This window comes from Streptomyces sp. NPDC052687, from assembly GCF_040678395.1.
GTDB lineage: Bacteria > Actinomycetota > Actinomycetes > Streptomycetales > Streptomycetaceae > Streptomyces.
Genome location: NZ_JBFATR010000006.1, coordinates 115344 through 172162, shown reverse-complemented (window position 1 = coordinate 172162; position 56819 = coordinate 115344). Strand labels below are relative to the sequence as shown.

The following is a 56819-nucleotide window of genomic DNA, read 5'->3' as shown; positions in this document are numbered from 1 at the left end:
GGGCCGCGGTGGTCAACTCGCGCGCGCTGGCGGAGGTGGGGCGGACGCTGGACCTCGGCTCCTTCATCCGGCTCGGCCGGGGTGAAGAGGGCACGGGCGGCCGGGACAAGGCGTCCATCCTCGCCGACACCCTCGAAGCGGTGATCGGCGCGGTCTACCTCGACCAGGGCCTGGACTCGGCGGCGGAGCTGGTGCACCGTCTGTTCGACCCCCTGATCGAGAAATCTTCCAACCTGGGCGCCGGCCTGGACTGGAAGACATCCCTCCAGGAGCTGACCGCGACCGAAGGCCTCGGCGTCCCCGAGTACCTGGTCACGGAGACCGGCCCCGACCACGAGAAGACCTTCACTGCTGCCGCCCGCGTCGGAGGCGTCTCGTACGGCACCGGCACCGGCCGCAGCAAGAAGGAGGCCGAGCAGCAGGCCGCGGAATCCGCCTGGCGCGCCATCCGCGCCGCGGCGGACGAGCGCGCCAAGGCGGCGGCAGCCGCGGCGGCGACCGCCGTCGACGCCGCTCCGGCCGAGGAGGGCAGCGTCGACACCTCGTCGGCGACCGCCTGACCGCACGCGATCGAGCGCCTGCCCCGGTGGCCCCGGGGCGGGCGCTTCGCTCATCCACCGGCTTTTTCCACGGAGTCCCGATGCCCGAGTTGCCCGAGGTCGAGGTCGTCCGGCGTGGGCTGGAGCGGTGGGTCGCCCACCGGACCGTCGCCGACGCCGAGGTGCTGCACCCGCGTGCCGTACGCCGGCACGGGGCGGGCGGGGAGGACTTCGCGCAGCGGCTGAAGGGGCACAGGATCGGCACGCCCAGCCGCCGCGGGAAGTATCTGTGGCTGCCGCTGGAGGACACCGAGCAGGCGATCCTCGCCCACCTCGGGATGAGCGGCCAGCTGCTGGTCCAGCCGCACGAGGCGCCCGACGAGAAGCACCTGCGCATCCGGGTCCGCTTCGCCGACGACCTCGGCACCGAACTGCGCTTCGTCGACCAGCGCACCTTCGGCGGGCTCTCGCTGCACGACACCACCCCGGACGGCCTGCCCGACGTCATCGCGCACATCGCCCGCGACCCCCTGGACCCGCGCTTCGACGACGAGGCCTTCCACCGGGCGCTGCGCCGCAAGCGGACCACCATCAAGCGGGCCCTGCTCGACCAGTCGCTGATCAGCGGCGTCGGCAACATCTACGCGGACGAGGCGCTGTGGCGCTCCCGCCTGCACTACGACCGCCCGACCTCCACCTTCACCCGCCCGCGCACCGGCGAGCTGCTGGGACATGTGCGGGACGTGATGAACGCGGCCCTGGCGGTGGGCGGCACCAGCTTCGACAGCCTGTACGTCAACGTCAACGGCGAGTCCGGCTACTTCGACCGCTCGCTCGACGCGTACGGCCGTGAGGGGCTGCCCTGCAAGCGGTGCGGTACGCCGATGCGCCGCCGCCCGTGGATGAACCGCTCCAGCTACTACTGCCCGCGCTGCCAGCGCCCGCCGCGCATCTCGGCGTAGCGGCGGCGGGGGTCAGCCGGGGGCTCAGCGGGGGGCGCGGGCCGCGTCGTAGCGCTCCCGGGCGGCGAGGACGTCGTCCATGCGGCCCTCCACGAAGTGGATGAGGCCGATCAGGCGCTCGGCGACGCCGCGGCCGAGGGGCGTCAGTTCGTAGTCCACCCGCGGCGGGTTGGTCGGCTGGGCCTCGCGGTGCACCAGTCCGTCGCGCTCCAGCGCGTGCAGCGTCTGGGACAGCATCTTCTCGCTGACGCCGTCGACCCGGCGGCGCAGCTCGTTGAAGCGGAACGACCCCTCGTACAGGGCCCCGAGGGTGAGCGCGCCCCAGCGGCCGGTGACGTGCTCCAGCGTGCCGCGCGAGGGGCAGGCCCTGGAGAACACGTCGTACGGGAGGTCCTGCTCCGGCACGCGCTCCTGGGTGGTCGTCATACCTCAAGCTTAGGCGACCGCAGCGCCAACCGAGAGGTGGCGCTGTGGAGAAGTTAGTGCCGGAGTCGTGGAGCCACGGAGCCGAAGAGGGTGTCAGTAGCCGAAGTCCTGGGTCCACCACGGCCCGCCCGGGCCGAAGTGGACGCCGACGCCCAGGGTCGTGAACTCGCAGTTCAGTATGTTGGCGCGGTGGCCGGGGCTGTTCATCCAGGCCTCCATGACGGCGGCGGCGTCGGCCTGGCCGCGCGCGATGTTCTCGCCGCCCAGGTCGGTTATGCCGGCCTTCTCCGCCCGGTCCCAGGGGGTCGCCCCGCTGGGGTCGGTGTGGTCGAAGAAGTCCCGCGCGGCCATGTCCGCGCTGAAGTCCCGGGCGAGCTTCGCCAGCGCGCTGTTCGCGGCGACCGGACTGCACCCCGCCTTCGCCCGCTCGTCGTTGACCAGCTTCAGCACCTGCGCCTCGGCGGCGGCCTCCGCGGAGACCGTGACCGGGGCCGTCGTCTTCGGCGGGGTCCTGGTCGGCGTACGCGACGGCGTCGGGGTGGGCTTCGGCTTCTGCGAGGGCGTGGCCGAGGGCTTCTCGGAGGCCTTCTCGGACGGCTTCCCGGTGGTCGGTGACGCCGACGGGCGGGGGGAGGACGCCGAGGGGGAGGCGGAGCGCCCGGTGCCGGGGCTCGTCGCGGTGCCGTCGCCGGTGGGGCTCTCGGCCCTGCCGGAGGTGCCGCCCAGCGGGCCCTCGGTGTTCGCGGCGCCGCCGTCGGAGGCCTGCACCCGGTCGCCGCCGCTGTCGCCGCCGAGCCGGTAGGTGTCCGTGCCGGGCAGCACGCCGGTCGCGACCGCGACCGCGCCGAGGGCCACCGCGGCGGAGACGCCGAGCAGACCGGTGCGGACCGGGGTGGCGGCCTTCTTGCGGCGGCGGTGCGAGCGCCCGCGCCCGGTGCCGTCACCCGAGGCGGACGCCCCGGTTCCGGCGACCGTCCCCGCTTCGGCGGGGGTCTCGACCGTGGGGAGGACCGCGGTGCCGGCCGCGGCGTCCCGCTCCTCCTCCGTGCCGAAGAGGTACGCGTCGCTGCGGGCCTGCACATGGGCGTAGGCCTCGGGGTTCAGGTAGGGCGCGATGCCCGGCTCCGGCGGCCGCTCCGGCTGCGTGTGCCGCGGGTCCCGGCCCGCCGCGTCGGAGCCCCGTGCCGGCGTGCTCTGTGCCGGCGTGACCCCCGTGGCGCGGCCCGTGGCGGCGCGGCCGGCGTCGGAGCGTCGGTGGCGTCCCATGTCCTGGCCTTCCTCGTCCCTGGTGCTCGTCCTGGTGGTCGACTCGTCCCGGCGGTCAACCAAATGTCACCCGATCAGGTGACTTTCATATGAGATGTGTTTGGGGCTGGACGGTACCGCATGGCGCCAGGGGGAGAAGTGTCCCGAGTGACATTGCCCGGCTAGGTTGCACTCATGAGCGAGGATGTACGACTGGTCGCCTGGGTCCGGGGACATGTGCAGGGAGTGGGTTTCCGCTGGTTCACGCGGGCCAAGGCGCTGGAGATCGGCGGCCTGAGTGGTTTTGCTCTCAATTTGGCCGACGGCCGTGTCCAGGTGGTCGCGGAAGGGCCGCGCGAGGGCTGCGAGGGCCTCCTCGACTGGCTCCAGGGTGACGACACTCCCGGGCGCGTGGACGGCGTCACCGAGATCTGGGACACACCTCGCGGCGGCTACGACGGCTTCGCGATCCGCTGACCCCGCACGCTCCGGCGGCCCGCGCCGCGCGGCGGTATGTGCCGCCGGCAGCTGCCCGAGAGGAAAAGGTGCTGGTGATTGCGGAGAGGGGCTTGCGATGGCACGCTCCGCACGCAAGGATGATCGCCACGCCCTGAGCCCCGCTGGAATCGCGGCGCCGCCGTTTCACGGCCGCGCGCACCCGGGTAGCACGTCAATACGGGGCGTGATCGTGTTGACCGTCAAACTTTTTGGTGAGACGCTGAAAGCACCCCGCGCACCTAGCTGTTTGGCATGGATGAACGGCAGCAAGAACTCCACAGTGCCAAACACCGCGGGTGCGAATCCCTCACGACCCACACCGCATCGGTCGGTCACTCATTGTGGAGGACCATCCATCATGGCAAAGGCGCTTCTCGGTTACGTCGGTGGCTCCGACCCTCGACTCCTCGCCGAGATGCGACGGCTCCAGCAGCGCGTCCAGGACCTGGAATCGGAGCTTGTGCGGATCCAGGCGGAGAACGAGGCGCTGACGGCTGCCGCTTCTCACGACGACAGGATCATGGAGCGCGTCGACGCACACCAGGCGGAGCCTGCGCTCACCTGATCACTGCATCGCACAACGACACGCAGTGGTTGGGCTGCCCGTATCAACCGCACAGTGTCAGAAGTTGCAAGGGACGCTTCGGCGTCCCTTCTTTCTTGCCCCCGTACACCCTTTCAGTGTCTTTAACGTTTGGTCTGCCCTGCGCGTTCACGGGCGAAACCGCGCGTTCATGCAGTGAGACAAACGGCGCCCGGTAAAGTCCAGCGGCGTGCACCTCAAGGCCCTGACCCTCCGCGGCTTCAAGTCGTTCGCCTCGGCCACCACGCTCCGGTTCGAGCCGGGCATCACCTGCGTGGTCGGCCCGAACGGCTCGGGCAAGTCCAACGTCGTGGACGCGCTCAGCTGGGTCATGGGCGAGCAGGGCGCCAAGTCGCTGCGCGGCGGCAAGATGGAGGACGTCATCTTCGCCGGCACCACCGGCCGCCCGCCGCTGGGCCGCGCCGAGGTGTCCCTGACCATCGACAACTCCGACGGGGCCCTGCCCATCGAGTACGCCGAGGTCACCATCACGCGGATCATGTTCCGCAACGGCGGCAGCGAGTACCAGATCAACGGCGACACCTGCCGTCTCCTCGACATCCAGGAACTCCTCTCCGACTCCGGCATCGGCCGCGAGATGCACGTGATCGTCGGCCAGGGCCAGCTCGATTCCGTCCTGCACGCCGACCCGATGGGCCGCCGCGCCTTCATCGAGGAGGCGGCCGGCGTCCTCAAGCACCGCAAGCGCAAGGAGAAGGCGCTGCGCAAGCTGGACGCGATGCAGGCCAACCTCGCGCGCGTGCAGGACCTCACCGACGAGCTGCGCCGCCAGCTCAAGCCCCTCGGCCGCCAGGCCGCGGTGGCGCGCAGGGCCGCCGTCATCCAGGCCGATCTGCGCGACGCCCGCCTGCGTCTGCTCGCCGACGACCTCGTACGGCTCCGCGAAGCCCTCCAGGCCGAGATCGCCGACGAGGCCGCGCTGAAGGAGCGCAAGGAGGCCGCCGAGGAGGAGCTGCGCAAGGCCCTGCGGCAGGAGGCGCTGCTGGAGGACGAGGTCCGCCGGCTCACCCCGCGCCTCCAGCGCGCCCAGCAGACCTGGTACGAGCTGTCCCAGCTCGCCGAGCGGGTGCGCGGCACACTCTCGCTGGCCGAGGCGCGGGTCAAGAGCGCCACCTCCGCGCCGGTCGACGAGCGGCGCGGCCGCGACCCCGAGGACCTGGAGCGCGAGGCCGCCCGCGTCCGCGAGCAGGAGGCCGAGCTGGAGGCCGCCCTGGAAGCGGCCCGGCGGGCACTGGAGGACACCGTCGCGCACCGCGCCGAACTGGAGCGCGAGCTGGCGGCCGAGGAACGCCGCCTGAAGGACGCCGCCCGCGCCATCGCCGACCGCCGCGAAGGGCTGGCCCGCCTGAGCGGCCAGGTCGGCGCGGCCCGCTCGCGCGCGGCCGCCGCCCAGGCCGAGATCGACCGGCTGGCCGCCGCCCGCGACGAGGCCCAGGAGCGGGCCGTCGCCGCGCAGGAGGAGTACGAGGCGCTGAAGGCCGAGGTCGACGGCCTCGACGCGGGCGACGCCGAGCTGGCGGACCGGCACGAGGCGGCCAAGCGCGCGCTGGCCGAGGCGGAGGCGGCCCTCACCGCCGCCCGCGAGGCGGTCACCGCCGCGGAACGCGAACGCGCCGCCACCCGGGCCCGCCACGACGCCCTGGCCCTGGGCCTGCGGCGCAAGGACGGCACCGGAGCACTGCTGGCCGCCCGGGACAGGCTCACCGGAGTCCTCGGCCCGGCGGCGGAGCTGCTGACGGTGACGCCCGGCTACGAGGCCGCCCTCGCCGCGGCCTTCGGCACGGCAGCCGACGCGATCGCCGTCACCACCCCGTCCGCGGCCGCCGAAGCCCTCCGCCTCCTCCACAAACAGGACGCGGGCCGAGCCACCCTCCTCCTCACCGAAGCCCCGGAGGACGCCCCGCCAGGGGCCACGGGGAACCGCCCGAGCAACGACAACGATCCCGCACGGAACCACGGCGCCCAAGCCGCGACCAGGGGCGCGGGGAACTGCGCGACCAGCCACATCGAACCCGCACCGGCCCACGGCGGCCCGGCAGCCCCGGCCAGGGGCGCGGGGAACTGCGCGACCAGCCACGCCGAACCCGCACCGGCCCACGGCGGCCCGGCAGCCCCGGCCAGGGGCGCGGGGAACTGCGCGACCAGCCACACCCCACCCGCACCCGCCCGACAACCCACCACCCCCCACACCCCACCGCGCACCCCCCTCCCCGCGGAGCACTACGTCCGCGGCCCCGCCGACCTGATGCCCGCCGTCCGCCGCCTCCTGCGGGACATCGTCGTCGTCGGGACACTGGAGGAAGCCGAGGAACTCGTCTACGCCCACCCCCACCTGACCGCCGTCACCACCGACGGCGACCTGCTGGGCTCCCACTTCGCACACGGCGGCTCCGCGGCCGCACCCAGCCTGCTGGAGGTACAGGCCTCCGTGGACGAGGCAGCGACCGAGCTGAAGGAGCTGGAGACCCGCTGCGAGCAGCTGACGCACGCACAGCGAGAAGCAGCCCGGCACCGCGCCGACGCCGCCGCCCTCGTGGAGGAACTCGGGGAGCGCCGCCGCGCCGCCGACCGGGAGAAGTCGGCGGTGGCGCAGCAGCTGGGCCGGCTCGCCGGCCAGGCCAGGGGAGCCGCGGGCGAGGCGGAGCGCAGCGCGGCCGCCGCCGCGCGGGCGCAGGAAGCCCTGGACAAGGCGCTCCAGGAAGTCGAGGAGCTGGCCGAACGTCTCGCCGTGGCCGAGGAGATGCCGATCGAGGAGGAGCCGGACACCTCGGTCCGCGACCGCCTCGCCGCCGACGGCGCCAACGCGCGCCAGACCGAGATGGAGGCCCGCCTCCAGGTCCGTACGCACGAGGAGCGGGTGAAGGGCCTGGCCGGCCGGGCCGACGCGCTGGACCGGGCGGCCCGCACCGAGCGCGAGGCCCGCGCGCGGGCCGAGCAGCGCCGCGCCCGGCTGCGCCACGAGGCGGCCGTCGCCGAGGCCGTCGCCTCGGGCGCCCGGCAGCTCCTGGCGCACATCGAGGTATCCCTGGCCCGCGCGGAGCGGGAACGTTCCGCCGCGGAGGCGGTGAAGGCCCGCCGCGAGCAGGAGCTGGCCGCCGCCCGCACCCGGGGCCGTGACCTCAAGGCGGAGCTGGACAAGCTCACCGACTCGGTGCACCGAGGCGAGGTGCTGGGCGCCGAGAAGCGGCTGCGCATCGAGCAGCTGGAGACGAGGGCGCTGGAGGAGCTGGGCGTGGAGCCGGCCGTACTCGTCGACGAGTACGGCCCTCATCAGCCCGTACCGCCGTCGCCGCCCGCGGAGGGCGAGGAGCTGCCGGAGGACCCGGAGCATCCGCGCAACCAGCCGCAGCCGTTCGTCCGCGCGGAGCAGGAGAAGCGGCTGAAGGCGGCCGAGCGGGCGTACCAGCAGCTCGGGAAGGTGAATCCGCTCGCGCTGGAGGAGTTCGCCGCGCTGGAGGAACGCCACCAGTTCCTCAGCGAGCAGCTGGAGGACCTGAAGAAGACCCGCGCGGACCTGCTTCAGGTCGTGAAGGAGGTCGACGAGCGGGTCGAGCAGGTGTTCACGGAGGCGTTCCGGGACACCGCGCGCGAGTTCGAGGGCGTCTTCGGCCGGCTCTTCCCCGGCGGCGAGGGCCGGCTCGTGCTGACCGATCCCGGCAACATGCTCACCACGGGTGTGGACGTCGAGGCCCGGCCGCCGGGCAAGAAGGTCAAGCGGCTGTCGCTGCTGTCCGGGGGCGAGCGGTCGCTGACGGCCGTCGCCCTGCTGGTGTCGATCTTCAAGGCCCGGCCCAGCCCGTTCTACGTCATGGATGAGGTCGAGGCCGCGCTCGACGACACCAACCTGCAGCGGCTCATCCGGATCATGCAGGAGCTCCAGGAGACCTCGCAGCTCATCGTGATCACGCACCAGAAGCGGACCATGGAGGTCGCCGACGCGCTGTACGGCGTCTCCATGCAGGGCGACGGTGTGTCGAAGGTCATCAGCCAGCGGCTGCGTTGATCGCCCGCGACGGGGCACCGGTCTACACCAGTAATGACCAGGTCATCCTCTAGATCACTTCAAGATCGCTTCAAGAAGTGAAGGCAACGCTGAGAGTCATGGCTGAAAATTCACAGGTCTTGGCCTATTGACTTCGAAACCTGAAGGCATAGTCTCTGCAACGTTGCTTTTACCTTCAGGTATGAGCGGCTTGATAGGCCGCCGTCCCTGGAAGGGCTCGCCCCCAGCCGGCAGCGTTGCCGGCGGCCCGAGGAGTTACCCAACGTGACCAGCACAGCGCAGGCACCGCAGTCCGGTGCCAGGACGGCGCACCCCGAACATCTCGGGCACGTCGTCTTCATCACTGCCGCCGCCGCCCTGGGCGGTTTCCTGTTCGGCTACGACAGCTCTGTCATCAACGGTGCGAACGGCGGCATCCAGGCTCGGTTCGACCTCAGCTCCGGTGCCACCGGAACCGTCGCCGCCTGCGCCCTGCTGGGCAGCGCCGTGGGCGCGGCCGTCGCCGGCCGGATCGCCGACCGCATCGGCCGTATCCGCGTCATGCAGATCGCGGCGGTGCTGTTCGCCGTGAGCGCGGTGGGCTCCGGCCTGCCGTTCGCCGCCTGGGACCTCGCCGCCTGGCGTGTCCTCGGCGGTATCGCCATCGGCATGGCCTCCGTGATCGGCCCGGCCTACATCGCCGAGGTCGCCCCGCCCGCCTACCGGGGCAGGCTCGCCTCGTTCCAGCAGGCCGCCATCGTCATCGGCATCGCCGTCTCCCAGCTCGTCAACTGGGCCATCCTCAACCTGGCCGACGGCGAGGAGCGCGGGAAGATAGCCGGCCTCGAGGCCTGGCAGTGGATGCTCGGCGTGATGCTGGTGCCGGCCGTGATCTACGGCCTGCTCTCCTTCGCCATCCCCGAGTCGCCGCGCTACCTGATCAGCGTGGGCCGCACCGACGACGCCAAGAAGGTGCTCGCCGACGTGGAGGGCGACATCGACCTCGACGCCCGCGTCGCCGAGATCGACCAGGCGATGCGCAGCGACCACAAGTCGACGTTCCGGGACCTGCTCGGCGGCCGCTTCGGCCTGCTGCCGATCGTCTGGATCGGCATCGGCCTGTCCGTCTTCCAGCAGCTGGTCGGCATCAACGTCATCTTCTACTACTCGAACCTGCTGTGGCAGTCCGTCGGCGTCGACCCGTCGAGCTCGTTCTTCTACTCGTTCGAGACCTCGATCATCAACATCGTCGGTACCGTGATCGCGATGATCTTCGTCGACCGGATCGGCCGCAAGCCGCTCGCGCTCATCGGCTCCGTCGGCATGGGCATCTCCCTGGCCGCCGCCGCCTGGGCCTTCTCCTTCCAGAACGGCAACGACCCGCTGCCCACCACGCAGGGCTACGTCGCGCTGATCGCGGCCAACGCGTTCGTGCTCTTCTTCGCGATGTCCTGGGGTGTGGTCGTCTGGGTCATGCTCGGTGAGGTCTTCCCGAACAAGATCCGCGCCGCCGCGCTCGGTGTGGCCGCCTCGGCCCAGTGGATCGCCAACTGGGTGATCACCATCACCTTCCCGGACCTGTCGGAGTGGAACCTGTCGCTCACCTACGTCATGTACGCGGTGTTCGCCTTCCTCTCCATCCCCTTCATCCTCAAGTTCGTGCCCGAGACCAAGGGCAAGAGCCTGGAGGAGATGGGCTGAGCCTCCGGTTGAGGCCCCTCGACTCGAGGAGCCGGGCCAAGTCCCCGCTGCCCGCTCCTCGACACCCGTAAGACGTACTGCCCCGGCTCGGTCACCGAGCCGGGGCAGTACGCTTTTCCGTCTTCTCCCGTCCTTCCTCAGGGGCCGGGTCCCGTGACCGTGCGGGCTCAGACGGCCGCCGGCTCGGGCTCCCCGGCGGGAGCGGGCGCCGGTGCGGGCACCGCCGGCTTCGGGAGGGCCAGGTAGAGCAGGCCCGAGATCACGATCGTGGCGACCCAGCCGAGGCCGTACTCGCCGATGACGTTGTTCGCGGCGAGCGGGCCGGTGAACCAGTCCGACGTGGTGAACAGCAGGCCCGCGACCAGACCGGCCGCCCACGCGGTGACGGCGGCGGGGGAGAAACCGCCCCGGTACCAGTAGGCGCTGGTGCGGGTCGTGTCCGCCATGGCCTCGCCGTCGTACGACGTGCGCCGCAGCATGTCCGCGCCGAACACGCCGACCCACGCGGAGAACGCCACCGCCAGCAGGGACAGGAAGGCGATGAAGGAGCCCATGAAGCTCGTCGCCACCAGCATCAGCACGCCGCCGAACACCAGCGAGATCAGCGCGTTGACGGACACCGCCCAGTGCCGGGGCACCGTGATGCCGAGGGTCTGCGCGGTGAAGCCCGCCGAGTACATCGACATCGCGTTGATCAGCAGCATGCCGATCAGCGCGATCAGCAGATACGGCACCGCGATCCACGTCGGCAGGATCTCGCCGAGGAAGGAGACCGGGTCGGAGGCCGAGGCCAGGTCCGGCGTGGACACCGCCATCACCGCGCCCATCAGCACCATCGGCAGCACCACGACCCCGGCGCCGCCCACCGCCGTGCCCACGATCGCCTTCGAGGACGCCGTGCGCGGCAGATAGCGGGTGAAGTCCGGCGCGGACGGGATCCAGCTGACGCCACCCGCCGCGATCATGCCGATCCCGGTGATCACCGCGGCCGTGGAACCGGCGGAGTGGCCGAGCACCCGCGACCAGTCGGTGTGCACCGCCAGATAGGCCAGGACCAGCACCGAGAACGCGCCGAAGAGATAGGTCGCGTACGTGTTGCACTTCTGCACGGCGCCGATGCCCAGCCCGGAGATCGCGAACGTCGCCACCACGAACGCCAGCAGCGTCACCATGTCCAGCACGCCGTTCGCGCCGATGCCGAAGACGATGTCCAGGACGGTGAGCATGGCGTACGCGCCGGTCACCGCGTTGATCGTCTCCCAGCCCCAGCGGGCCACCCAGATCAGCGAGCCGGGCAGCAGATTGCCGCGCTGGCCGAAGACCGCGCGGGAGAGCGCCATGCCCGGCGCCCCGCCCCGCTTGCCCGCGATGCCGATCAGCCCCACCAGGCCGTACGACACGACGGGCGCGACGACGGCGACGACCAGCGCCTGCCAAATGTTCAGGCGGTACGCCACCACCAGGCTCGCGCCCATGGTCAGCAGCAGCACACTGATGTTGGCGCCGACCCAGGTGGGGAACAGCTCACGGGTTCTCGCCGTGCGCTCGTGGTCCGGTACCTGCTCGATGCCGCGGGTTTCGAGAGCGCCTTCGGTCTCGGCGGTCTTGCTCATGACGAACGTGCCTCAAGGTGGGGGACGGGGGACACCGGGACTCTACGCGCGTTGACGGAGGCGGTGCCACCGTACTTCGGCCCTGCTCGCACCCACCGGTGGCCTTTGTCTCTCGGAGGAAGCCACAAGAAGGGTCCGGCGGACCCCCATGGCTGATACTGGACGCGTTATGGACATCCTCATCCTTGCTGTAGTCATCGCCGTGGTCGTGCTCGGCGCGCTCGGCGGGCTCGTGGTCGGCAGCCGCCGCAAGAAGCAGCTGCCCCCGCCGCCCCCCACGACGCCCGACCTCACCGCCCCTCCGGCCGAGCCGCACGTCGGCGACGAGGCCGAGACGCCGAAGGAGGAACCGCGCCGCACGATCGAGGAGGTGGACCTCCCCGGCGGCTCGGCCCCGACCGCCGTCGAGGAGCCTCCCGTCGTCGAGGAGCCCGTCACCGAGGCTCCCCCGATCGAGATCCCGGAGCCCACCGCCGGACGCCTGGTGCGTCTGCGCGCCCGGCTCTCCCGCTCCCAGAACGCCCTCGGCAAGGGCCTGCTCTCGCTGCTCTCGCGCGAGCACCTGGACGAGGACACCTGGGAGGAGATCGAGGACACCCTGCTCACCGCCGACGTCGGCGTCCAGCCCACCCAGGAGCTGGTCGAACGGCTCCGTGAGCGCGTGAAGGTCCTCGGCACCCGCACCCCCGAGGAGCTGCGCGGACTGCTCCGCGAGGAGCTGCTGACGCTCCTCGGCACCGACTTCGACCGCACCGTGAAGACCGAGCCCGAGGGCCGCAAGCCCGGCATCGTGATGGTCGTCGGCGTCAACGGCACCGGCAAGACCACCACCACCGGCAAGCTCGCCCGCGTCCTGGTCGCCGACGGCAACAGCGTCGTCCTCGGCGCCGCCGACACCTTCCGCGCCGCCGCCGCCGACCAGCTCCAGACCTGGGGCGAGCGCGTCGGCGCCCACACCGTGCGCGGCCCCGAGGGCGGCGACCCGGCCTCCGTCGCGTTCGACGCGGTCAAGGAGGGCAAGGAGATCGGCGCGGACGTCGTCCTGATCGACACCGCCGGCCGCCTCCACACCAAGACCGGCCTCATGGACGAGCTGGGCAAGGTCAAGCGGGTCGTCGAGAAGCACGCCCCGCTGGACGAGGTGCTGCTCGTCCTCGACGCCACCACCGGTCAGAACGGCCTGGTCCAGGCCCGGGTGTTCGCCGAGGTCGTCGACATCACCGGCATCGTGCTCACCAAGCTCGACGGCACCGCCAAGGGCGGCATCGTCATCGCCGTCCAGCGCGAGCTGGGCGTCCCGGTCAAGCTGGTCGGGCTCGGCGAGGGCGCGGACGACCTCGCCCCGTTCGAGCCGGAGGCCTTCGTCGACGCGCTCATCGGGGAGTGACCGGTCACCTCCGAACATCCGCAGGCGAAGCGCCCGCCCCCGATCGAGAAGGGGGACGGGCGCTTCGTCGTACGGTGCGCGATATGCCCGTGACTGGTGTGTCCTGCGCGATGCCCGCGAGCGGCAGGTCCTGCGCGCTGTGCCCGTGACCGGCGGATCCCGCGCGCTACGCCCGTGCCCGGTGCGCCACGTACGCCAGCGTGCCCAGCAGCAGGCGGGCCTCCGGCGGGTGGCTCGCGGAGTCCAGGGCGGGGGAGCGCAGCCAGCGCACCGGACCCAGACCGCCCCGGTCGGACGGCGGCGCCGTCAGATACGCGCCCCGGCCGAGGCCCCGCAGGTCGAGCGACGGGTCGTCCCAGCCCATGCGGTACAGCAGCGCGGGCAGCTCGGCGGCGGCGCCGGGGGCGACGAAGAACTGGGCGCGGCCGTCCGGAGTGGCGGTCACCGGGCCGAGCGGGACGCCCATCCGCTCCAGCCGGACCAGGGCGTGCCGCCCGGCGGGCTCGGCCACCTCGATCACGTCGAACGCCCGCCCGACCGGCAGCATCACCGCCGCGCCCGGGAACTCCGCCCAGGCGTCGGTCACCTCGTCCAGCGTGGCCCCGGCCGGCACCTCGGGGGCGAAGTCCAGCGGATGCGCGCCCGGCGCCGGGCACGTCGCACGGCCGCAGGAGCACAGACCGGCGGCGGCACGCGCGCCCGGGACGACGGCCCACCCCCACAGCCCGGTGTACTCGGCCACGACGGTGCACTCCGACGAGCGGCCGCGGCGGCGCGAGCCGGACCGGGTGTCGCGAATGCCCCGACTGCTGCCGATCGTGAAGCCCATGCCCCCTCCAACGGGTCCGGCGCATCGGTGGTTACGTGACGGATCGAGACGGATGCGGAACGTGACCTCGCCTACCCGGCTGCCCCGTCGGCCCGCGGTGCACTCCGCGCTCGGAAGCGCATCGGGTGGTGCGCCCTGTCGTGTGCGCCCTCCAGTGCGTCCGTCCGCCCGTTCCCGGCTGTCATGTGTCAAGTGAATCGTGAAGAGGCAGCCGTGAGTTCATTCGAAGGGGTGGCGAATGGTGGCGATTCCCGGAACGCCATGGCCGGACCGGTGATCGTAGGATTACCGTGTGTGCACGGCAGGTGGGGCACATGCACCGGCGAGTATGCCGGAGGCAAGTCGGTTTCCTGTTCGAAGGGTGACAAGCCCGGGACGGGCTGCCCGCTCGACCGGCATTCTGATAGGGCTTGGCGCATTCGACGGCAAGCGGTCTGTAGGGATGGGGGCGTTCCAGTGGGCGGCAGCGGCGGAAGCGGGACGAACGCTGAGAAGCGCCCGAATGAGCTGTTGGGCTCGTGGTTCGTGCGCAGCGGCTGGTCCAAGGGTGAGCTGGCCCGCCAGGTCAACCGCCGGGCACGCCAGTTGGGCGCCAACCACATCTCGACGGACACCTCGCGGGTCCGGCGCTGGCTCGACGGCGAGAACCCGCGCGAACCGATCCCCAGGATTCTCTCGGAGCTGTTCTCCGAGCGGTTCGGCTGTGTCGTCTCCGTGGAAGATTTGGGGCTGCGCGCCGCCCGCCAGTCCCCGTCCGCGTCCGGAGTCGACATGCCCTGGACGGGCCCGCAGGCGGTGGCACTGCTCAGCGAGTTCTCGCGCAGCGACCTGATGCTGGCGCGGCGCGGCTTCCTCGGAACCTCGCTGGCCCTGTCCGCGGGCCCGGCCCTCATCGAGCCCATGCAGCGCTGGCTCGTGCCGGCCCCGTCCTCCCCCCGGCTCGACCAGGCCGGAACCGCCCCGCGCGAGGCCGTGCCGACCAGCCGCGCGCGCGGACGGCTGTCCAAGCCGGAGCTGGACCTGCTGGAGTCCACCACGGTGATGTTCCGCCAGTGGGACGCCCAGTGCGGCGGCGGACTGCGCCGCAAGGCCGTCGTCGGCCAGCTGCACGAGGTCACCGACCTGCTCCAGGAACCCCAGCCGGAGACCACCACCCGCAAACTCTTCAAGGTCGCCGCCGAACTCGCCGAACTGGCGGGCTGGATGAGCTACGACGTGGGTCTCCAGCCCACCGCGCAGAAGTACTTCGTCCTCGCGCTGCACGCCGCCAAGGAGGCCGGCGACCGCCCCCTCGGCTCGTACATCCTCTCCAGCATGAGCCGCCAGATGATCCACGTCGGCCGGCCCGACGACGCGCTGGAACTCATCCACCTCGCCCAGTACGGCAGCCGCGACTGCGCGAGTCCGCGCACCCAGTCCATGCTGTATGCGATGGAGGCCCGCGCCTACGCCAACATGGGCCAGCCCGGCAAGACCAAGCGGGCCGTGCGCATGGCCGAGGACGTCTTCGCGGAGGCCGACGACTGGGACGAGCCGGACCCCGACTGGATCCGCTTCTTCTCCGAGGCGGAGCTGTACGCCGAGAACAGCCACTCCTTCCGCGATCTCGCCTATGTCGCCGGCCGCAGCCCCACCTACGCCTCCCTCGCCGAGCCGATGATGCGGCGCGCCGTCGAGCTGTTCGCCGAGGACGGCGAGCACCAGCGGTCGTACGCACTCAACCTGATCGGCATGGCCTCGGTGCACCTGCTCCAGCGGGAGCCCGAGCAGAGCGCCGTCTTCGCCGAGCGGGCCATGCAGGTCGCCAAGAAGATCCGCTCCGAGCGGGTCAACACCCGTATCCGCAAGACCGTCGACACCGCCGCCCGCGACTTCGGCGACCTCGCCGAGGTCGTCGACCTCACCGACAAACTCGCGGCGGAACTCCCCGAGACCGCCGAGGCCGTCTAGCTCACCCCCGGCCCCACCCCTGGCCCCGCCCCTCAGCCCCGGCCGCGGCCGGCCCTCCCGAACCGCCCGACTCGGCTCCCCCCGCGCCAGGTCATCGGAGGACCGCCCGCGGCCGGTTCCCTTTTCTCCCGGGGATTCCTGCGGGAAACCCCCGCGGATCCCTACGGCATCCCCGGAAGATCCTTCGGCTCCCCCGACACCTCTCACCGAAGGTTGCGCCACGATAACGATCGCGCGCGCCCGGATCCGGCAATTCATCGACGCGTAACACGCCCGGCGCCTTCGTCACGGCCGCGAAACAACGAGGGGCTTCCACCGAAACCGCGCTGCGCCAATCTCGTGGCGCATAACCGGCCCACCCCTCACTCCGCTCCAGGCTTCGCCCGCACGGGGCCGTATCCAACGACGAGGAGACGCCGATGGCACCAGCCATCACGCTTGCCGCAGAGACGCAGATCTCTGCCGCCAACACAGGCTTCATGCTCATCTGTTCCGCCCTGGTGATGCTGATGACGCCGGCCCTGGCCTTCTTCTACGGAGGCATGGTCCGCGTCAAGAGCACCCTGAACATGCTGATGATGAGCTTCATCAGCCTGGGGATCGTCACCGTCCTGTGGGTGCTGTACGGCTTCTCCATGGCCTTCGGCAACGACTCCGGCGGCATCTTCGCCTGGAACTCCGACTACGTCGGATTCACCGGCATCGACAAGGACGCGATCTGGGACGGCTACACCATCCCGGTCCTCGTCTTCGCCGTCTTCCAGCTGATGTTCGCGATCATCACCCCGGCCCTGATCAGCGGCGCCCTCGCCGACCGGGTGAAGTTCACCGCCTGGGCGCTGTTCATCGCCCTGTGGGCCACCATCGTCTACTTCCCCGTCGCCCACTGGGTCTGGGGCACCGGCGGCTGGGCCTTCGAACTCGGTGTGATCGACTTCGCCGGCGGCACGGCCGTCCACATCAACGCCGGTGCCGCCGCCCTCGGCGTCATCCTCGTCATCGGCAAGCGGATCGGCTTCAAGAAGGACCCGATGCGCCCGCACAGCCTGCCGCTGGTCATGCTCGGCGCCGGCCTGCTGTGGTTCGGCTGGTTCGGCTTCAACGCGGGCTCCTGGCTCGGCAACGACGACGGCGTCGGCTCCCTGATGTTCGTCAACACCCAGGTCGCCACCGCCGCCGCCATGCTCGCCTGGCTGATCTACGAGAAGCTGCGCCACGGCGCCTTCACCACGCTGGGCGCCGCCTCCGGTGCCGTCGCGGGCCTCGTCGCCATCACCCCGGCCGGCGGCGCGGTCGACCCGCTCGGCGCGATCGCCGTCGGCGCCATCGCCGGCCTGCTGTGCGCCATGGCCGTCGGCCTGAAGTACAAGCTCGGCTACGACGACTCCCTCGACGTCGTCGGCGTCCACCTCGTCGGCGGCATCGCCGGCTCCCTCCTCGTCGGCTTCTTCGCCTCCGGCGAGGGCCAGTCCGACGTCAAGGGCCTCTTCTACGGCGGCGACGCCACCCAGCTCGGCAAGCAGGCCGCCGGTGTCTTCGCGGTCCTCGCCTACTCCCTGGTGGTCTCCGCGGTCCTCGCCCTCATCCTCGACAAGACCATCGGGATGCGGGTCCCCGAGGACGACGAGGTGACCGGCATCGACCAGGCCGAGCACGCCGAGACCGCATACGACTTCAGCGGCGCCGGCGGCGGCACCTCCCGCTCCGCCTCCGTGCCCGCCACCCCGGTCGCCGCCCACGCCGAGTCCAGGAAGGTGGACGCATGAAGCTCATCACCGCCGTCGTCAAGCCGCACCGGCTCGACGAGATCAAGGAAGCCCTCCAGGCCTTCGGAGTGCATGGCCTGACGGTCACCGAGGCCAGCGGCTACGGCCGCCAGCGCGGCCACACCGAGGTGTACCGCGGCGCCGAGTACACCGTCGACCTGGTCCCCAAGATCCGCATCGAGGTGCTGGTCGAGGACGACGACGCCGAGCAGCTGATCGACGTCGTCGTCAAGGCCGCCCGCACCGGCAAGATCGGTGACGGAAAGGTCTGGTCCGTCCCGGTCGAGACGGCCGTCCGGGTCCGCACCGGAGAGCGCGGACCGGACGCGCTCTGACGCCCTGAACCGGAAGAGAACAGGAGCCACTGGGTGACGAGCACGGACGCAACGGCGAAAGCAGAGGACTCGGGACCCAGCGGCTACGCGGCGGCCCGGCTGCGCCTCCTGACGGAGGGGGCGCGGTCCGGGCCGCCGCGCCGTACCGCCCTCTCGCGGCTGACCGACGACTGGCTGGCCGGCCTGTTCGAGGCCGGAGCCGCAGGGCTGAAAGGGGTCTCCCTGGTCGCCGTCGGCGGCTACGGCCGCGGAGAGCTGTCCCCGCGCAGCGACCTCGACCTGCTCCTGCTGCACGACGGCTCCGCCCCCGACGCCATCGCCGCCCTGGCCGACCGCCTCTGGTACCCCGTGTGGGACCTCGGCCTCGCCCTCGACCACTCCGTGCGCACCCCAGCCGAGGCCCGCAAGACCGCCGGCGAGGACCTCAAGGTCCAGCTCGGCCTGCTCGACGCCCGGCACCTCGCCGGCGACCTCGGCCTGACCGCCGCACTGCGCACCGCCGTCCTCGCCGACTGGCGCAACCAGGCGCCCAGACGCCTCCCCGAACTCCAGGAGCTGTGCGCCGGCCGCGCCGCACGCCAGGGCGAACTCCAGTACCTGCTGGAACCCGACCTCAAGGAGGCCCGCGGCGGCCTGCGGGACGCCACCGCGCTGCGCGCCGTCGCCGCCTCCTGGCTGGCCGACGCCCCCCGCGAAGGCCTCGACGACGCCCGCCGCCGCCTCCTCGACGTCCGCGACGCCCTCCACCTGACCACCGGCCGCGCCACCGACCGCCTCTCCCTCCAGGAACAGGACCAGGTCGCCGCCGAACTGGGCCTGCTCGACGCCGACACCCTCCTGCGCCAGGTCTACGAGGCGGCGCGCGTCATCTCGTACGCCAGCGATGTCACCTGGCGCGAAGTGGGGCGCGTGCTGCGGTCGCGCGCCGTGCGGCCCCGGCTGCGCGCCATGCTGGGCGGCGGGAAACCGTCCGCCGAACGCTCCCCGCTGGCCGAAGGAGTGGTCGAGCAGGAGGGCGAGGTGGTGCTCGCCCGTACCGCGCGCCCCGAACGCGACCCCGTGCTCCCCTTGCGCGCCGCGGCCGCCGCCGCGCAGGCCGGCCTCCCGCTCTCCCTGCACGCCGTACGGCGCCTGGCCGCCACCGTGCGCCCCCTGCCCACGCCCTGGCCCGCCGAGGCCCGCGAACAGCTGGTGACCCTGCTGGGATCCGGCCGGCCCACGGTCGAGGTCTGGGAGGCCCTGGAGGCGGAAGGCCTGATCACCCGGCTGCTGCCCGACTGGGAACGGGTCCGCTGCCGCCCGCAGCGCAACGCCGTGCACCTGTGGACCGTCGACCGCCACCTCATCGAGACCGCCGTCCGCGCCTCCGCCTTCACCCGCCGCGTCAGCCGCCCCGACCTCCTCCTCGTCGCCGCCCTCCTGCACGACATCGGGAAGGGCTGGCCCGGCGACCACTCGGTGGCCGGCGAGATCATCGCCAGGGACGTGGCCTCCCGGATCGGCTTCGACCGCGAGGACGTCGCCGTGCTCGGCACCCTCGTACGCCACCATCTGCTCCTCGTGGAGACCGCCACCCGGCGCGACCTCGACGACCCCGCCACCGTCCGGGCCGTCGCCGAGGCGGTCGGCTCACCGGGCACGCTGGAACTGCTGCACGCCCTGACCGAGGCGGACGCCCTCGCCACCGGCCCGGCGGCTTGGTCCTCCTGGCGCGCCTCCCTGGTCGCCGACCTGGTGAAACGGGTCACGGCCGTGCTCGCCGGGGACCAGCCGGACGAGCCCGAGGCCGCCGCGCCCACCGCCGAGCAGGAACGCCTCGCCCTCGAGGCGGCCGCCACCGGCAGCCCTGTCCTCACGCTGCGCGCCCAGACCCGGCCCGCCGCGGACGCCGCCGAGGCGGAACCGTCCGGTGACCCGGAGCCGCTCGGCGTGGAACTCCTCATCGCCGTACCGGACCAGCCCGGCGTGCTGCCCGCCGTGGCCGGCGTCCTCGCGATGCACCGCCTGACCGTCCGGACCGCCGAGCTGCGCGCGCTGGACCTGCCGGCCGGCGTCGACGGCTCCGTCCTGCTGCTGAACTGGCGGGTCGCCGCCGAGTACGGCTCCCTGCCGCAGGCCGCCCGCCTGCGCGCCGACCTGATCCGGGCCCTCGACGGCTCCCTGGACATCGCGGGGCGCCTCGCCGAGCGCGACGCCGCCTACCCGCGCCGCCGGGGCCTGGTGGCGCCGCCGCCGAGGGTGTCCGTCCACCCGGCGGCGTCCCGGCTGGCCACGGTGATCGAGGTGCGCGCCCAGGACGCGCCGGGACTGCTGTTCCGGATCGGCCGGGCCCTGGAGGACGCGCACGTGAGGGTGCGCAGCGCGCATGCGTCGACGTTGGGGTCCAACGCTGTCGATGCCTTCTACGTCACAACCGGCGGGGGCGGCCCGATGCCGAGTGAGGAGGCGGCGTCCGTGGCGCGGAAGCTCGAGGAGGCGTTGCGGGCGTGACCGTCCCCGCCCGTCGCTTCGGCGGGGAGGGACGATTGTCTCGCGAAGCCGGATACCCTGGAAGACGCTCAGACTGCCCCCGACCCCGAGGACCGACGCCGCCGTGTTCGATACTCTCTCCGATCGCCTTTCAGCGACCTTCAAGAATCTGCGCGGCAAGGGGCGTCTGAGCGAGGCGGACATCGACGCCACCGCGCGCGAGATCCGCATCGCGCTCCTCGAAGCGGACGTGGCCCTGCCGGTCGTCCGGACGTTCATCAAGAACGTCAAGGAGCGCGCGCTCGGCGCCGAGGTCTCCAAGGCGCTGAACCCGGCCCAGCAGGTCCTGAAGATCGTCAACGACGAGCTGGTCACCATCCTCGGCGGCGAGACCCGCCGGCTGCGGTTCGCCAAGCAGCCCCCGACCGTGATCATGCTGGCCGGTCTCCAGGGCGCCGGTAAGACCACCCTCGCGGGCAAGCTCGGCAAGTGGCTCAAGGAGCAGGGCCACTCGCCGCTGCTGGTCGCCGCCGACCTCCAGCGCCCCAACGCCGTCAACCAGCTCAGCGTCGTCGCCGAGCGCGCCGGGGTCGCCGTCTACGCGCCCGAGCCGGGCAACGGGGTGGGCGACCCGGTCAAGGTCGCCAAGGACTCCATCGACTTCGCCAAGTCGAAGGTCCACGACATCGTCATCGTCGACACCGCCGGCCGCCTGGGCATCGACCAGGAGATGATGCAGCAGGCGGCCGACATCAGGGACGCCGTCTCGCCGGACGAGATCCTGTTCGTCGTCGACGCGATGATCGGTCAGGACGCGGTCAACACCGCCGAGGCCTTCCGCGACGGCGTCGGCTTCGACGGCGTGGTGCTGTCCAAGCTCGACGGTGACGCGCGCGGTGGTGCCGCCCTGTCGATCCGGCAGATCACCGGCAAGCCGATCATGTTCGCGTCGAACGGCGAGAAGCTCGAGGACTTCGACGCGTTCCACCCGGACCGGATGGCCTCCCGCATCCTCGACATGGGTGACCTGCTCACCCTGATCGAGCAGGCGGAGAAGACCTTCAGCCAGGAAGAGGCCGCCAAGATGGCCTCGAAGCTGGCGTCCAAGAAGGGTCAGGACTTCACGCTCGACGACTTCCTGTCCCAGATGGAGCAGGTCCGCAAGATGGGCTCGATCTCCAAGCTGCTCGGCATGCTGCCGGGCATGGGCCAGATCAAGGACCAGATCAACAACCTGGACGAGCGGGACGTCGACCGCACCGCCGCGATCATCAAGTCGATGACCCCGGCCGAGCGCCAGGACCCGACGATCATCAACGGCTCGCGCCGCGCCCGCATCGCCAAGGGTTCCGGTGTCGAGGTCAGCGCGGTGAAGAACCTCGTCGAGCGGTTCTTCGAGGCCCGCAAGATGATGTCCCGCATGGCTCAGGGCGGCGGTATGCCGGGCATGCCGGGGATCCCGGGCATGGGCGGCGGCCCCGGCCGCCCCAAGAAGCAGCAGAAGAAGGCCAAGGGCAAGCAGCGCTCCGGGAACCCGATGAAGCGCAAGCAGCAGGAGCAGGAGGAGGCCGCCCGCCGCGCGGCCGCCGCGCAGAACGGCGGCGCGTTCGGGCTGCCGGGCCAGGCCGGTCAGGACTTCGAGCTGCCGGACGAGTTCAAGAAGTTCATGGGCTGACGAACGTCGGCCGTACGTCGCCCGGAGGCGCCTCTCGTCGGAGGGGCGCCCCCGGCGTCGTATCGACGGATGGCCGTACGGCGCCTCCTGTGCCGCACTGGCGGAGGCGGAGGGCGGAGGGCGGAGGGCGGAGGGCGGAGGCGGGGCCTCCCCGCGCCGTACGTACACATGCCCGAGCGGCTTTCCTGTCGTAACGTCCCGATATGACCAACCCTGCGCCGCCGCGGAAGTCTCCCGACCAGCCCTGGCGTACCGAGGGCACCCCCGAGGAGCCGGCGAAGCCCTCCCCCGGCGGACGGCGGTGGCGCGGCGGCTGGTGGAACCTCGTGGCCGCCGCGCTGATCGTGTTCGTGATCGCCAACCTGGCGCTGTCCTTCTTCGGCGACGGCGACGAGCCGACGATCTCCTACACCGAGTTCAGCAAGCAGGTCGACGACGGCAACGTCAGCAAGATCTACTCCAAGGGCGACGCGATCCAGGGGGAGCTGAAGCAGGCCCGGGACCGGCCGGGCGGCGACGGCACGTACACCAAGTTCAAGACACAGCGGCCCGCCTTCGCGGACGACCGGCTGTGGGGGGACCTGACCCGCAACAACGTCACCGTCACCGCCGAACCGGTGGTCCAGCAGCGCAGCCTGCTCGCCAACCTGCTGCTCTCGCTGGCCCCGATGGCGCTCCTGGTCGTGCTGTGGATCGTCATCGCACGGCGGGCGCGCGCGGGGATGGGCGGCGCCGGCGCCATGTTCGGGCGCAAGGCGCCGCCGAAGCCGGTGGAGCTGGAGCCGGGACAGAAGCGCACCACGTTCGCGGACGTGGCGGGGATCGACGAGGTCGAGGGCGAGCTGAACGACGTCGTGGACTTCCTGAAGAACCCGGACGCCTACCGGCGGATGGGAGCCAAGATGCCGCGCGGTGTGCTGCTCGCCGGCCCGCCCGGCACCGGCAAGACACTGCTCGCGCGGGCGGTGGCCGGCGAGGCGGGGGTGCCGTTCTTCTCGGCGTCCGCCTCCGAGTTCATCGAGATGATCGTGGGCGTGGGCGCCTCCCGCGTGCGGGAGCTGTTCGCCGAGGCGCGGAAGGTGGCGCCGTCGATCATCTTCATCGACGAGATCGACACCATCGGCCGCGCGCGGGGCGGCGGCGCCGCGATGGGCGGCCACGACGAGCGCGAGCAGACGCTCAACCAGATCCTCACCGAGATGGACGGCTTCTCCGGCTCGGAGGGCGTGATCGTGATCGCGGCGACCAACCGCGCGGACATCCTCGATCCCGCGCTGACCCGCCCCGGCCGGTTCGACCGCGTGGTCAGCGTCGCGCCGCCGGACCGGGGCGGCCGGGAGGCCATCCTGCGCATCCACACCCGCGAGATCCCGCTCGCGCCGGACGTGGACCTGGCCCAGGTGGCCCGGACCACGCCCGGCATGACCGGCGCCGAGCTGGCCAACCTGGCCAACGAGGCGGCCCTGCTCGCGGTGAAGCGGGGCCAGGACCGGGTGACGCGCTCCGACCTCTCGGACGCCCTGGAGAAGGTCCAGCTGGGCGCCGAGCGCGCCCTGGTGATGCCGCTGGAGGAGCGGCGGCGCACCGCGTACCACGAGAGCGGCCACGCGCTGCTGGGCATGCTCCAGCCGGGCGCCGACCCGGTCCGCAAGATCACTATCGTGCCGCGCGGACGGGCGCTGGGCGTGACGCTGTCGACGCCGGACGCCGACAAGTACGCGTACACCGAGGAGTACCTGCGCGGCCGGATCATCGGCGCGCTCGGCGGGATGGCCGCCGAGCACGTCGTCTACGGCGTGATCACCACCGGCTCGGAGAGCGACCTGGAGCAGGTCACCAGGATCGCGCGCGGCATGGTGGCCCGCTGGGGCATGAGCGAACGGGTCGGCCGCCTGTCCGCGCTGCCCGACGACGACCGGCAGACGTACGGCCTCGCCGCCGCGCCCGGGACCCTGGACGTGATCGACGGCGAGATGCGCCGCATCGTCGACGACTGCTACGAGGAGGCCTGCCACAAGCTGCGCGAGCACCGCGGCCGGCTGGACGCGCTCGCGGCGGCCCTGCTGGAGCGGGAGACGCTGGAGGAGGCCGACGCCTACCGCATCGCGGGCATCGCCCGGCTGACCAAGGGCGCCGAGGCGTGAGGGCTCACGGGACCCGCGCGATCAGGTAGCGGAAGACGTTCGGCATCCACACCGTGCGGTCCTGGCGGCGGTACGGATGCAGGGCCTCCTTCAGCTCCTTGTCGACCTGGGCCCGGTCGGTGGCGGTGATCGCCGCGTCGAACAGCCCGGTGGAGAGCAGTCCGCGCACCGCGCTGTCCACGTCGGCGTACCCGAACGGGCAGGCGACCCGCCCCGAGCCGTCGGGGCGCAGGCCCGCGCGCTCGGCGACCTCCTCCAGGTCGTCGCGCAGGGCCGGGCGCCAGCGGCCCGCGCCGCGCGACGGGTCGGCGAGCTTGTCGGCCACCCGCAGCACGGCCGTCGTGGCGCACCGCTCGGGCGGCCCCCAGCCGGCCAGCACCACCGCCGCCCCGCGCGCGGCCCGCGGGATCGCCGCGCCGAGCAGCCCGGCCAGCCCGTCGGAGTCGCCCGCGCGGCACCCGATCGGCTCGAAGGCGGTCACGAGGTCGTACGGCGCGCCCCGCGCGTCCGCCGGGTCCGCGGGCCGGTCCGCCGCGCCGAGCGAGGCGCTGACCGAAGGCGCCGCGGCGGGTGCGTCGGCCCGCGCGTGCGCGCCCGTCGCTTCCGTTCGCAGCCGCTCCCGCGCGAGGGCCAGCCGTTCGGGGGAGGAAGGCTCCACGCCGGTGACCGCGGCGCCTCTGCAGGCGGCCATCAGCAGCGCGAGGCCGCTGCCGCAGCCGAGACCGAGCAGCCGCGTGCCGGGTCCGACGTCCAGTCGCTCGTAGACGGCCTCGTAGAGCGGTACGAGCATCCGCTCCTGGATTTCCGACCAGTCACGCGCGCGGGCACTCAGGTCCACGCGGGGGGTGTCCCCCGTGTGCGGGTGCTGACGCACGAGCGTAGATGTCATATGTAAGCGCCCCATTCCGCCGAGATGTGCCTCTGTCCCCGTTCTCCTGAAGCCCCCGTGACGTGCGCTCGCCCCCCGTATGCCAGGAAACTCCGGGCTCGCGACGGCGTCCAGTGGTAAGGGGCCGCGGCTTGGCCGACGGGGCGCGTCGTGGCGAGATTTCACGTTCCGGCAACCTGGGCGGTACGGCGTACGCGCGGGACGCGCGGGACGGGCGGGGCGGTGCCGGGCCGCGCGGTGGCACGCGGTAACGTCACGTGGGCCGGGGTCGCTGTCCCGAGTGGGGCGGACCCGGCCGAAAACGCCTCTTGCGCACCGAAGGGCCACACACATCCCGGTGCGCGCACCGGGGCGTACACGCGGGGGCGTACGTCAGGCTACGTACCACCTTGCGTGGAGCTGTGCGGCTTCTCCGCAGATCAGCGCACCCGCCCTCGTCAGGACGCATCAGCGGCAACTGACGGGTACGTGCAAATTATTTGGGATGCCCCGGAATAGGAACACAGCGGGACCCCGGCTCGTTGTCATTACGTGAGCACGACACCACCTGTTCTCGCCGCAGAGCTGGCGCAGGCGTGGGCCGACATTCAGCGGTACCACCCCGAGCTGCCGGATCTAGCCGCGCCCGAGTCCCTGATCGGTGAGTCGTCGTCCGCCTGCGGACACGAACTCTCCTTCGAACGACTGCTCCACGAGGCAGTCCACGGCATCGCCGCCGCGCGCGGAATCCGCGACACCTCCCGCGCCGGCCGCTACCACAACCGCCGCTTCCTCGCGATCGCCGAGGAGCTGGGCCTCGACCACCCCGAGGAGCCGCACCCGAGCAGCGGCTTCTCGCTGGTCACGCTCAACCCCGAGGCGAAGCGGCGCTACCGCCCGACCATCGAACGCCTCCAGCGGGCCCTGAAGGCCCACTCGGCGGCGACCTCCGCCGACACCACCCGCACCTTCCGCGGCCCGGCCGCCCGGCACGGCTCGTCCGGCGGCGGGGTGCGCGTCAAGGCCGTCTGCGACTGCGGGCGCAACGTCCGCGTCGTCCCGTCGGTCCTGGCGCAGGCCCCCATCGTCTGCGGCGGCTGCGGCAAGCCGTTCCGGATCCCCGAGGTGGTGGGCGCGGGCGCGGCGAGCTGAGCGCTCCGGCATCTCGTGGGTGCCGGAGCGGGCGGCTCGTACCGCGCGGGTGCCGCTGCCGACGGGCCGGCGGCAGCGCGTCGTCACGGCTCGCACCCGACGTCGTTCACCTCTGCGCCGGGTGCGGCGCCGTCCTGCCCGCGCGGCCGTCCCGCTCGCGCGGCCGCGGCCGCACCGCCCCGCGCGGCGTCCCGGCCGCGCACCCTCGGTCGGAAGCGCCCCGCGGGGTATGGCAGAATGGCCAGCTGTACTCGACAGCCGCACAGGACCCCTCTCTCCTCCGGCTGACGCGTCCATCGGGCACTCGGGTACCGCAACCCCACGCGGCATGCTCGCCGTGCCCAACCACGTCAAATCCAGGAGAACCCACTCCCGTGGCAGTCAAGATCAAGCTCAAGCGTCTCGGCAAGATCCGTTCGCCTCACTACCGCATCGTCGTCGCCGACTCGCGTACCCGTCGTGACGGCCGTGCGATCGAGGAGATCGGCAAGTACCACCCGACGTACAACCCGTCGGTCATCGAGGTCGACGCCGAGCGCGTGGCGTACTGGCTCTCCGTCGGCGCCCAGCCGACCGAGCCCGTGCTCGCCATCCTGAAGAAGACCGGTGACTGGCAGAAGTTCAAGGGCGAGCCCGCCCCGGCTCCGCTGCTCGTCGCCGAGCCGAAGAAGGAGCGCCCGTCGTTCGAGGCCCTGAGCGGCGAGGACGAGGGCAAGGGTGAGGCCATCACCCAGAAGAAGAAGGCTGAGAAGAAGGACGAGGCCGCGGCCGAGTCCTCCGAGTCGACCGAGGCCTGAGCATGCTCGAGGAGGCTCTCGAGCACCTCGTGAAGGGCATCGTCGACAACCCTGACGATGTGCAGGTCGCCTCGCGCAACCTGCGCCGCGGGCGGGTGCTCGAGGTCCGGGTCCACCCGGACGACCTCGGCAAGGTGATCGGCCGCAACGGCCGCACCGCACGCGCTCTGCGGACCGTCGTGGGCGCCATCGGCGGCCGTGGCGTCCGGGTCGACCTCGTCGACGTGGACGACGTCCGCTGACGCAACACAGCACCGGCTCGGGCCGGGGAGGGCCACTGGGCCCTCCCCGGCCCGCAGTCGTGTCGAGCCGTCCGGTTCCGCACCGGGAGCCGTCCCGGCTCGCAGTCGTTCCGACAGGAGAGCAAGCACAGTGCAGCTGGTAGTCGCACGGATCGGCCGCGCCCACGGCGTCAAGGGCGAGGTCACCGTGGAGGTCCGCACCGACGAGCCGGAACTGCGGCTCGCCCCCGGCGCCGTACTCACCACCGACCCCGCCTCCGCGGGGCCCCTGACCATCGCGACCGGCCGTGTCCACAGCGGCCGTCTCCTCCTGCGCTTCGAGGGCGTCCACGACCGCAACGCCGCCGAGGCGCTGCGCAACACCCTCCTGATCGCCGACGTCGACCCCGACGAGCTGCCCGAGGGCGAGGACGAGTACTACGACCACCAGCTGATCGACCTCGACGTGGTCACCGAGGACGGGGTGGAGGTCGGCCGGATCACCGAGATCTCGCACCTGCCCACGCAGGACCTGTTCATCGTCGAGCGGCCCGACGGCACCGAGGTGATGATCCCGTTCGTCGAGGAGATCGTCACCGGCATCGACCTGGAGGAGCAGCGGGCCGTCATCGACCCACCGCCCGGGCTGATCGACGACCGCGCGGTGATCGCCTCCAGCCGGGACGAGGCCGGTGAGACCGGCGAGTCCGGTGAGACCGGCGAGGCTGATGAGGCGGGCGAGTCGGGCGAGTCCGGCGAGTCCCGGGCGTCCGGCGGGGGCGAGGCGTGATGCGGCTCGACGTCGTCACGATCTTCCCCGAGTACCTGGAACCGCTCAACGTCTCCCTCGTCGGCAAGGCCCGCGCGCGCGGACAGCTGAACGTGCACGTCCACGACCTGCGGACCTGGACCTACGACCGGCACAACACCGTGGACGACACGCCGTACGGCGGCGGCCCGGGCATGGTCATGAAGACCGAGCCGTGGGGCGACGCCCTGGACACCGTCCTCGCCGACGGCTACGAGACCGGCGCCCACGGCCCCGCGCTCATCGTCCCCACCCCCAGCGGCCGGCCCTTCACCCAGGAGCTGGCCGTGGAGCTGTCCGAGCGGCCCTGGCTGATCTTCACGCCGGCCCGCTACGAGGGCATCGACCGGCGGGTCGTGGACGAGTACGCCACCCGGATACAGGTCTACGAGATCTCCATCGGCGACTACGTCCTGGCCGGCGGCGAAGCGGCCGTACTCGTCGTCACGGAGGCCGTGGCCCGTCTGCTTCCCGGTGTCCTCGGCAACGCCGAGTCCCACCGCGACGACTCCTTCGCGCCCGGCGCCATGGCCAACCTCCTGGAGGGCCCCGTCTACACCAAGCCGCCCGAGTGGCGCGGCCGCGGGATCCCCGAGGTGCTGCTCAGCGGACACCACGGCAGGATCGCCCGCTGGCGCCGCGACGAGGCACTGCGGCGCACCACCCTCAACCGGCCGGACCTCATCGAGCGCTGCGACCCCAAGGCCTTCGACAAGAAGGACCGCGAGATGCTCTCCATCCTGGGCTGGGCGCCCGACCCGGAGGGGGAGCCGTACGGCCGATTTTGGCGCAGGACCGAGGGCGTGGAAGAATAGACCGCTGTTGTGCGCCGTCCGGCGTGCGCCCCTGCCACAGGGGGACACGACGCCCGCCCCGACCCGCACAGCGCTCATCCAGAACCTCTAGTTGCCGTTGATGACCTGTGGCATCAGCGAAGAAAGCAGACGAAATGTCTCACCTGCTCGACTCCGTCGACGCCGCGTCGCTGCGCAGCGACATCCCGGCCTTCCGCCCGGGTGACACCGTGAACGTCCACGTCCGCGTCATCGAGGGCAACCGCTCTCGTGTGCAGCAGTTCAAGGGCGTGGTCATCCGTCGCCAGGGCTCCGGCGTGCGCGAGACCTTCACGGTCCGCAAGGTCTCCTTCTCCGTCGGCGTCGAGCGCACCTTCCCGGTGCACACCCCGATCGTGGAGAAGATCGAGCTCGTCACCCGCGGTGACGTCCGCCGCGCCAAGCTGTACTACCTGCGCGAGCTGCGCGGCAAGGCGGCGAAGATCAAGGAGAAGCGCGAGAACTGAGCGCTTCCCGGGGTTCGCCCCGGCGGGGTCCACAGCGGAGCCGGATAGCATCTGGGCCCGATGGACACCGAAGCACAGCCGACGGAGCGCGACCGCTCCTCCGGACCCCCGCAGCGGGGCACGGAGGGCCGGTCGCGTTTCGCGTTGGTGCAGCGGATCGCCGATTGGCTCCCGGGCGGGCGGATCACCCTCACCGCTCTGGCCTGCCTGGTCTTCCTGCTGCTCCTCAACACGTTCGTGGCGCAGCCGTTCCAGATCCCCAGCGGATCCATGGAGCCCGGATTGAGGATCGGCGACCGCGTTCTCGTAAACAAGGTGGCGTACCGTTTCGGAGCCGAGCCGCGGCGGGGCGACGTCGTCGTGTTCGACGGCACCGGATACTTCGGGGACGCCGACTACATCAAACGCGTCGTGGGCGTAGGGGGAGACCACGTGGTCTGCTGCGACAAGGAGGGGAGGCTCCGGGTGAACGGCCGGTCCGTCGACGAGACGGCGTTCCTGCACGCCGGCGACCGCGCGTCCTCCGTGCCCTTCGACGTCGTCGTGCCCGCCGGCAGGCTCTTCGTCCTCGGCGACCACCGCAGCGCCTCCAGCGACTCCCGCGACCACCTCGGCTCACCCGGCGGCGGCATGATCCCCGTGGAGGACGTGATCGGCCGCGCCGACTGGATCGTCTGGCCCGCCGGCCGTCTCACGCGACTGGAACGCCCCGAGGTGTACGGGCGGGTGCCCGGCGCGCCGGACGCTTCGTCCGGGGCGTCCGGGGCGGCGTTCGGGGTTACCGAGGCCTCCGGAGCACCCGGGTCTTCCGGGGTTTCCGCCGGCGGTGGCCATGGGTAGCCGTGGCAAACCGCGCGGGGCGCCGAGCAGCCCCGCCGAGGACCTGCTGCCCACCGGCACCCGGCGCGCCTCCGCGCCGTCCGGCGGACGCACCCGCGCGGAGCGGCGCAAGCTCCAGCGCAAGGTCAAGCGGCGGCGGCGCCGGTCGGCCATCAAGGAGATACCGCTTCTCATCGGGGTCGCCGTCCTCATAGCCCTGGTCCTGAAGACGTTCCTGGTCCAGGCGTTCGTCATCCCGTCGGGCTCCATGGAGCAGACGATCCAGATCGGCGACCGGGTGCTGGTCGACAAGCTCACCCCGTGGTTCGGCGCCAAGCCGGAGCGCGGGGACGTCGTCGTGTTCAAGGACCCGGGAGGCTGGCTCAACGACGAGCAGCCCACCCAGAAGAAGGACGACCCCGTCGTCGTCAAGCAGGTCAAGGAAGGACTCACCTTCATCGGCCTGCTGCCGTCCGACAACGAGAAAGACCTGATCAAGCGGGTCATCGGGGTCGGCGGCGACCGCGTCAAGTGCTGCGACGCGCAAGGCCGGGTCACCGTGAACGATGTGCCGCTCGACGAGGGCGACTACCTGTTCCCCGGCAACGCCCCCTCCCTCACCGAGTTCGACGTCACGGTGCCCGAGGGCCGGCTGTGGGTCATGGGCGACCACCGCGCGGACTCCGCCGACTCCCGCTCCCACCAGGACACCGACTACGGCGGCACCGTCTCCGAGGACCAGGTGGTGGGGCGGGCCATCGTCATCGCCTGGCCGTTCAACCACTGGACCACGCTCGACGAACCGGAAACCTTCGCTTCCGTGGCCGACCCGGCGTCCGGGTCGGCCACAGCCGCCCACGCGTCGCATAGGGTTGCCTCCGATGCTCCGGGCGTGCCGGCTCCGAGACCTCTGGATCCCGGCGCGTCGGAGCCGAACGCAATGACCCACCTCCCGAGCCCTGCGGAACTCCCGCTCGTTATGGGAGTGGTGGGCCTGCGCCGTCCCTGGGGCAGGCAGCGGCACAGAGTAAGGAGTAGGCGTGGGGGATGTGGCGGTTGGCGCACGGTCCGGACACGACGGCGAGGAGCACCGCGGACACCCCGTGGACCCGGCCGGACCGGCCGCGGACAGCGCCGTGACCTCCGGGAGTGACACGACGACGGCCGAGGACGGCACGGTGAGCGACGAACAGCAGCAGACGGGCGAGCGGGACGCGGAGGGCTCCGGTTCCCCGCCCGCGAGGAAACAGCGCTCCTTCTGGAAGGAGCTGCCGATCCTGATCGGCATCGCCCTCGTGCTCGCCCTGCTGATCAAGACGTTCCTGGTCCAGGCGTTCTCGATCCCCTCCGACTCCATGCAGGACACCCTGCAGCGGGGCGACCGGGTGCTGGTCGACAAGCTCACCCCCTGGTTCGGCTCGGAGCCGGAGCGCGGCGAGGTGATCGTCTTCCACGACCCCGGCAACTGGCTGGCGGGCGAGATCCCGCCGGAGCCCAACGCCTTCCAGACGTTCCTCTCGTGGATCGGCCTGATGCCGTCCGCCGAGGAGAAGGACCTGATCAAGCGGGTCATCGGCGTGGGCGGCGACACGGTCGAGTGCAAGGGCACCGGCCCGGTGAAGGTCAACGGCAAGGCGCTGAACGAGCCGTACATCTACCCGGGCAGCACGCCGTGCAGCGTGGACGACACGGGCGGCCAGTTCAAGGTGACGGTCCCCGAGGGCTACCTCTGGGTCATGGGCGACAACCGGCAGAACTCGCGCGACTCCCGCTACAACCGCGCGGAGAAGTACCGCGGCTTGGTCCCGGTGGACGAGGTCGTCGGGCGGGCCATCGTCAAGGCCTGGCCGATCACCCGCTGGGGCACCCTGCCGGTCCCGGACACCTTCGACCAGCCCGGTCTGAACGACAAGGCGTCGGCCGCGCCGGCCGAGTCCGCGCTGACGAGCGCGCCGCACGTGCTCGCGCTGGCCGGTGTGGTGCCGGTGGCGCTGTGGCGCCGTAAGCGGTTCACCGTCTCCGGCACCCGCTGAGGCGGGCCGGCCGCCGCGGCCGACGGCACCGGGCGTCGGCCCGGTCCGTCCCGGCGGAGAGAGGGCTGACGGGTCCGGTACCGCCGGGTAGGGTGCGGCCCATGGCTGGCGAGAGCACGACCCGTACGGCCCCGCGCGGCGGGGGCACAGACAACGGCCCGGCGGGCGGCCGGACCGGACAGCGACTGTCCGGCCTGGCTGTCGCGCTGGGCCTCGTGCTGTTCCTGGCCGCCTTCGGCTGGGGAGCGGTGGTCTACCGGCCGTACACCGTGCCGACCACCTCGATGGCCCCCACGATCGGCGCGGGCGACCGGGTGCTCGCCCAGCGCGTCGACGGCGCGGACGTACGCCGTGGCGACGTCGTCGTCTTCAAGGACGCCACCTGGGGCAACGCGCCCATGCTCAAGCGCGTGGTCGCCGTCGGCGGGGACACCGTCGCCTGCTGCCAGGACGGCCGGCTGACGGTCAACGGCAAGCGCATCGAGGAGCCGTACCTGTCCGACGGGCAGGCCGCGTCCGCGAATTTCCCGACGGTCACCGTGCCCAAGGGGCGGCTCTTCCTGCTCGGTGACGAGCGGCACGGCTCACTGGACTCCACCGCCCACCTCACCGACGCCGCGAGCGGCACCGTGGCCCGCGACGCGGTTTCCGCGCGGGTCGACGCCGTCGTCTGGCCCATGGACGGCATGCTGCCGCGCCCGACCGGTTTCGAGGCGGTGGGCGGCACCCTGTCCGAGCCGGGGCCGCTGCGGACGATCACGGTGCTGATCGTCGTGGGCGCGGTCCTGGTGCTCGGCGGCGCCGCGTACGGGCCGCTCGCCCAGCGCGCGGCCCGCGGCCGGGCGTCCGCGCAGGCCGGGACGGGGGCCGCCGGTGCCCGCTGAGGCGAGGGGCGCGAGCGACGCCGGTGCGCACCCGGTCCTGGAGGGCGAGGTGCGCAAGGTGGCGCGCGTGGTGCTGCTGGACCCGCGGGACCGCATCCTGCTGCTGCACGGCCACGAACCGGGCGACCCGGCCGACGACTGGTGGTTCACTCCGGGCGGCGGCGTCGAGGGCGACGAGACCCGTGAGGAGGCCGCCCTGAGGGAACTCGCGGAGGAGACGGGCATCACGGACGTCGAGCTCGGCCCGGTCCTGTGGCGGCGGATGTGCTCCTTCCCGTTCGCCGGGCGCCGCTGGAACCAGGACGAGTGGTACTACCTGGCCCGTACGACCCAGACGGCGACGGAGGCCGTGGGGCTGACCGAGCTGGAACGGCGCAGTGTCGTCGGAGCGCGCTGGTGGACGTGTCGGGAACTGAGCCGGGCACATGAGACGGTGTATCCGACCAGACTCGCCGGGCTGCTGCGCCGGCTGCTCGACGAAGGTCCCCCCGCCCGTCCGGAGATCCTCGACACCGAAATCGTCTAGGGGCTCGCGGGACTGGCGCACAATGGGGGGATCGCACGGCTGAAGGGGAACATGCCATGAGCGCCGAGGACCTCGAGAAGTACGAGACCGAGATGGAGCTCAAGCTCTATCGGGAGTACCGCGATGTCGTCGGTCTGTTCAAGTACGTGATCGAGACCGAGCGGCGTTTCTACCTGACCAACGACTACGAGATGCAGGTGCACTCGGTCCAGGGTGAGGTGTTCTTCGAGGTGTCGATGGCGGATGCCTGGGTCTGGGACATGTACCGGCCGGCTCGCTTCGTGAAGCAGGTCAGGGTGTTGACGTTCAAGGACGTGAACATCGAGGAGCTGAACAAGAGCGATCTGGAGCTGCCCGGCGGGTGAACATCACCCGTGTGGGTGAGGCCTTTTTCCACAACCGCCGAGTTGTGCACCAAGATCCACTTTGCGGCGGCTGATGCGTGACGGTTGGCGCCGGAGGTGGTGCCGACATGAACACCCGACTGGCACAGAGCGCACTCGGCAGGTACGGCGAGGAGCTGGCCGCGCGGCGGCTGGCCGAGGCCGGCATGACGGTCCTGGAACGCAACTGGCGCGGGGGCCGGACCGGTGAGATCGACATCGTGGCGCGCGACGGCGACGTCCTGGTCGTCTGCGAGGTCAAGACCCGCAGGGCGGGCCGGTTCCAGCACCCGATGGCCGCGATCACCCCGGCCAAGGCGGGCCGGCTGCGTCGGCTCGCGGAACGCTGGACGCAGGAACACGGCGGAGCACCGCCCGGCGGGGTCCGCATCGACCTCGTGGGCGTCGTCCTGCCCGACCGGGGCGCGCCCGTCGTCGAGCATGCGCGGGGGGTGGCCTGAGTGGCTTTCGCACGCACCTGCTCCGTGGCCCTCGTCGGAGTCGAGGGTGTCGTCGTCGAGGTCCAGGCCGACCTGGAACCGGGCGTCGCGGCTTTCACCCTGGTGGGGCTGCCCGACAAGAGCCTGACCGAGAGCCGGGACCGGGTCCGGGCGGCGGTGGTCAACTCCGGGGCCGAATGGCCGCAGAAGAAGCTCACGGTCGGGCTCAGCCCGGCCTCCGTGCCCAAGGCCGGCAGCGGGTTCGATCTGGCCGTCGCCTGCGCGGTGCTCGGCGCCGGGGAGCGGATCGACCCGCGGGTCCTCGCGGACATCGTGATGATCGGCGAGCTCGGGCTGGACGGCCGGGTGCGGCCCGTGCGCGGCATCCTGCCCGCCGTCCTCGCCGCGGCCGGCGCCGGGTACGAACAGGTGGTCGTGCCGGAGTGCGCGGCCGCCGAGGCGGCCCTCGTCCCCGGCGTGTCCGTGCTCGGCGTGCGCAGCCTGCGCCAGCTGATCGCCGTCCTGGCGGACGAACCGGTGCCGGAGGAGGAGAAGGACGACGTCGGCCGCCCGGACCCGCTGCTCGCCGGCCTGCGCGTCCCCGGCACCGGCGCCGCGACCGGCATGCACAGCCTGGGCGCCGCCCAGCAGGACCACGGCTACGACCTCGCCGACGTCGTCGGCCAGATCTCGGCCCGTACGGCGGTGGAGGTCGCCGCCGCGGGCGGACACCACCTGTTCCTGGAGGGACCGCCCGGCGCCGGCAAGACCATGCTCGCCGAGCGGCTGCCGGGCATCCTGCCCCCGCTCACCCGCGAGGAGTCGCTGGAGGTGACGGCGGTGCACTCGGTGGCCGGTCTGCTGCCGCCGGACAAACCCCTGGTCGACGTCCCGCCGTACTGCGCCCCGCACCACTCGGCCACCATGCAGGCGCTCGTCGGCGGCGGTCCTCACGTCGCGCGGCCGGGCGCCGTCTCGCTCTCTCATCGTGGAATCCTCTTTCTCGACGAGGCGCCCGAGTTCAGCGGCCAGGCCCTCGACGCGCTGCGCCAGCCCCTGGAGTCCGGGCACGTCGTGATCGCGCGCAGCGCGGGCGTGGTGCGGTTCCCGGCGAAGTTCCTGATGGTGCTCGCCGCCAACCCGTGCCCGTGCGGGCGGTTCTCGGTCACGGGCGATCTGTGCGAGTGCCCGCCGTCCGCGATCCGCCGCTACCAGGCGAGGCTCTCCGGGCCGCTGCTCGACCGGGTCGACCTGCGGGTGGAGGTGGACCGGGTCTCCCGGGCCGAGCTGACCGGCCTCGCCGCCCGCGGCGAGTCCACCGCGACGGTCGCCGACCGGGTGCGCGCGGCGCGGGAACGGGCGGCGGCCCGCCTGGCCGGCACCCCGTGGCGCACCAACAGCGAGGTGCCCGGGCGGGAACTGCGCAGCCGCTGGCACGCGGTGAGCGGCGCCATGGACGAGGCCGAACGCAGCCTCGAACGCGGGGCGCTGACGGCGCGCGGCATCGACCGGGTGCTGCGGGTCGCCTGGACCGTCGCCGACCTGGTCGGCCACGACCGGCCCGACGCCACCGACGTGGCGCTCGCCCTCCAGCTGCGCACGGGCGTCCCGCGCGGGGTGCCGATGGCCATCGGGGCGCTGACATGAGCGGCGACGACTCCGGCCTCCTCGCCCGGGTCTTCCTCACCCGCGTCATCGAGCCGGGCGACGAGACCGCCGGGCGCTGGGTGCGCGAGCTGGGCGTGGTGGAGGTCGCGCGGCGGCTGAAGGGCGCGGGCGGGCCGCTGCCGGGGGTGAGCGGGCGGCGCTGGGAGGGCCTGCGGGCGCGGGCGCGCGGGGCCGACCCCGAGCGGGACCTCGGCACCGCGCGGGCCGCCGGGGTCCGGTTCCTCGCACCGGGCGACGGCGAGTGGCCCCGGCAGCTCGACGACCTCGGCGATGCCCGGCCGCTCGGGCTGTGGGTGCGCGGACAGGCCAGCCTGCGGATGTGGGCGCTGCGGTCCGTGGCCGTCGTCGGCGCGCGAGCCTGCACCGAGTACGGCGCGCACATGGCCGCCGCCCTGGCCGCCGGGCTCGCCGAGCGCGGCTGGGTGGTGGTCTCCGGCGGCGCCTACGGCATCGACGGCGCCGCCCACCGGGGCGTCCTCGGCGCGGGCGGCGCCACCGTCGCCGTGCTGGCCTGCGGGGTCGACCGGCCCTACCCGCCCGGCCACGCCGGGCTGATCGGCAGGATCGCCGAACAGGGGCTCGTCGTCGGCGAGTTGCCGCCCGGCGATCACCCGACCCCGAGCAGATTCGTGCAGCGCAACCGGGTCATCGCCGCCCTCACCCGCGGCACCGTGGTGGTCGAGGCGGCGCACCGCAGCGGCTCGCTCGTCACCGCGCGGGCCGCCCAGCGGCTGGGCCGGCACACCATGGGCGTGCCCGGACCGGCCACCAGCGCCCGGTCGGCGGGGGTGCACGAGCTGCTGCGCGGGAACGCCGTGCTGGTCACCGACGCGGCGGAGGTCGTGGAGCTGGTCGGCGACATGGGCGAGCTGGCCCCGGAGCGGCGCGGCCCGGTGCTGCCGGCGGATCTGCTCGCGCCGGGCGCCCGGCGGGTGCTGGCCGCGCTGCCCGGGCGGGGCACGGCCGGACCGGCCCTGATCGCGCGGGACGCGCAGACCACGGAGGACGACGCCGTCGCGAGGCTGTACGAGCTTCGAGCACTTGGTTACGTCGAACGACACGGCGACGGCTGGAAGTTGACACGCCAGGCGATGATCTCCGTTCGGCGTGCTCGCGGCCCGAGTTGACCGAGCGTGTTCGGCCGTCCGGGGGAAGCCCGACAGCCTTGGGAAATCACCGAGTTGGTGGATTATTGCGATCACTCAGCGCGACGGCCGTGACCCGGTAGGGCGCGCAGCGGAACGTATCTGCGCCCCCTGCGTGCTCCCACGTTCGCGCACCGCGACGCGTCAGTCACGCTACGCTCACGAGGATCCCGACACAGTCCGGCAACTCCACCCCAGAGCGACAGCTCACCCAGGTACCACCCTTCACGGCAGAACGGCACAAGGCGACGAATGCCCCAGCACACCTCCGGGTCCGACCGGGCGGCTTTCTCCCCAGCCGCCCGCGACGGTGGCAGCGTGCGGCCGCCGGCTCCCTCGACGCTCGACGAGCTCTGGCGGTCGTACAAGGCGACGGGTGACGACCGGCTGCGCGAGCAGCTGATTCTGCACTACTCGCCGCTGGTCAAGTACGTGGCGGGACGGGTCAGCGTCGGACTGCCGCCCAACGTGGAGCAGGCCGATTTCGTCTCCTCCGGGGTCTTCGGGCTGATCGACGCGATCGAGAAGTTCGACATCGACCGGGAGATCAAGTTCGAGACGTACGCGATCACCCGGATCCGCGGCGCGATGATCGACGAGCTGCGGGCGCTGGACTGGATCCCGCGCTCGGTACGGCAGAAGGCGCGCAACGTGGAGCGGGCCTACGCGACGCTGGAGGCGCGGCTGCGGCGCACGCCCACCGAGGGCGAGGTCGCCGCCGAGCTGGGCATCGCGGTGGAGGAACTGCACGCCGTGTTCAGCCAGTTGTCGCTGGCGAACGTGGTCGCCCTGGAGGAGCTGCTGCACGTCGGCAGCGAGGGCGGGGACGGGCTCAGCTTCATGGACACGCTGGAGGACACCGCCGCGGACAATCCCGTGGAGGTGGCCGAGGACCGGGAGCTGCGGCGGTTCCTCGCCCGCGCGATCAACACCTTGCCGGAGCGGGAGAAGACCGTGGTCACGCTGTACTACTACGAGGGCCTGACCCTGGCGGAGATCGGGAACGTGCTCGGGGTGACCGAGAGCCGGGTCAGCCAGATCCACACCAAGTCCGTGCTCCAGCTGCGGGCGAAGCTGGCGGCCTTCGGACGCTGAGACGGGTGTGCCGGGTCACTCCCGCCGCGGGTGGCCGGTCCGTAAAGTGAGGGACGTGCCAAGGATTCGAGCGGCCTCCGTGGCCGAGCACCGGTCGATGCAGCGAGCCGCCCTGCTGGACGCGGCTCGGTCCCTGTTGTCCGAGGGCGGGACGGAGGCGCTGACCTTCCCGGCTCTCGCCGAGCGGACGGGGCTGGCGCGGTCGTCCGTGTACGAGTACTTCCGCTCGCGGGCCGCGGTGGTCGAGGAGCTGTGCGAGGCCGACTTCCCCGTGTGGGCGGCGGAGGTCGAGGCGGCGATGGACGCCGCCGAGGGACCGGAGGCCAAGGCCGAGGCGTATGTGCGCCGGCAGCTGGAGCTGGTCGGCGACCGGCGGCACCGGGCCGTGGTCGCCATCTCCGCGAGCGAGCTGGACGCGGGGGCCCGGGAGAAGATCCGCGCCGCGCACGGGGCGCTGGTCGGCATGATCGTGGACGTGCTGCGCGAGATGGGACACGCGCAGCCCCGGCTGGCCGCGATGATGCTCCAGGGCGTCGTCGACGCGGCCGTCCGGCGGATGGAGCTCGGCGCGGAGGAACCGGCCGTCGTGGCGGACGCGGCCGTACGGATGGCGCTGCGGGGCGTCCTGGGCTGAGCGCCCGCCCGCCCTCCCGGCGCCACGGCCCGGCACGGAACCACGCCCCGGCGAGACGCGCCGTACTGCCCACACCCGCCCGTGCCACCCCGGACGGCACGCGTGCCCGCGCCTGCGGTCGAGGCGGCGGCCTGCGGCGCTCGCAGTCGGGTGAGCGTGGGTTTTCTGTGCCTGGTGTCGCGCTGGGGGGGGGGACAGGACCGCAGCCCGTCGGAACGGGGTGCCGTACGCGCCCGTCGCAGCCGCCCAGGGCGGGCGGCACGTGCGCCGCGCCCTCGGTCGGGTCGCGGGACCGCGGCTAGGCCGCCGGCGGCAGGGGGACGCCCAGGACCGGCAGGAGTACCGGAGGGCCCTGGTACAGGAGCCATGGTGGGAGGAGGGTCAGGGGGTCCAGGTACGTCGTGCCGCGGCGCAGGCCCCAGTGCAGGCAGGTGGTGGGGCAGTGCGAGGCGGCCGGCTCCAGGCTGCCCAGGGGCTGGCCCGCCGTGACCTCGTCGCCCTCGCGGACCGAGGCGCGGACCGGCTCGTAGGTCGTCCGCAGGGGCGGGGCGCCCGGGCCCGTCAGGTCGACCGAGACCACGCCCCTGCCCGCCACGCGGCCCGCGAAGGAGACCCGGCCGGGGGCCACGGCCAGGACGGGGGAGTGGGGCGGGGCCGCCAGGTCGACGCCCCGGTGCCCGCGGGCGTACGGCGTCGGCGGGGGATCCCAGGGGCGCAGGACGGCCGGGCGCCCCGGAAGGGGCCAGGACCGGTCCCGGCCCGCGGGGGACGGCTCGTCCGCCGCGGGGGCGGGGCGCGCCGGACCCAGCAGGAACAGCGACAGCAGCGCCGTCACCACGTACACACATCGCTTCGCTCGCATGCCGTCACCGTCGCGCAACCGCGGCGATCACGGCCGGAGCCTGTGGACCACCGCCCGGTTGTGGACAGCGGCGTCACCCGGCGCTCCGCCGGTCCCGTACACTTCTGATGGCGATCCGGGTCACCGGGTCGACTTCGCACGCCCCGACACCGGGAGCCGGCACCGTCCGGAATCTCGGAGTCAGCGCCCCTCGGTCCTTGTGGCAACGGCGCGCTGCGGGCGTCAGGCGCGGAAGCCGTCCGGCATCCGCGGCACAACCGAGAACCAAGGAGAACACGGCCATGGCCGTCGTCACGATGCGGGAGCTGCTGGAGAGCGGCGTCCACTTCGGTCACCAGACCCGTCGTTGGAACCCGAAGATGAAGCGCTTCATCTTCACGGAGCGCAACGGCATCTACATCATCGACCTGCTCCAGTCGCTGTCGTACATCGACCGCGCCTACGAGTTCGTCAAGGAGACCGTCGCCCACGGCGGCACGGTCATGTTCGTCGGCACGAAGAAGCAGGCGCAGGAGGCCATCGCCGAGCAGGCCACCCGCGTCGGCATGCCCTACGTCAACCAGCGCTGGCTGGGCGGCATGCTCACCAACTTCTCGACCGTCTACAAGCGTCTGCAGCGCCTCAAGGAGCTCGAGCAGATCGACTTCGAGGACGTCGCCGCGTCCGGTCTGACCAAGAAGGAGCTTCTCGTGCTCTCGCGCGAGAAGGCCAAGCTGGAGAAGACCCTCGGTGGTATCCGCGAGATGCAGAAGGTGCCCAGCGCCGTCTGGATCGTGGACACCAAGAAGGAGCACATCGCCGTTGGTGAGGCCCGGAAGCTGAACATTCCGGTCGTGGCGATCCTCGACACCAACTGCGACCCCGACGAGGTCGACTACAAGATCCCGGGCAACGACGACGCGATCCGCTCCGTCACCCTGCTCACCCGCGTCATCGCCGACGCCGTCGCCGAGGGCCTGATGGCCCGCTCCGGCGTGGCCGAGGCCGGCAAGGGCGACAAGGCCGCCGGCGAGCCGCTGGCCGAGTGGGAGCGCGACCTGCTCGAGGGCGAGAAGAAGGCGGAGACCGAGGACGCCGCCCCGGCCGCCGCCGAGGCGCCGGCCGCGGAGGCCGCCGAGGCTCCGGCCGAGGCCCCGGCCGCCGAGGGCGAGCAGGCCTGACCGTCAGCGTCAGCCGTTGACGGCGGGAGCGGTGACACCAAGACCGCTCCCGCCGTTCACCCGTAGGTCAGCGCAGCGTCCCCGATCCACACCCTGCGTCGCGGACCGTGCAGACCTCCGATCTTCCAGACTTCGAGAGAGATTCACTGAATCATGGCGAACTACACCGCCGCCGACGTCAAGAAGCTCCGTGAGCTCACCGGCGCCGGCATGATGGACTGCAAGAAGGCGCTGGACGAGGCCGAGGGCAACGTCGAGAAGGCCGTCGAGGCGCTGCGCATCAAGGGCCAGAAGGGCGTCGCCAAGCGCGAGGGCCGCTCCGCCGAGAACGGCGCCGTGGTCTCGATCATCGCCGACGACAACTCCTCCGGCGTCCTCGTCGAGCTGAAGTGCGAGACGGACTTCGTCGCCAAGGGCGAGAAGTTCCAGGCCGTCGCCAACAAGATCGCCGAGCACGTCGCCGCCACTTCCCCGGCCGACCTGGAGGCCCTGCTCGCCTCCGAGATCGAGCCCGGCAAGACCGTCCAGGCGTTCGTGGACGAGGCCAACGCCACCCTCGGCGAGAAGATCGTCCTGGACCGCTTCGCGCAGTACGCGGACGGCTTCGTGACGGCGTACATGCACCGCACGAACCCCGACCTGCCCCCGCAGATCGGTGTGCTCGTCGAGTTCGACAAGCCGAACGCCGAGGTCGCCAAGGGCGTCGCCCAGCACATCGCCGCCTTCGCGCCGAAGTACCTCTCCAAGGACGAGATCCCGGCCGACGTCGTCGAGTCCGAGCGCCGTATCGCCGAGGAGACCACCCGCGCCGAGGGCAAGCCCGAGGCCGCGATCGCCAAGATCGTCGAGGGTCGTCTGAACGGCTTCTTCAAGGACGCGACGCTGCTCGGCCAGCCGTACGCGCTCGACAACAAGAAGTCCGTCCAGAAGGTTCTGGACGAGGCCGGTGTCACCCTGAAGCGCTTCACGCGTATCAAGGTCGGCATCTGAGTCCGTACCGCGACGGGTACTCGGCCCCGACAGGGTCGGGTGCGGTCGTTTGCGTACGCCGCCACGCACACGAGCGTGGCGGGCGACAGCAGATCTGACGAGGAGGCCATTGCCGCGCATGGGTTGCGAACGACACCCCACCGGCAGTGGCCTTCTTCGTATGTGCAACACGTGAAAGAGGCGGGATCCCCCATGACCACCAAGGCCCAGAAGAGCGACGACGGCAAAGTACGCGGCCGGTTTCTGCTGAAGCTGTCCGGAGAGGCCTTCTCCGGTGGCGGGGGCCTGGGCGTCGACCCCGACGTGGTGCACAAGATCGCCCGCGAGATCGCGGCCGTCGTGCGCGACGGAGCGCAGATCGCGGTCGTCATCGGCGGCGGCAACTTCTTCCGCGGCGCCGAACTCCAGCAGCGCGGCATGGACCGCGCCCGCTCGGACTACATGGGCATGCTCGGCACCGTCATGAACTGCCTCGCCCTCCAGGACTTCCTGGAGAAGGAAGGCATCGACAGCCGGGTCCAGACCGCCATCACCATGGGCCAGGTCGCCGAGCCGTACATCCCGCTGCGCGCCGTGCGCCACCTGGAGAAGGGGCGCGTGGTCATCTTCGGCGCCGGTATGGGCATGCCGTACTTCTCCACCGACACCACCGCCGCCCAGCGCGCCCTGGAGATCGACGCCGAGGCGCTGCTCATGGGCAAGAACGGAGTCGACGGGGTCTACGACTCCGACCCGAAGATCAACCCGGACGCCGTGAAGTTCGACGCCCTCGGCTACGGCGAGGTCATCACGCGCGATCTGAAGGTCGCCGACGCCACGGCCATCACGCTGTGCCGTGACAACAAGCTGCCGATCCTCGTCTTCGAGCTTCTGGCCGAGGGCAATATCGCCCGGGCCGTCAAGGGTGAGAAGATCGGCACGCTGGTGGGTGACCAGGGCAGCCGGAACTGACCGGTTGACCCACGGACCCCGGCCGGGGGATGGACAATGTCCTGCCGGTCGGGAACCGTGCAGGAAGAAGACGCGACGCAGCCGGCCGCCGACCACAACACGTCAACCGCAGCCGGGCCTACTCAAGACACGCAGGAGCAAGTGGTGATCGAAGAGACCCTCCTCGAGGCCGAGGAGAAGATGGAGAAGGCCGTCGTGGTCGCCAAGGAGGACTTCGCCGCGATCCGCACCGGCCGTGCGCACCCGGCGATGTTCAACAAGATCGTGGCCGACTACTACGGCGCACCGACGCCGATCAACCAGCTGGCCTCGTTCTCCGTGCCGGAGCCGCGCATGGCCGTGGTGACCCCGTTCGACAAGAGCGCGCTGCGCAACATCGAGCAGGCGATCCGCGACTCCGACCTGGGCGTCAACCCGAGCAACGACGGCAACATCATCCGAGTGGTGTTCCCGGAGCTGACCGAGGAGCGCCGCCGCGAGTACATCAAGGTCGCCAAGGGCAAGGGCGAGGACGCGAAGATCTCGATCCGCTCCGTGCGCCGCAAGGCCAAGGACGCCATCGACAAGCTGATCAAGGACGGCGAGATCGGCGAGGACGAGGGCCGCCGCGCGGAGAAGGAGCTCGACGACACCACCGCCAAGTACGTCGCCCAGGTGGACGAGCTCCTGAAGCACAAGGAAGCCGAACTGCTCGAGGTCTGATGAACGACTCTTCCTGGGGGGCGCCGCAGACCGGGTACTGGGGCCCGCCCGATCAAGGGGCTGCCCAGGGGCATGTCCGGGGACCCGTGCAGGGCGCCGTCCCGGCGGGTCCCGCGTACGATGCGCGTGACGCGCAGCAGACTCGGCCCATGCCCATCGTGTCCGACGTATCCGCGGACGGCGGAAACCAGGATGACGGCCGGGGGGCCGCTCGGCTGAGCGGCCCGCTGTTCCCAGACGAGAGCACGTCGGCGCCCGCCTCCGGCGCGCCGAGGAATCCGGAGCCCATGCACGACGCCCCGCAGCCGGCCCCCGCCCCGCAGAAGAAGAGCGCGGGCCGGGACCTCGGCGCCGCGATAGGGGTCGGCGTCGGACTGGGCGCGGTGATCATCGCGTCGCTGTTCGTCTACAAGGCCGTGTTCGTCGGTGTGATCGCGGTCGCGGTGGTCGTCGGACTGTGGGAGCTGACCAAGCGGCTCGACGAGCGCAAGGGCATCCGCGCGCCGCTGGTGCCGCTCGCGATCGGCGGGGCGGCCATGGTGGTCGCCGGGTACGTCCGGGGCGTCGAGGGCGCGTGGGTGGCGATGGCGCTCACCGCGCTCGCGGTGCTGGTCTGGCGGATGACGGAACCCCCGGAGGGCTACCTCAAGGACGTCACGGCCGGCGTCTTCGCCGCGTTCTACGTCCCGTTCCTTGCGACGTTCGTCGCGATGATGCTGACGGCCGAGGACGGGCCGTGGCGGGTGCTGACGTTCCTGCTGCTGACCGTGGTCAGCGACACCGGGGCGTACGCCGTCGGCTGGCGGTTCGGCAGGCACAAGCTCGCCCCGCGGATCAGCCCCGGCAAGACCCGCGAGGGCCTGCTGGGCGCGGTGACGTTCGCCATGGCCGTGGGCGCGCTGTGCATGCAGTTCCTGGTGGACGGCGGCTCCTGGTGGCAGGGCCTGCTGCTCGGCCTCGCCGTCGCGGCCAGCGCCACCCTGGGCGACCTCGGCGAGTCCATGATCAAGCGGGACCTGGGCATCAAGGACATGGGCACCCTGCTCCCCGGGCACGGCGGCATCATGGACCGCCTCGACTCCCTCCTGCCCACCGCTCCGGTGGTGTGGCTGCTCCTCGTGGCCTTCGTCGGAAGCAGCTGACCGGCCGCCCTCCGGCAGCGCCTTGGCCCCCGCCCCCGGGCGGGGGCTTTCGCACACCCGCGGGTCCGCGGCCCGCGGCTCCGCGCGGCGGAGGGGGCGCCGAGCCGGGCGGCCCGGGTCACCCGATCGGATCTGCGACACTGGTAGGACCATGCCCAAGCCCGGAGAACTCACTTTCGTCGCCCCGCGCGGAGCCAAGAAGCCGCCGCGGCACCTTGCCGATCTCTCGCCCGCGGAGCGGAAGGACGCGGTCGCCGAGATCGGTGAGAAGCCGTTCCGTGCCAAGCAGCTCTCGCAGCACTACTTCGCGCGGTACGCGCACGACCCGGAGCAGTGGACCGACATCCCGGCCGCCTCCCGCGAGAAGCTGCGCGAGGCGCTGTTCCCCGAGCTGATGACCGTCGTACGGCATCTGTCGACGGACGAGGGCACGACCCGCAAGACGCTGTGGCGGCTGTTCGACGGCACGCTCGTGGAGTCGGTGCTGATGCGCTACCCGGACCGGGTGACCATGTGCATCAGCTCGCAGGCCGGGTGCGGCATGAACTGCCCCTTCTGTGCCACCGGGCAGGCGGGGCTCGACCGGAACCTGTCGACCGCCGAGATCGTGCACCAGATCGTGGACGGTATGCGGGCGCTGCGCGACGGCGAGGTGCCCGGGGGGCCCGCGCGGCTGTCGAACATCGTCTTCATGGGGATGGGCGAGCCGCTCGCCAACTACAAGCGGGTCGTCGGCGCCATCCGCGCCCTGACCGATCCCGCCCCCGACGGGCTGGGGCTGTCGCAGCGCGGGATCACCGTGTCGACCGTCGGGCTCGTCCCGGCCATCCACCGGTTCGCCGACGAGGGCTTCAAGTGCCGGCTGGCGATCTCGCTGCACGCCCCCGACGACGAGCTGCGCGACACCCTGGTCCCGGTGAACACCCGGTGGAAGGTGCGCGAGGTGCTGGACGCGGGGTTCGAGTACGCCGAGAAGTCCGGACGCCGGCTGTCCATCGAGTACGCCCTGATCCGGGACATCAACGACCAGGCCTGGCGGGGCGACCGGCTGGGCCGGCTGCTCAAGGGCCGGCCGGTACACGTCAACCTCATCCCGCTGAACCCGACGCCCGGCTCGAAGTGGACCGCCTCGCGGCCCGAGGACGAGAAGGCGTTCGTCGAGGCCATCGCCGCGCACGGGGTGCCGGTGACGATCCGGGACACCCGTGGTCAGGAGATCGACGGGGCGTGTGGTCAGCTCGCCGCCACCGAACGGTAGTCTGACGGGCGTAAGTACATCTGCATATTCCGACAGGGGAGCGCCACAGCGCTGAGAGTGCGGCACCCGGCCGCAGACCCTCCGAACCTGGCCCAGGTCATTCTGGGTAGGGAGATCGGTCACCACTCGAGCTGTTGCGCCCTGCCCGGGAGCCCCGGATTTTCCCCGGAGGCTCCCGGGCGGGGCCGCGTCTCTTCCTGGTCCCTCCAGGAGGAATTCAGTGAGCATCACCAAGAAGGCCACGATCCTGGCCGTCGGGCTCGGCCTGGTCACGCTGTCCGCGTGCGGGTCGTCCGACGGCGACCAGGCGTCCGGCGGCGGTTCCGGATCCAGGACCGTCACGCTCGTCAGCCACAACTCGTGGGCCGTCTCGAAGGACGTCCTCGCCGCCTTCGAGAAGAAGTCCGGCTACAAGGTCAGGGTGCTGGAGGACGGCGACGCCGGGCAGGCCGTCAACAAGGCGATCCTGACCAAGGACAACCCGCAGGGCGACGTCTTCTTCGGCGTCGACAACACCCTGCTCTCCCGCGCCCTCGACAACGGCCTCTTCCAGCCGTACGAGGCGAAGGGCTCCGACCTGATCCGGCCCGAGTACCGCGCCGACGAGGCGGAGCACCGGGTCACGCCCGTCGACACCGGCGACATCTGCGTCAACTACGACAAGGCGTACTTCAGCGAGAAGAAGCTGACCCCGCCGGACTCCTTCGACGACCTGATCAAGCCGGAGTACAAGAACCTGCTGGTCACCGAGAACCCGTCCACCTCCTCGCCGGGCCTCGGCTTCCTGCTCGGCACCGCCGCGAAGTACGGCGATGGGGGCACCTCCCGCTCGAGCGAAGCCGAGAGTGGGGGAGGCTGGCAGGACTACTGGAAGAAGCTCAAGGCCAACGGCGTGAAGGTCGTCGACGGCTGGGAGCAGGCGTACAACGAGGAGTTCTCCGGTTCCGCCGGCGGGAAGAAGGCCGACGCCGACCGGCCGCTCGTCGTGTCGTACGCCTCCTCGCCGCCCGCCGAGGTGATCTACGCCGACCCGAAGCCGAAGACCGCACCGACCGGCGTCGCCGAGGGCACCTGCTTCCGGCAGGTCGAGTACGCCGGGCTGCTGAGCAACGCGCAGAACCCCGAGGGCGGCAAGGCGCTCCTGGACTTCCTGATCGGCAAGGAGTTCCAGGAGGACATGCCGCTGAACATGTTCGTCTACCCGGTGCGGGAGGGCGCGAAGGTGCCCGAGGAGTTCGCGACGTACGGCCCGCAGGCCGAGGACCCCGAGACCATGGACCCGGCGAAGATCGCCGACAACCGTGACGACTGGGTCAAGTCGTGGACCTCGCTCGTACTGAAGTAACCCCCCGCCGGGGCGGCGCGAAGAGCGCGGCGGCGCGGCTCGGGCTCATGGCCCTGCCCGTCGCGTTCTTCGCCGTCTTCTTCGCCTGGCCCGTCGCCGCGATCGTCGCCCGCGGCCTGAACGCCGACGGGTCCTGGCAGCTCGGGCGGCTCGTCGACGTGCCCGCCGACCCCGCCATCCGGCACGTGCTGTGGTTCACCACCTGGCAGGCGCTCGCCTCCACCGCGCTCACCCTGCTGCTCGCGCTGCCCGCCGCGTATGTCTTCGCCCGCCTCGACTTCCCCGGCAAGCAGTTGCTGCGGGCGGTGGTGACCGTGCCGTTCGTGCTGCCCACGGTCGTGGCCGGTACGGCGTTCCTGGCGCTGCTCGGGCGCGGCGGACTGCTGGACGAGCTGTGGGGCGTACGGCTGGACACCACCGTGTGGGCGATCCTGCTCGCGCACGTGTTCTTCAACTACGCGGTCGTCGTCCGCACCGTCGGCGGGCTGTGGGCGCAGCTCGACCCGCGGCAGGAGGAGGCCGCTCGGATGCTCGGCGCGTCCCGGTGGGCGGCCTGGCGGCAGATCACCCTGCCCGCCCTCGCGCCCGCCGTGGCCGCCGCCGCGCTGATGGTGTTCCTGTTCACCTTCACCTCCTTCGGCGTGGTGCAGATCCTCGGCGGGCCCGCGTTCTCCACCCTGGAGGTCGAGATCTACCGGCAGACGTCGGAGATCTTCGACCTGTCCACGGCCGCGGTGCTCACCCTCGTTCAGTTCGCGGCGGTCGGTGCGATCCTCGCCGTGCACGCCTGGACGGTACGGCGGCGGGAGAGCGCGCTGCGGCTGGTGGACGCGGCGGTCACCGCGCGCCGGCCGCGCGGGGCCGGGCAGTGGGCGCTGCTGGCCGGGGTCCTCGTCACCATCGCCCTGCTGCTGGTGCTGCCGCTGGCGGTGCTGGTGCAGCGCTCCCTGGACGCGCCCGGCTTCCTGTACTACGAGGCGCTGACCCGCGCGGACGGCGGCACCTTCCTGGTCCCGCCGATCGAGGCGATCGGCAACTCGCTGCGGTACGCCCTCGCCGCGACCGCCATCGCCGTCGTGATCGGCGGGCTCGCGGCGGCGGCGCTGACCCGGCGCGACGCCGGGCGGTTCGTGCGCGGGTTCGACGCGCTGCTGATGCTGCCGCTCGGCGTGTCCGCCGTCACCGTCGGCTTCGGCTTCCTCATCGCGCTCGACGAGCCGCCGCTGGACCTGCGCGCCTCGTGGATCCTGGTGCCGCTCGCGCAGGCGCTGGTCGGGGTGCCGTTCGTGGTGCGGACCATGCTGCCCGTGCTGCGCGCGGTGGACGTCCGGCTGCGGGAGGCGGCGGCGGTGCTCGGGGCGTCGCCGTGGCGGGTGTGGCGGGAGGTCGACCTGCCGATGGTGCGGCGGGCGCTGCTGGTCGCGGCCGGGTTCGCGTTCGCCGTGTCGCTCGGGGAGTTCGGGGCGACCGTGTTCATCGCGCGCCCCGACAACCCCACGCTGCCGGTCGCCGTGGCGCGGCTGCTGGGACGGCCCGGCGACCTCAACTACGGGCAGGCGATGGCCCTGTCGACGATTCTGATGGTGGTGTGCGCGGTGGCGCTGCTGGTGCTGGAGCGGCTGCGGACCGACCGGACGGGGGAGTTCTGATGCTGCTGCGGGTCGAGGGCGCGACGGTGCGGTTCGGCGGGCGGGCCGTGCTCGACGCGGTCGATCTCGTCGTCGCCGAGCACGAGGTGGTGTGCGTGCTCGGGCCCAGCGGCAGCGGCAAGTCCACGCTGCTGCGGGCGGTGGCCGGGCTGCAGGGCCTGGACGCCGGGCGGGTGGTGCTGGACGGGCGCGACCAGACGGGGGTGCCCGCGCACCGGCGTGAACTCGGGCTGATGTTCCAGGACCATCAGCTGTTCCCGCAGCGGGACGTGGGCGGCAACGTGGCCTTCGGGCTGCGGATGCACGGCGTTCCCCGGCGGCAGCAGGACGAGCGCGTACGGGAGTTGCTGGACCTCGTCGGGCTGCCGGGCGCCGGCCGCCGGGCCGTGGCCGCGCTCTCCGGCGGCGAGCAGCAGCGGGTCGCGCTGGCCCGCGCGCTCGCGCCCCGGCCACGGCTGCTGATGCTGGACGAGCCGCTGGGCCAGCTCGACCGGTCGCTGCGGGAACGGCTGGTGGTGGAACTCCGGGAGCTGTTCGGCCGGCTCGGCACCACCGTGCTCGCGGTCACCCACGACCAGGGCGAGGCGTTCGCGCTCGCCGACCGGGTCGTGGTGATGCGGGACGGGCGGATCGCCCAGTCCGGGACGCCCCTTCAGGTGTGGCAGCGGCCGGCGGACGCGTTCGTGGCCCGCTTCCTCGGCTTCGAGAACGTGGTCGACGCCACCGTCGCCGGACAGGCCGCCGCCACTCCCTGGGGCAAGCTGCCGGTCCCCGAGGGCGCCGCCCAGGGGGCGCGCACCCTGCTCGTCCGGCCCGCCGGGGTGCGCTTGGTGGCCCCCGACGCCGGGCTGCGCTGCGCGGTAGCCGCCCGCACCTTCAAGGGCACCCATGTCGCCGTGCACCTCCAGCCGGAGGACGCCCCGCGCCTGGAGGCGGCGTGCGCGCTGCGGTCGGCGCCGGAGGTCGGGGACGTGGTCGGCGTGGAGTTCGACGTGGCCGAAATCGTGGTGCTCGACTGAGCGAGCCGATCATAGGGTGCGGGTCATGAGCCGACTCGCGCACGACCGCTACTGCGACGAAATAGCGCACCAGCTCGGCCGGTTGAGGTCCGTGGTGACGTCCGGCGCCGATCTCTCCGCGACCGTGCCGACCTGCCCGGACTGGTCGCTGGAACAGCTGGTGCGGCACACCGGCGGGGCGCTGCGCTGGGTGGAGCTGCTGGTGCGCACCCGGGCCGAGAAGGAGATCGGCCTGAGCGAGGTGCCGGGTGGCACCGGGCCCGAGGCGACCGGGGACGCGGCGGCGCTCGACGCCTGGCTGGCGGAGAGCGGCGAGGCGGTCGTCGCCGCGCTGCGGGAGGCCGGTCCGGACGCCGTGGTGTGGGCCTGGTCCGGGATCAACACCGCCGGGTTCTGGGCGCGCCGGATGACCCACGAGATCACCGTGCACCGCGCCGACGCCACGCTCGCCGCCGGGCTGCCCTACGAGGTGGCGCCCGAGGTGGCGGCGGACGCCGTGGACGAGTGGCTGGAGATCGTGCAGTTCGTCCAGCGGGCCCTGCCGGACGACTCGGCGAGCGAGCTGCGCGGCAGGGACCGCCGCACTCTTCACCTCCACGCCACCGACACCGCACCCGAGCTGAACGCCGAGTGGGTGATCGAGCTGACCGAGGACGGGGTCGTCTGGCGGCGCGGCCACGAGAAGGCGACGGTCGCCCTGCGCGGCCCGCTCACCTCGGTGCTGCTCGCCTTCTACCGCCGGCTGCCCCTGGACGCGCCCGGCCTGGAGGTGCGGGGGGAGCGGGAGCTGCTGGAGTTCTGGCTGGAGCGGGCGACGTTCGGCTGACTGCTGACGGTGCCGTCGCTGTCGCCGTCGTGATGCCCGGGTCGGTGCCGCTGCCGGGGGAGGGCTCCGGCACGCCGACGGCCCGCCCCCGAGTCGTATCGAGGGCGGGCCGGTGTGGGGCGCGGTGCGATCAGTGGTTGCTGTTCGCGCCGCGGCGGCGGAGGCCGAAGAAGACGGCGCCGCCGCCGATGGCGACCAGGGCGGCCGCGATGCCGACGATCAGACCGGTGTTGGAGTTGGCGCCGGTCTCGGCGAGGTTGGACTCCCCGGCCGCGGGGGACGGCGCGTTGCTCGCGGTGTCCGCCGGGGCGCTGCTGCCGCTCTCGGGGGCGGACGGGACGGGCGTGGCGGAGTCCTCCGGCGCCGACGGGGTCTCGGAGGCCGACGGGGTGTCGGAGGGGGTTTCCGACGGCGTCGGGGTCGGGGTCGGCGTCGGGGTCGGGCTGTCGTCCGGCTTGCACGGCGTGGACGGCGTGGTCAGGTCCGGCTTGATGTCGTCGTCGACCTGGTTCCCGGCCTTGACGTGGATCCGGTAGGTGGCGTTCGGCCTCCAGTCCTCCTCGAAGGTGATCGTGACGCCTTCGCGGGAGCCCCGGACCTCCTGGGTGCCGACCAGACGCTCGTCGGCGCCGTTGTTCTCCAGGTAGACCGAGACGGTCGCCGGGACACCCGAGGGGTCCTTGTCGGTGACCCTGATGACACCCTTGGTGCCCTCGCACTCGGCGACGGCGGAGAACTCACTGATGTCACAGGCGAGGGCGGTGCCCGCGACGCCGAGCGTCAGGGCGGCCGCGGCGGAGGCGACACCGATCATGCGCACGGAACGTGCAACGTTACGGCGGGTTATGGACACGTTTGTCCTTTACGAGATTCGCACATGCGGGGGGTTGACGAGGGTAGCGAGGTGACACCGGCTCACGGCGCCCGCCCCGGCACCCCCAGGAGTCTCACAGGTTTATAAGCGCTCCATAAGAAGTGTCAATGCATATGCCCCTCGCAGGGGTTGGCTTTGCCCGCTTATTAACCGACGAGACGTTTCAACGCCTCCCGAGCGTCTCGATCCGGTCGGCCGGCGAGGCGGCGCCGGGGATGTCCGCGGTGAGGAGGGCGTTCGTACGGTCCGTCAGGAGGGCGTCCGTACGGCCCGTCAGCTCGCCGGACCGGGGCGGGTGTCGGACGCGCCCGCACCCGCCCGTGCCGGGCGGCCTCCTCCTGCCGGGCCGTCAGCCCTCGATCGCCGCCGGGTCCATCCAGACGACCTCCCAGGTGTGGCCGTCGAGGTCGTCGAAGGAGCGGCCGTACATGAAGCCGAGGTCCTGCGTCTCGCCGGAGGCCGTGCCGCCCGCCGCGATCGCCTTGTCGACCAGCTCGTCGACCTTCTCCCGGCTCTCCGCGCTCAGCGCGATCAGCACCTCGCTGGTCCGGGTGGCGTCGGCGATCTCCTTCTTGGTGAACTGCGCGTACTTCTCCTTGGTGAGCAGCATCGCGACGATCGTGTCGCTGATGACGACGCTGGCCGCGGTCTCGTCGCTGAACTGCGGGTTGATCGAGTAGCCCAGCTCGGTGAAGAACTTCTTCGCGGCGTCCAGGTCGGCGACGGGCAGGTTCACGAAGATCATCTGCTGGTACATCAGGGTCTCTCCCTCGGTTGTCGTCGTTCTCGATGGGGTAGACCGGCGTGCCGCCGCGAACTCATCGGTGCGCGGCGACCCTTTTCGTACGACGTTCCGTACGGCTCCGGCAGGGATGCCGTGGGCGCTCAGCTCGTCAGCGGCTGCGCCGCCAGCGCCGCGACGGTCAGGGTCAGCGGGCCGAACACCGCCAGCAGCGCGCCCGCGCGCAGGGCCGCGGCGCCGCGCAGCACCGTGCCGGGCGCGCCGAGGCGGACCAGGGCGGCGGTGGTGTCCGCGCGGGACTGCCGCGTCTCGACGGCCGCGGTGAGCAGCGTCGCCGTGGCGCAGCCCCCGACCAGGAGCGCCCCGAGAGTGGTGAGCGGGCCGAGGGTGACCGGGTCCTGGAGGGTGGCCAGGGCGTACGCCGCGGAGGTGACCGCGCAGACGACACCGAGCGGGCGGCCGATGCGGGTGGCCTCCGCCATCAGGGCGCGGCCCGCGAGGAGCCGCAGCGCGCCGGGGCGGGCGCACTGCAGGAGGCGGCCGCACAGGTGGGTGAGGCCCGGCCCGGCCAGGGCGAGTCCCACGGCGGTCATCACCCAGCCGGCGAGGACGCCCAGGGGGCCGGCGCCGAGGCCGCTCGGGGTGGTGAGGTCGGCGGCGGTGGTGGCGCCGGTCGCGTAGGCCTCGACGGCGAGGCCCGCGGCGAGGGTGGCGATGCCCCACGGGAGGCTCGGCGGGGCGGCGGTGGGCAGGCCGGCGGGGGCGGCCGGCGCGGGCGGTGTCGCGCCCCGGGAGTCGGCCGTGGCGGCGGCCGGCGTACGCGCGGTGCCGTCCCGCTGCGCGACCGGAGCCGTGACGGTGACACGCGGCCGGCTCCGCGCGGGCCGCGCCGGACCCGCCCCCGGGGTGCGGCCGGTGCCTGTCCGGCGCTGCGCGCCGAACCTGCCGTACGCGCCGAAGGTGTCCCGCTCCTTCGGTCCCTGCCGGAACGCCCCGAACCGGCCGAAGCGGCGGGGTGCCTGCGGGCCCGGGGCGGGGTCGCGGGGGCGCAGGACCAGGGCCACGGACAGGGACGCGATCGCCGGGACGATGGCCAGCAGCGTCAGGGTGGCGGGCAGGGGGAGGGGCCGGTCGGCGGCGAGGAAGTCCGCGGCGGCGCCGTCGAAGGGCATGCCGGTGAGGTCGCCGCGCAGGTGGAGGAAGACGAACAGGGCGAGGAGGGAGCCCAGGGTGGTGGCCAGTGCCGTGGTGGTCGCCGAGACGGTCATCAGCCGGGCCGGGCCCAGGCCGACCGCCGACAGTCCGGGGCGCGGGGCGGTGCCGGGGTCGGTGCGGGCGACGGCGACGGCGAGCTGGACGGTCGCGGCCAGCGGCACCGCGCACCAGGCCAGGCGGAGCAGGAGGGAGCCGGCCGGGTCGCCGGGGTGGCCGAGCGCGTAGCCGAGGGCGGACAGCAGGAGGAAGCCCGTGCCGGCGGAGGCCGCCGCGACCATCAGGCGGCGCAGCTGGACGGCCGGGTGGGCGCTGCGGGTCAGGCGGAGAGCGAGCACGCGGCCCGGCCTTCCGTCTCGGGGGCCGGCGGCAGGTGCACGGTGGTCACGCGCCGTCCGTCCAGGAGGGAGACCGTGCGGTCCGCGAGGGCCGCGGTGTCCGGGTCGTGGGTGGCGAGGACGACGGTGATGCCGTGCGAGCGGGCCGCCGTGGTGAGGGTGCGCAGGACGTGGCCGCGGTCCGCGCGGTGCAGCGGCGCGGTCGGCTCGTCGGCGAAGAGGACCGTCGGGGCGGGGGCGAGCGCGCGGGCGATGCAGACGCGCTGCCGCTCGGACTGGACGAGCTCGGCGGGGTGTTCGCGGGCCTTGTCGCCGACGTCGAGGCGTTCCAGCCACTCCTGGGCGGCGACCTTGGCGCGGCGCCGGGTGGTGCCGCGCAGCATCAGCGGCAGGGCGGTGTTCTCCCAGACGTTCAGCTCGGGGACGAGCGCGGGGGCCGGGTCGATCCAGCCGAACCGGTCGCGGCGCAGCCGTTCCCGGGCGAGGGGGCCCATGGTGTGCACGGGGACGCTGTTGAACCACACCTCGCCGCGCTGGGCGCGCGCCAGGCCGGCCAGACAACCGAGCAGGGTGGACTTGCCGCTGCCGCGCGGGCCGGTGACGGCGAGGATCTCGCCTTCGCGGACGCCGAGCGAGACGCCGCTCAGCGCGGGGGAGCCGTCCTGGTGCGTGAAGTGCAGTGACCGTGCCCAGAGCACGTCGTTGTCCGGCGGGGCCTCCATGGGCGTACACCTCGGTTCAGATCTGTGGTTCCGTGCCTGTTCCCCCGTGCGGGTGAACGAAGGCAGGGCCGATCGGTCACTGGCACGCTAGGCAGCTCGCCGCGGGAGGCCGGACAGCACGTGGCCCCGGGCGCCCGTTTCTCACTCGAACGGGCGGCACCGGGGCCAGTTGATCATCCGTGCGGAAGATCAGAGCTTCGTCCACGCCTCCGTGAGGGTGGCGCGCAGGATCTGCTCGATCTCGTCGAAGGTCTCCTGGGTGGAGATCAGCGGCGGGGCGAGCTGGACGACCGGGTCGCCGCGGTCGTCGGCACGGCAGTACAGGCCGTTGTCGAACAGGGCCTTGGAGAGGAAGCCGTACAGGACGCGCTCGGTCTCCTCGTCGTTGAAGGACTCCTTGGTGTTCTTGTCCTTCACCAGTTCGATGCCGTAGAAGTAGCCGTTGCCGCGGACGTCGCCGACGATCGGCAGGTCGTGCAGCTTCTGCAGCGTGGAGAGGAAGGCGCCCTCGTTGTCGAGGACGTGCTGGGTGAGGTTCTCGCGCTCGAACAGGTCGAGGTTGGCGAGGCCCACCGCGGCCGACACGGGGTGGCCGCCGAAGGTGTATCCGTGCAGGAAGGTGTTGTCGCCCTTGTAGAACGGCTCGGCGACGCGGTCGGAGACGATGCACGCGCCGATCGGGGAGTAGCCCGAGGTCATGCCCTTGGCGCAGGTGATCATGTCCGGGACGTAGCCGAACTTGTCGCAGGCGAAGATCGTGCCGAGGCGGCCGAAGGCGCAGATGACCTCGTCCGACACCAGCAGGACGTCGTACTGGTCGCAGATCTCGCGGACCCGCTGGAAGTAGCCGGGCGGCGGCGGGAAGCAGCCGCCGGCGTTCTGCACCGGCTCCAGGAAGACCGCGGCGACCGTGTCCGGGCCCTCGAAGAGGATCTGCTGCTCGATCTGGTCGGCGGCCCAGCGGCCGAAGGCCTCGGGGTCGTCGCCGTGGATCGGGGCGCGGTAGATGTTGGTGTTCGGCACCTTGTGCGCGCCCGGCACGAGCGGCTCGAAGGGGGCCTTCAGGGCGGGCAGGCCGGTGATGGACAGGGCGCCCTGCGGGGTGCCGTGGTAGGCGACCGCGCGGGAGATGACCTTGTACTTGGTCGGCTTGCCCTGGAGCTTGAAGTACTGCTTGGCGAGCTTCCAGGCGGTCTCGACCGCCTCGCCGCCGCCGGTGGTGAAGAAGACCTTGTTGAGGTCGCCCGGCGCGTGGTGGGCCAGCCGCTCGGCCAGCTCGACCGCCTTCGGGTGGGCGTAGGACCAGACGGGGAAGAACGCCAGTTCCTGGGCCTGCTTGGCGGCGGTCTCGGCGAGTTCGGTGCGGCCGTGGCCGGCCTGGACCACGAAGAGACCCGCGAGACCGTCGAGGTACCGCTTGCCCTTGTCGTCGTAGATGTAGGTGCCCTCACCGCGGACGATGGTCGGGACTGGGGAGTTCTCGTACGACGACATGCGGGTGAAGTGCATCCACAGGTGGTCGTACGCGCTCTGGCTGAGGTCCTTGGTGCTCACGGTTATCGGGTCCTCACGGGTTATCGGGTTCCCCACATGTAGGTCTGCTTCTTGAGCTTCAGGTAGACGAAGCTCTCGGTGGAGCGCACGCCGGGCAGGGCGCGGATGCGCTTGTTGATGACGCCCAGCAGGTGGTCGTCGTCCTCGCAGACGATCTCCGCGAGGATGTCGAACGAGCCCGCGGTCATCACCACGTACTCCACTTCCGGCATGTCGGTCAGCGCGTCGGCGACGGACTCCACGTCGCCCTCGACGTTGATCCCGACCATCGCCTGCCGGCGGAAGCCCACGGTGAGCGGGTCCGTGACGGCGACGATCTGCATCACGCCCTGGTCGAGCAGTTTCTGCACGCGCTGGCGCACGGCGGCCTCGGACAGGCCCACGGCCTTGCCGATGGCGGCGTACGGCCGGCGGCCGTCCTCCTGGAGCTGCTCGATGATGGCGAGGGAGACGGCGTCCAGCTGGGGGGTGCCGTTCCTGGACTCGCGGGAGTCCCTCTGGTCTGCGCTTCGACTGGCCACGACCTCACTCTGCACGAGGACTCGACAGTTTCGCAAGGCCGGATCGATGAAATC

General features: G+C 72.1%; 52 protein-coding genes and 1 riboswitch (1 of these 53 only partly in view). Of the genes, 40 read left to right on the top strand and 12 right to left on the bottom strand.

Annotated elements, in window-relative coordinates; translation table 11 throughout:
- Both rnc and mutM read left to right on the top strand, forming a co-directional pair.
- Positions 1-560, top strand: the 3' portion of a protein-coding gene (rnc, locus tag AB0K92_RS09450; RefSeq protein ID WP_365920990.1) for a ribonuclease III. It extends 256 nt beyond the left edge of the window; the window shows 560 of its 816 coding nt (coding positions 257-816); the start codon falls outside the window, past its left edge; it ends in the stop codon at positions 558-560.
- A gap of 80 nt (positions 561-640) precedes the next feature.
- Complete coding sequence (mutM, locus tag AB0K92_RS09445; protein ID WP_365920988.1) at positions 641-1501, top strand: bifunctional DNA-formamidopyrimidine glycosylase/DNA-(apurinic or apyrimidinic site) lyase; 861 nt, start codon at positions 641-643, stop codon at positions 1499-1501.
- Between the two features lie 24 nt (positions 1502-1525).
- On the opposite strand, the gene AB0K92_RS09440 is transcribed toward mutM, so the two are convergent.
- Positions 1526-1927 (bottom strand): helix-turn-helix domain-containing protein, encoded by a 402-nt coding sequence (locus AB0K92_RS09440; protein ID WP_365920986.1) that lies wholly within the window; start codon positions 1925-1927, stop codon positions 1526-1528.
- A gap of 93 nt (positions 1928-2020) precedes the next feature.
- Positions 2021-3193, bottom strand: a complete 1173-nt coding sequence (locus tag AB0K92_RS09435) for a CAP domain-containing protein (protein WP_365920984.1) — start codon at positions 3191-3193, stop codon at positions 2021-2023.
- Positions 3194-3367: 174 nt separating this feature from the next.
- On the opposite strand from AB0K92_RS09435, the gene AB0K92_RS09430 reads away from it, so the two are divergent.
- From AB0K92_RS09430 to AB0K92_RS09415, 4 genes are all read left to right on the top strand, one after another.
- On the top strand, positions 3368-3649 hold the full coding sequence (locus AB0K92_RS09430) for an acylphosphatase (protein ID WP_166002497.1): 282 nt from the start codon (positions 3368-3370) through the stop codon (positions 3647-3649).
- Positions 3650-4028: 379 nt separating this feature from the next.
- Positions 4029-4235 (top strand): hypothetical protein, encoded by a 207-nt coding sequence (locus AB0K92_RS09425; protein ID WP_086739939.1) that lies wholly within the window; start codon positions 4029-4031, stop codon positions 4233-4235.
- Positions 4236-4443: 208 nt separating this feature from the next.
- A complete protein-coding gene (locus tag AB0K92_RS09420; protein WP_365920982.1) occupies positions 4444-8277 on the top strand; it encodes an AAA family ATPase in 3834 nt (1277 codons plus the stop codon).
- A 264-nt stretch (positions 8278-8541) separates the two neighbouring features.
- The gene (locus AB0K92_RS09415) at positions 8542-9957 is read left to right on the top strand and encodes a sugar porter family MFS transporter (protein WP_365920980.1); all 1416 of its coding nucleotides are present in this window, start codon (positions 8542-8544) and stop codon (positions 9955-9957) included.
- Between the two features lie 167 nt (positions 9958-10124).
- Here AB0K92_RS09415 and AB0K92_RS09410 read toward each other — a convergent pair whose 3' ends face one another.
- Entirely contained in the window at positions 10125-11570 is a 1446-nt protein-coding gene (locus AB0K92_RS09410) for a cytosine permease (protein ID WP_365920978.1), read from the bottom strand.
- Positions 11571-11739: 169 nt separating this feature from the next.
- On the opposite strand from AB0K92_RS09410, the gene ftsY reads away from it, so the two are divergent.
- The gene (ftsY, locus tag AB0K92_RS09405) at positions 11740-12957 is read left to right on the top strand and encodes a signal recognition particle-docking protein FtsY (protein WP_166002501.1); all 1218 of its coding nucleotides are present in this window, start codon (positions 11740-11742) and stop codon (positions 12955-12957) included.
- A gap of 166 nt (positions 12958-13123) precedes the next feature.
- Here the strand turns inward: ftsY and AB0K92_RS09400 are convergent, their stop codons facing one another.
- A complete protein-coding gene (locus AB0K92_RS09400) occupies positions 13124-13786 on the bottom strand; it encodes a bifunctional DNA primase/polymerase (RefSeq protein WP_365920974.1) in 663 nt (220 codons plus the stop codon).
- 456 nt (positions 13787-14242) lie between these two features.
- Here AB0K92_RS09400 and AB0K92_RS09395 point away from each other — a divergent pair, with 456 nt between their 5' ends.
- From AB0K92_RS09395 to ftsH, 6 genes are all read left to right on the top strand, one after another.
- Positions 14243-15736, top strand: coding sequence for a hypothetical protein (locus tag AB0K92_RS09395; protein ID WP_365920971.1), 1494 nt, complete (start codon positions 14243-14245; stop codon positions 15734-15736).
- 419 nt (positions 15737-16155) lie between these two features.
- Positions 16156-17502, top strand: coding sequence for an ammonium transporter (locus AB0K92_RS09390; protein WP_365920968.1), 1347 nt, complete (start codon positions 16156-16158; stop codon positions 17500-17502).
- A complete protein-coding gene (locus tag AB0K92_RS09385) occupies positions 17499-17837 on the top strand; it encodes a P-II family nitrogen regulator (protein WP_004924863.1) in 339 nt (112 codons plus the stop codon). The genes AB0K92_RS09390 and AB0K92_RS09385 overlap by 4 nt, the downstream gene beginning before the upstream one ends.
- A gap of 33 nt (positions 17838-17870) precedes the next feature.
- Positions 17871-20327: a [protein-PII] uridylyltransferase gene (locus tag AB0K92_RS09380; protein ID WP_365920965.1), complete on the top strand. Its 2457-nt coding sequence runs from the start codon at positions 17871-17873 to the stop codon at positions 20325-20327.
- A 103-nt stretch (positions 20328-20430) separates the two neighbouring features.
- Entirely contained in the window at positions 20431-21981 is a 1551-nt protein-coding gene (gene ffh, locus AB0K92_RS09375; RefSeq protein ID WP_365920963.1) for a signal recognition particle protein, read from the top strand.
- A gap of 203 nt (positions 21982-22184) precedes the next feature.
- Positions 22185-24125, top strand: coding sequence for an ATP-dependent zinc metalloprotease FtsH (gene ftsH, locus AB0K92_RS09370; protein ID WP_365920961.1), 1941 nt, complete (start codon positions 22185-22187; stop codon positions 24123-24125).
- Positions 24126-24129: 4 nt separating this feature from the next.
- On the opposite strand, the gene AB0K92_RS09365 is transcribed toward ftsH, so the two are convergent.
- Positions 24130-25014 carry an SAM-dependent methyltransferase gene (locus AB0K92_RS09365; protein WP_365920959.1) on the bottom strand — a complete coding sequence of 295 codons (885 nt, stop codon included), beginning with the start codon at positions 25012-25014 and terminating at the stop codon, positions 24130-24132.
- A 531-nt stretch (positions 25015-25545) separates the two neighbouring features.
- On the opposite strand from AB0K92_RS09365, the gene AB0K92_RS09360 reads away from it, so the two are divergent.
- The 17 genes from AB0K92_RS09360 to AB0K92_RS09280 all read left to right on the top strand — a co-directional run bounded on the left by AB0K92_RS09360 (position 25546) and on the right by AB0K92_RS09280 (position 38898).
- Entirely contained in the window at positions 25546-26145 is a 600-nt protein-coding gene (locus AB0K92_RS09360) for a hypothetical protein (protein ID WP_166002509.1), read from the top strand.
- 374 nt (positions 26146-26519) lie between these two features.
- Positions 26520-26942, top strand: coding sequence for a 30S ribosomal protein S16 (gene rpsP / locus AB0K92_RS09355; protein WP_166002510.1), 423 nt, complete (start codon positions 26520-26522; stop codon positions 26940-26942).
- A 2-nt stretch (positions 26943-26944) separates the two neighbouring features.
- A complete protein-coding gene (locus tag AB0K92_RS09350; RefSeq protein ID WP_030612780.1) occupies positions 26945-27184 on the top strand; it encodes an RNA-binding protein in 240 nt (79 codons plus the stop codon).
- 130 nt (positions 27185-27314) lie between these two features.
- A complete protein-coding gene (rimM, locus tag AB0K92_RS09345; protein WP_365920956.1) occupies positions 27315-27953 on the top strand; it encodes a ribosome maturation factor RimM in 639 nt (212 codons plus the stop codon).
- Positions 27953-28786, top strand: coding sequence for a tRNA (guanosine(37)-N1)-methyltransferase TrmD (gene trmD / locus AB0K92_RS09340; protein WP_365920954.1), 834 nt, complete (start codon positions 27953-27955; stop codon positions 28784-28786). Before rimM ends, trmD begins: the two co-directional genes overlap by 1 nt.
- A gap of 134 nt (positions 28787-28920) precedes the next feature.
- On the top strand, positions 28921-29271 hold the full coding sequence (gene rplS / locus AB0K92_RS09335; protein WP_166002513.1) for a 50S ribosomal protein L19: 351 nt from the start codon (positions 28921-28923) through the stop codon (positions 29269-29271).
- A 60-nt stretch (positions 29272-29331) separates the two neighbouring features.
- Positions 29332-30111, top strand: a complete 780-nt coding sequence (lepB, locus tag AB0K92_RS09330; protein ID WP_365920951.1) for a signal peptidase I — start codon at positions 29332-29334, stop codon at positions 30109-30111.
- Positions 30104-31243 (top strand): signal peptidase I, encoded by a 1140-nt coding sequence (lepB, locus tag AB0K92_RS09325; protein ID WP_365920949.1) that lies wholly within the window; start codon positions 30104-30106, stop codon positions 31241-31243. Before lepB (AB0K92_RS09330) ends, lepB (AB0K92_RS09325) begins: the two co-directional genes overlap by 8 nt.
- Positions 31131-32123 carry a signal peptidase I gene (lepB, locus tag AB0K92_RS09320; protein WP_365920947.1) on the top strand — a complete coding sequence of 331 codons (993 nt, stop codon included), beginning with the start codon at positions 31131-31133 and terminating at the stop codon, positions 32121-32123. Before lepB (AB0K92_RS09325) ends, lepB (AB0K92_RS09320) begins: the two co-directional genes overlap by 113 nt.
- A 101-nt stretch (positions 32124-32224) precedes the next feature.
- Positions 32225-33007, top strand: coding sequence for a signal peptidase I (lepB, locus tag AB0K92_RS09315; protein WP_365920945.1), 783 nt, complete (start codon positions 32225-32227; stop codon positions 33005-33007).
- Between the two features lie 49 nt (positions 33008-33056).
- Positions 33057-33533: an NUDIX hydrolase gene (locus AB0K92_RS09310; RefSeq protein WP_365921042.1), complete on the top strand. Its 477-nt coding sequence runs from the start codon at positions 33057-33059 to the stop codon at positions 33531-33533.
- 56 nt (positions 33534-33589) lie between these two features.
- Positions 33590-33898 carry a DUF2469 domain-containing protein gene (locus AB0K92_RS09305; RefSeq protein ID WP_003965949.1) on the top strand — a complete coding sequence of 103 codons (309 nt, stop codon included), beginning with the start codon at positions 33590-33592 and terminating at the stop codon, positions 33896-33898.
- A 77-nt stretch (positions 33899-33975) separates the two neighbouring features.
- The gene (locus tag AB0K92_RS09300) at positions 33976-34377 is read left to right on the top strand and encodes a YraN family protein (RefSeq protein ID WP_365920943.1); all 402 of its coding nucleotides are present in this window, start codon (positions 33976-33978) and stop codon (positions 34375-34377) included.
- The gene (locus tag AB0K92_RS09295) at positions 34378-36003 is read left to right on the top strand and encodes a YifB family Mg chelatase-like AAA ATPase (RefSeq protein WP_365920941.1); all 1626 of its coding nucleotides are present in this window, start codon (positions 34378-34380) and stop codon (positions 36001-36003) included.
- Positions 36000-37151 carry a DNA-processing protein DprA gene (dprA, locus tag AB0K92_RS09290; RefSeq protein ID WP_365920939.1) on the top strand — a complete coding sequence of 384 codons (1152 nt, stop codon included), beginning with the start codon at positions 36000-36002 and terminating at the stop codon, positions 37149-37151. The genes AB0K92_RS09295 and dprA overlap by 4 nt, the downstream gene beginning before the upstream one ends.
- Positions 37152-37421: 270 nt before the next feature.
- Complete coding sequence (whiG, locus tag AB0K92_RS09285) at positions 37422-38264, top strand: RNA polymerase sigma factor WhiG (RefSeq protein WP_365920937.1); 843 nt, start codon at positions 37422-37424, stop codon at positions 38262-38264.
- Positions 38265-38343: 79 nt separating this feature from the next.
- Positions 38344-38898 (top strand): helix-turn-helix domain-containing protein, encoded by a 555-nt coding sequence (locus AB0K92_RS09280; protein WP_365921040.1) that lies wholly within the window; start codon positions 38344-38346, stop codon positions 38896-38898.
- 298 nt (positions 38899-39196) lie between these two features.
- On the opposite strand, the gene AB0K92_RS09275 is transcribed toward AB0K92_RS09280, so the two are convergent.
- Positions 39197-39760 (bottom strand): M23 family metallopeptidase, encoded by a 564-nt coding sequence (locus tag AB0K92_RS09275; protein ID WP_365920935.1) that lies wholly within the window; start codon positions 39758-39760, stop codon positions 39197-39199.
- 281 nt (positions 39761-40041) lie between these two features.
- Here AB0K92_RS09275 and rpsB point away from each other — a divergent pair, with 281 nt between their 5' ends.
- From rpsB to AB0K92_RS09225, 10 genes are all read left to right on the top strand, one after another.
- Positions 40042-40920, top strand: coding sequence for a 30S ribosomal protein S2 (gene rpsB / locus AB0K92_RS09270; RefSeq protein WP_166002524.1), 879 nt, complete (start codon positions 40042-40044; stop codon positions 40918-40920).
- Positions 40921-41073: 153 nt separating this feature from the next.
- Positions 41074-41910, top strand: coding sequence for a translation elongation factor Ts (gene tsf / locus AB0K92_RS09265; protein ID WP_365920933.1), 837 nt, complete (start codon positions 41074-41076; stop codon positions 41908-41910).
- Between the two features lie 192 nt (positions 41911-42102).
- On the top strand, positions 42103-42861 hold the full coding sequence (pyrH, locus tag AB0K92_RS09260; RefSeq protein ID WP_365920931.1) for a UMP kinase: 759 nt from the start codon (positions 42103-42105) through the stop codon (positions 42859-42861).
- Positions 42862-43005: 144 nt separating this feature from the next.
- The gene (frr, locus tag AB0K92_RS09255; RefSeq protein WP_043506945.1) at positions 43006-43563 is read left to right on the top strand and encodes a ribosome recycling factor; all 558 of its coding nucleotides are present in this window, start codon (positions 43006-43008) and stop codon (positions 43561-43563) included.
- On the top strand, positions 43563-44705 hold the full coding sequence (locus AB0K92_RS09250) for a phosphatidate cytidylyltransferase (RefSeq protein ID WP_365920929.1): 1143 nt from the start codon (positions 43563-43565) through the stop codon (positions 44703-44705). Before frr ends, AB0K92_RS09250 begins: the two co-directional genes overlap by 1 nt.
- A gap of 151 nt (positions 44706-44856) precedes the next feature.
- Positions 44857-45963, top strand: coding sequence for a 23S rRNA (adenine(2503)-C(2))-methyltransferase RlmN (rlmN, locus tag AB0K92_RS09245; protein WP_166002542.1), 1107 nt, complete (start codon positions 44857-44859; stop codon positions 45961-45963).
- A gap of 24 nt (positions 45964-45987) precedes the next feature.
- A riboswitch (TPP riboswitch) is annotated at positions 45988-46094 on the top strand.
- 89 nt (positions 46095-46183) lie between these two features.
- A complete protein-coding gene (locus tag AB0K92_RS09240) occupies positions 46184-47308 on the top strand; it encodes a thiamine ABC transporter substrate-binding protein (protein WP_365920926.1) in 1125 nt (374 codons plus the stop codon).
- A gap of 47 nt (positions 47309-47355) precedes the next feature.
- On the top strand, positions 47356-48957 hold the full coding sequence (locus AB0K92_RS09235; protein WP_365920924.1) for an iron ABC transporter permease: 1602 nt from the start codon (positions 47356-47358) through the stop codon (positions 48955-48957).
- Positions 48957-49976 carry an ABC transporter ATP-binding protein gene (locus AB0K92_RS09230; protein WP_365920922.1) on the top strand — a complete coding sequence of 340 codons (1020 nt, stop codon included), beginning with the start codon at positions 48957-48959 and terminating at the stop codon, positions 49974-49976. Before AB0K92_RS09235 ends, AB0K92_RS09230 begins: the two co-directional genes overlap by 1 nt.
- A 25-nt stretch (positions 49977-50001) precedes the next feature.
- Entirely contained in the window at positions 50002-50802 is an 801-nt protein-coding gene (locus AB0K92_RS09225) for a maleylpyruvate isomerase family mycothiol-dependent enzyme (RefSeq protein ID WP_365920920.1), read from the top strand.
- Positions 50803-50932: 130 nt separating this feature from the next.
- On the opposite strand, the gene AB0K92_RS09220 is transcribed toward AB0K92_RS09225, so the two are convergent.
- From AB0K92_RS09220 to AB0K92_RS09195, 6 genes are all read right to left on the bottom strand, one after another.
- A complete protein-coding gene (locus AB0K92_RS09220; RefSeq protein ID WP_365921038.1) occupies positions 50933-51616 on the bottom strand; it encodes an LAETG motif-containing sortase-dependent surface protein in 684 nt (227 codons plus the stop codon).
- Positions 51617-52025: 409 nt separating this feature from the next.
- A complete protein-coding gene (locus tag AB0K92_RS09215; RefSeq protein ID WP_166002547.1) occupies positions 52026-52433 on the bottom strand; it encodes a VOC family protein in 408 nt (135 codons plus the stop codon).
- 128 nt (positions 52434-52561) lie between these two features.
- Positions 52562-53968: a hypothetical protein gene (locus AB0K92_RS09210; RefSeq protein ID WP_365920918.1), complete on the bottom strand. Its 1407-nt coding sequence runs from the start codon at positions 53966-53968 to the stop codon at positions 52562-52564.
- Positions 53950-54690, bottom strand: coding sequence for an ATP-binding cassette domain-containing protein (locus AB0K92_RS09205; protein WP_365920916.1), 741 nt, complete (start codon positions 54688-54690; stop codon positions 53950-53952). The genes AB0K92_RS09210 and AB0K92_RS09205 overlap by 19 nt, the downstream gene beginning before the upstream one ends.
- A gap of 189 nt (positions 54691-54879) precedes the next feature.
- A complete protein-coding gene (locus tag AB0K92_RS09200; protein ID WP_365920914.1) occupies positions 54880-56244 on the bottom strand; it encodes an aspartate aminotransferase family protein in 1365 nt (454 codons plus the stop codon).
- Positions 56245-56264: 20 nt separating this feature from the next.
- Positions 56265-56780 carry an Lrp/AsnC family transcriptional regulator gene (locus tag AB0K92_RS09195; RefSeq protein ID WP_365920912.1) on the bottom strand — a complete coding sequence of 172 codons (516 nt, stop codon included), beginning with the start codon at positions 56778-56780 and terminating at the stop codon, positions 56265-56267.
- Positions 56781-56819: the final 39 nt, after the last annotated feature.

Excerpts from the sequence above, each read along its gene's own strand:
- mutM (WP_365920988.1), top strand. The coding sequence starts at position 641 with ATGCCCGAGTTGCCCGAGGTCGAGGTCGTCCGGCGTGGGCTGGAGCGG.
- AB0K92_RS09235 (WP_365920924.1), top strand. The coding sequence starts at position 47,356 with ATGGCCCTGCCCGTCGCGTTCTTCGCCGTCTTCTTCGCCTGGCCCGTC.
- AB0K92_RS09275 (WP_365920935.1), bottom strand. The coding sequence starts at position 39,760 with ATGCGAGCGAAGCGATGTGTGTACGTGGTGACGGCGCTGCTGTCGCTG.
- rpsB (WP_166002524.1), top strand. The coding sequence starts at position 40,042 with ATGGCCGTCGTCACGATGCGGGAGCTGCTGGAGAGCGGCGTCCACTTC.
- AB0K92_RS09440 (WP_365920986.1), bottom strand. The coding sequence starts at position 1,927 with ATGACGACCACCCAGGAGCGCGTGCCGGAGCAGGACCTCCCGTACGAC.
- AB0K92_RS09305 (WP_003965949.1), top strand. The coding sequence starts at position 33,590 with ATGAGCGCCGAGGACCTCGAGAAGTACGAGACCGAGATGGAGCTCAAG.
- tsf (WP_365920933.1), top strand. The coding sequence starts at position 41,074 with ATGGCGAACTACACCGCCGCCGACGTCAAGAAGCTCCGTGAGCTCACC.
- AB0K92_RS09220 (WP_365921038.1), bottom strand. The coding sequence starts at position 51,616 with ATGATCGGTGTCGCCTCCGCCGCGGCCGCCCTGACGCTCGGCGTCGCG.
- ftsY (WP_166002501.1), top strand. The coding sequence starts at position 11,740 with ATGGACATCCTCATCCTTGCTGTAGTCATCGCCGTGGTCGTGCTCGGC.
- AB0K92_RS09430 (WP_166002497.1), top strand. The coding sequence starts at position 3,368 with ATGAGCGAGGATGTACGACTGGTCGCCTGGGTCCGGGGACATGTGCAG.
- AB0K92_RS09425 (WP_086739939.1), top strand. The coding sequence starts at position 4,029 with ATGGCAAAGGCGCTTCTCGGTTACGTCGGTGGCTCCGACCCTCGACTC.
- rlmN (WP_166002542.1), top strand. The coding sequence starts at position 44,857 with ATGCCCAAGCCCGGAGAACTCACTTTCGTCGCCCCGCGCGGAGCCAAG.
- ftsH (WP_365920961.1), top strand. The coding sequence starts at position 22,185 with ATGACCAACCCTGCGCCGCCGCGGAAGTCTCCCGACCAGCCCTGGCGT.
- AB0K92_RS09385 (WP_004924863.1), top strand. The coding sequence starts at position 17,499 with ATGAAGCTCATCACCGCCGTCGTCAAGCCGCACCGGCTCGACGAGATC.
- whiG (WP_365920937.1), top strand. The coding sequence starts at position 37,422 with ATGCCCCAGCACACCTCCGGGTCCGACCGGGCGGCTTTCTCCCCAGCC.
- AB0K92_RS09250 (WP_365920929.1), top strand. The coding sequence starts at position 43,563 with ATGAACGACTCTTCCTGGGGGGCGCCGCAGACCGGGTACTGGGGCCCG.
- AB0K92_RS09400 (WP_365920974.1), bottom strand. The coding sequence starts at position 13,786 with ATGGGCTTCACGATCGGCAGCAGTCGGGGCATTCGCGACACCCGGTCC.
- AB0K92_RS09230 (WP_365920922.1), top strand. The coding sequence starts at position 48,957 with ATGCTGCTGCGGGTCGAGGGCGCGACGGTGCGGTTCGGCGGGCGGGCC.
- AB0K92_RS09410 (WP_365920978.1), bottom strand. The coding sequence starts at position 11,570 with ATGAGCAAGACCGCCGAGACCGAAGGCGCTCTCGAAACCCGCGGCATC.
- rplS (WP_166002513.1), top strand. The coding sequence starts at position 28,921 with ATGTCTCACCTGCTCGACTCCGTCGACGCCGCGTCGCTGCGCAGCGAC.
- AB0K92_RS09435 (WP_365920984.1), bottom strand. The coding sequence starts at position 3,193 with ATGGGACGCCACCGACGCTCCGACGCCGGCCGCGCCGCCACGGGCCGC.
- AB0K92_RS09390 (WP_365920968.1), top strand. The coding sequence starts at position 16,156 with ATGGCACCAGCCATCACGCTTGCCGCAGAGACGCAGATCTCTGCCGCC.
- trmD (WP_365920954.1), top strand. The coding sequence starts at position 27,953 with ATGCGGCTCGACGTCGTCACGATCTTCCCCGAGTACCTGGAACCGCTC.
- lepB (WP_365920945.1), top strand. The coding sequence starts at position 32,225 with ATGGCTGGCGAGAGCACGACCCGTACGGCCCCGCGCGGCGGGGGCACA.
- AB0K92_RS09350 (WP_030612780.1), top strand. The coding sequence starts at position 26,945 with ATGCTCGAGGAGGCTCTCGAGCACCTCGTGAAGGGCATCGTCGACAAC.
- dprA (WP_365920939.1), top strand. The coding sequence starts at position 36,000 with ATGAGCGGCGACGACTCCGGCCTCCTCGCCCGGGTCTTCCTCACCCGC.
- lepB (WP_365920951.1), top strand. The coding sequence starts at position 29,332 with ATGGACACCGAAGCACAGCCGACGGAGCGCGACCGCTCCTCCGGACCC.
- AB0K92_RS09225 (WP_365920920.1), top strand. The coding sequence starts at position 50,002 with ATGAGCCGACTCGCGCACGACCGCTACTGCGACGAAATAGCGCACCAG.
- AB0K92_RS09215 (WP_166002547.1), bottom strand. The coding sequence starts at position 52,433 with ATGTACCAGCAGATGATCTTCGTGAACCTGCCCGTCGCCGACCTGGAC.
- AB0K92_RS09365 (WP_365920959.1), bottom strand. The coding sequence starts at position 25,014 with ATGACATCTACGCTCGTGCGTCAGCACCCGCACACGGGGGACACCCCC.
- pyrH (WP_365920931.1), top strand. The coding sequence starts at position 42,103 with ATGACCACCAAGGCCCAGAAGAGCGACGACGGCAAAGTACGCGGCCGG.
- AB0K92_RS09205 (WP_365920916.1), bottom strand. The coding sequence starts at position 54,690 with ATGGAGGCCCCGCCGGACAACGACGTGCTCTGGGCACGGTCACTGCAC.
- lepB (WP_365920949.1), top strand. The coding sequence starts at position 30,104 with ATGGGTAGCCGTGGCAAACCGCGCGGGGCGCCGAGCAGCCCCGCCGAG.